The organism is Hymenobacter sp. J193, from assembly GCF_024700075.1.
Lineage (GTDB): Bacteria > Bacteroidota > Bacteroidia > Cytophagales > Hymenobacteraceae > Hymenobacter.
In genome coordinates this window covers 4,805,912-4,862,505 of record NZ_JAJONE010000001.1, presented here as the reverse complement: position 1 = coordinate 4,862,505, position 56,594 = coordinate 4,805,912, and the positions used below count along the sequence as shown (strand labels likewise).

Below are 56,594 nucleotides of genomic sequence, written 5' to 3'. Positions count from 1 at the left end.
CACTGGGCCAGGTTGAGGTGGCGGGCCGCTACGGTATCCTGCACCAGCGAGTCGGGCACGTGGTTGATGACGTTCTGCAGCACCTGGTAGAAGTAGGGGTTGCAGCTGTACTTGAGGCCGGCGGTGAGGCTGCTGGCTTTGGGGTGGTCGTGCACGCAGCTCACCAACGACTGGTCGCAGCGGAAGCCGGTGCCAGGGCGAATAGCGCCCAGCTGCAGGGCAATGGCGGCATTCACCAGCTTGAAAACCGAGCCGGGCGGGTTGGCCAGCATGGCGGGGCGGTTCAGCAAAGGCATGTCCTCGTGCTCCAGCAACTCGGCCCGTACCCCGGCCTGGTCGGGGGAGGTGATGGTGGCGGCCGGGTACACCGGGGCCGACACGTAAGCCAGGATTTCGCCCGTGCGTGGGTCGAGGGCCACGAGGTAGCCGCGGCGGCCCCCGAGCAGCTTTTCGGCGTAGGCCTGCAGCTTCACATCGAGGGTGAGGTGCAGGTCCTGGCCCTGCTGGAACAAGGTGTCTTTGGCCCAGCTGCCGTGCTGGCGGCCCTGCTTATCTACTAAGGGATGCAGGTAGCCGCGGTGGCCGTTGAGCAGGCCGTTGTAATACGTTTCCAGTCCCCCGTTGCGCAGGCGGTAGAAGCGGCCGCGACTGGTGCGCCGGGCCTGGCGCAGGAAGGGCTGGGCCTCGGCGTAGGTATAGCCCAGTACCGGGGCGCCCGCCGGGGTGGTATACACGCGCTGGCGGCGCTGACTTAGCGTGAGCATGGGCCAGGCGGCGCTGTCCTGGCGCACCCGGGCCACCTCGGCAGCAGTGAGGCGGAGCTGCACCCCATTGCTGGGGCGGGCCCCGGTATAGGGCAGGGCCTCCCGTATACGGCGGCGCACGGTGGTGGAGTCCCAGCCTAGCAGCAAACCCAGCTTCAGCGTATCGAGCGGGGGGCGGCGCGGCAGCTGCAGCAGAAACTGCAGGCGGGTGGCTACCAGCACGGAGTCGTTCCGGTCGAGGAGGCGGGCCCGCTGAGGCTCCTGGGGCAGCACCACGCGTCGGGCCGTATAGCGCACGCGCACGTCCTGGTCTTGAGTGGATACTTCGGCTGACTGGTCGGGGGAGGAGCACGCCGCTAGCCCTACTAGCAGAGCCAATAGCCGCATTCTACCCCAAGTGAAAGCCGTACGCATGGGGTAAAGCTAGGCAATTGCGGGAAGTAGGAGCTGGACTTTTCGATGAAGCCAGGTGGCAGCCACTCCAACAAAGCGGGTGCGGCTCTCAGTTTTGCGACGGAACGCCCCCCTGCGCGGGGTGTTGGCGGAGACGGCCGGGCTACGGCGCGGTGAGGTCGAGCAGGCGGCGGTGGTAGTTGATCTGGCCCAGATGATAGGCAAGGTGCGTGGTCAGATGAACCAGCAGGTATTCGGTGGAGGTCTTCTGCTCGAACACCAGCAGGGGATACTCCTGGGTTAGCACCTCAGGGCTTAGCGTGCGCAACGATGCATCCACGATGTCGCGCGTTTCGGCCACCTTCTCCAGCAGCTCCTGACGAGGTACGTTCTTAAGGGAGAATTCCAGCCCCGGTGCCGGGTGTACGCCACGCCGCCCAATTCGGCCCCGATATAGGTTCGTAGGTTGCCGACGAGGTGCAGGCTGAGGTTTCCGGCCGAGTTGGCAATACCCTTTTCGACGTGCCAGATGGTTTCTTCGTCCCGGTACTGGGTGAGTTCCTGTAGTACCCGGTTCAGGTCGCGACGGAAAAGCAGGCGGAGGGTATCGGGTAGCATGCAGTCAGGAAAGGCTGGAGTGAAGCAATGAAATAACAAGCCGGATAGAATTGGCAGATGCGAACCGGGCCACTTCCCGCGAGAGAGGTGGCCCGGTTCGCATGTTCAGCGGCAGCGTTGCTGGTAACCGGGGGCTGTTACAGCCCCGTCAGCCGCGCTACACCAGCACCATGCTCAACCCCAGCGCGCCCACCAGCCCGGCGCCAATAATAAGGGTGTAGAGGCCGAGCAGGAAAACGAATTTGACCGCCGTTTTCAGCCAGTTCTGCTGGTAGGTTCGGTGCAGGGCCAGGGCCAGGTACAGGGCTAGCAGGGGCAGCACCACCAGCACAATCTCGGAAGGCAAGTGCGCAAACAAGCTGAGCGCCATGGTCAGTGAAAAGAGCAGGAAGGCAAAGCAGTGCACGTGAATGGCAAACATCAGGTGAGCCAGGTAGTACTGCTTCCGCCGTACGTACAGCAGCTTCAGCAGGAGGGCAAACACGGGCATGAGCACGAACATCATCAGGGAAATGCCGCGTACAAACTGATGGGAAATATCCTGCTCCGACGACTGCATAATCTGCCGGCCCTGCCGCGCCGCAAAACGTGCCCAGGCCGAAGGTTCCTGGCCGTGGCGGCGGAGCAGGGCGTCCAGCTGGGCCGACGAATACTCCGGTAGCTCCCGCCACTCCTGCGGGGTGTAGAGCACGCCGTTCCACCGGCGGTAGTCCAGGGTGTCGCTGTTCACATCCGTATTCACAATACCGTTGAGCACCGACACGTGCTGACTGTTGCGCAGCACCCGCTTCACCTGGGCCGAATCGGCGGTGGACAGCTTGCCTGCCAGGCGGATAGAGTCGGCCCGGAACTGGATGCTGGCCTGCCGGATCCGTTGGCCCATGGTGCGCGCTTCGCCGTGCTCCGGGGCGTGCATGGCCACCGAGAGCAGCAGGAAAAACACGAAGCTAATGAACACATACAGCCGCACGGGCGGCACGTAGGCCACGCGCTTGCCTTCCCAGAAATGCCGCGTGAGGGCGCCCGGCTTAAACAGCAGCTGCCGCAGGGTGCGAAATACCTTGCCGTCGAAGTGGAAAAGACCTTCGAGCACTTCCTCGGCTACGTGCCCGAAGGAGAGGTCGAGCGGATGGTTTTGCTGGCCGCAGTCGGGGCAGTAGTTTTCGGCGGCCTTGAAATCGTGGCCGCAATTGGCGCAGGAGGGTAGCTTATGGGCGGAGTGCGCCATTGCAGAGAGAGAGGTAAGGAAGTCGGTGCGGTAGGGCGGCGCAAAGTAAGCATCCGTCCACCGGTTTCAAGCCGTGCGCAAAGACTGGGCTACTCCTCGGTATCAGCCGGTGCTTTGGGGCCGCCCCCGAACATGAGTGCCATGGCTTGCACGCCAATCTGCATAGCGTCTTTGGCATAATCGAGAACGGGCGCCGTGGTAGCTACTTTCAGCTCCTGGTCGGTGACGGGCCGGACCTGCACCGTGGCAAACTCATACCGCAGCTGCTGCTTGCGCTCCTTATCGAAGTACACCACCAGCCGGGTGATGCCGTGGGCCTGGTTGACGTACACCGGGTGGGCAAAATTCAGGCTCTGCGGAATCTGGGGGAAGTCCACACATCCAGGGCTACGGGCTTGCTCGCCAACTGACCGGGACCATCCGGCTTGGCTCCTTCGGCGCCGGGCTTGAGCGTGTACGTTGTTTTCTGGCTGGGGTAGCCCGCTACCAGCACCGTCTCGGGGGTGGTGCGTAGGGTGTAGTCCACATCCGTCACGACAATGCTCTGCCAGGTTTTTTCCACTGAGGCGGCATCGTAGGTGTAGTTTACGTTCTGGGGCGTCGACTGCGAAGCCATCCGCAGCAAGCCTTTGTTGGTGGCGAGGTTGAAATAGTTTTCGAGATGGTAGGTGAGAGCATCGGTGGTGGCGCGGGCTTCCTTGCCCCGGCAGTAGATGGTGCCCTTGCGCGGCAGCAGCATGGCTCCAATGGTCATAGCCGGGCTGAGGTTGGCCGCCGCGGCTAGCAGCTGCTGTTGCTCCGCCGCCGTGAGGCGCCCGGCCAGCTGCTGCAGCTGCGCCTGGATGTTGCCCTTGGCCGGATCTACTTGGCTGAGCAGCTTATCATACGGGTTGCCGGGCAACGATACCCGGGTGGTAATAACGCCCTGGGTGAAAGCAGGCACCGGGTCGGAGGGAGCAGTAGGTTCGAGCTGTAGCCCGCGGCCGCCAGCAGCACCGTGAACGGAAGAAGAGACCAGGCAAACGAGCGAGTAAGGCGCATAGGGGAGATGATAGGTTCTGATACCCCAAAACTATAGATAAAATCAAGGTATAATCCCCTAGCCTGTGTCTCCTTCCGGTTATGTGTCTCCTTCTGGTTAGCGGTGTCTGGCGCGACTCGGGCGGCAAGGCCCGCAATGACCTGCTCTTCGCTCTCATGGATGAGATGCGCCAGCCTGATGCCGACATAGGCGGACTATTCAGCTCAGCGTAATCACCACTTTGCCCTTGGCTCGGCCGGTTTCCAGGTAGTCCAGCGCCTCTTTAGTAGCTTCAAACGGGAATGTGCGGTCTACCACCGGGCGCATGATGCTGGCGTCCAGCAGCGCACCAAGCTCGCGCAGCTGCGCGCCGCTGGGGTGCATAAGAAAGAAGGAATAGCTGGCCTGGTGCTTTTTGGCGAGCCGACGGACGCGGAAGCTGAGCACCCCCATCACCTGCTGCAACAGCCAGTTCATGCCCTGGTCTTTGGCAAACTGTGGGTCGGGCGGCCCGGCCACGGACACGACTTTGCCGCCGGCTTTCAACACCTGGAAAGACTTATCCAGGGCTTCCCCGCCCAGCGTGTCGAGCACGAGGTCGTAGCCCTCCAGCACATTTTCAAATGCCTCCTTTTTGTAGTCGATAACCCGGTCGGCGCCCAGCTGCTGTACCCACTCCACGTTGGCGGTGCTCGTGGTGGTAGCCACGAAAGCCCCCCAGTGCTTCGCCAGCTGAATGGCTACCGTGCCTACGCCGCCCGAGCCGGCGTGAATGAGCACCCGTTGCCCGGGTTGCAGCTGGCCCACGTCGCGCAGTGTTTGCCAGGCCGTGAGGGCCACCAGCGGCAGGGACGCAGCCTCTTCCATAGTGTGGCTGGCAGGTTTGGGGGCCACGGCGGCCTCTTTTACGGCCACGTATTCGGCAAAAGCGCCCATGCGGTCTGTGTCGACGCGGGCGTATACCTCGTCGCCGGGCTTAAACTGCGTCACCTTCGCCCCAACCCGCGTCACTACGCCGGCCACGTCGTTGCCCAGAATGTGGGGGGAAGCGCAGCGGCAGCACTTGTTTGAGCTGCCCGTCCCGAATTTTGAAATCCACCGGATTGACGCTGGCTGCTTTGACCTGAATCAGCACATCCTCCGCGTTGACGAGCGGCTCCGGCATGTCGGCCGCCTGTATCTCCTGGTTGTTGCCGTAACGCGTTAGTACAAATGCCTTCATGGGGTAGGTAGCTAAGGTGATGCCCGGCTGGCGGACGCCGGATGACGCTCCCCAAGGTAGGAGAAAAGCCTTAGCTCCCAGCCTATAGGCCCGCGCTCCAGCGTCCCGCCGCCGTTGCCGAAACGTATAGGGGCGCGTAGCAGAACCCGGCCCTGGCCGTGAGCGAATCCGCCGCCGCCCAGGCCACTGAAGTTACCACCCGCTACGCCCAGGTGGCCGGGGCGCGGGGCGGCACCGCCAAGCGCACCCAAAACCTGACGGACGCCGCCAAAAAGGCAAAAAATGAGTTGCTGGAGCTGCTGCCGGCTCTGCTGGGCCCGCTCAGCCGCATTGCCACCCGCCTGCCCGACAACGACCTGCTGGCCTCGGCCACGCTCAGCAGCAAGCAGCTGCGCAAGCTCCGCCCCCTGGCCTTTGCGGGGGTAGTGAAGGCCATCCTCGACAGCGCCGCCCGCGCCGACGTAGCGCCCCTGCTTTCCAAGCAGGGCCTCACTGCCACGGCCCTCAAGCCCCTGCGCGACGCCCTCACGGCCTTCCAGCAAGCCCAGCCCGCCACCCGCCACACCATCAACGAGCGGGTAGTAGCCGGGGCCGCCCTCGAAGACCTGCTCGCCGCCCTCATGGACGAAGTGCGCCAGCTCGATGCCGACATGAAAGCCTTCAAGCTGCTCAACCGCCCGCTGTACGAAGGCTATGCGCAAGCCCGCAAGCTGGTGACGACGGGTGGGAAAGGCGGCAGTGAAGAGTTGAAGTAGATTGGAAAACTGGCGCGAGTATAGGCGCAGCCGTAACTCGTGACCAGCCATGAGGTAGAGGTTGTACCTCCACTGCCGCGCCAGCGGCAAACCGGAACCGCGCCGCCTGGAGTAATCCGGGCGGCGCGGTTGTCTTTCTTGCGAGTGAGTACATCCTCCCAGCATGAACTGGCACAAGTTACAGCGGCACCTAAACTCGCGCCAGTACATACTACTCTATCAATAGAATATCAATCATGCCGGGCTGGCCGGCATAGTCGCGGGCACTGCTATACAGAAAATCTTCGGGCACATCCACGAAGCCAGCTACCACCGGGTTGCGGTGCAGGTAGTCAAGGCGCTGGCGGCGTAGTTCGTTGGAGTGCAGTTCTATCGGGTGGCTGTCCTGTTGCCAGAACTGGTAGTGCTCGTTGTGGGCATTGCGCTGTCCGGCCCGCTCAAATAGCCACAGCATCCACTCCCGCCGGCTTTCCTGACCATTTTCCTCAATAGCCTTGAGGATAGATTTGGACGTGTGACGCTTCAAATCGCGCAGAGTAGCCGAGAGGTTGGCGGTTTCACTGCTGATAATGAGGTGGGCGTGGTTGGTCATCAGGCACCAGGCGTAAATCTCCAGCCCTTTGTGCTGTTGGCAATAGCGCAGGCTATCCACGAAAATATCGTTGTATACCCGCCGCGTGAAAACGTCTATCCAATTGACGGTAGCAAAGCTGACAAAATACAGCTGCTGCGAATCCCGGATCTTATATTTCTCGCTCATAGCTTCAAGATGCACGACTGGCGCGAGTTTAGCGCAGCGTAACTCGTGACCAGCCATGCCGGGAGGCTGTGCCTCCCCGGTAGAACGACAACGCCGCTTGGATGAGCCTAGGCGGCGCGGTTCGGATGTGCCGCGTTGCGGCAATGGAGGTACAACCTCCACATCAAGGCAGGTCACGAGTTACGGCTGCGCCTAAACTCGCGCCAGTTTGGGGCAGCTGCTTTGAGCTATACCAGCACGAAACGTACCCGCTCCCGCTTCACGAAGCGCCCGGCGGCAGCGGAAGCTACGAAGTCACCGATGGTTAGAATGTCACAGAGAGGCCTGGGCTTAGATGTCGGTGCAGACGTCGAGGCGAAAGGGTTACCGATGGGTTCTTTGATGAACCGGGTAGCCGCTTTAGGGTTGAAAGGCCAGTAGACAGTTCCAACCAGGAACTTAGTGGACCAGGCTACTGCATAAACAATTATAAAGAATAAGAAAAAGAGAGAGAAGAGAGGATTAGAATCACTATCCAGCTCCGGGCTAATCATACCAGTAAAATCAAATTTTGAAAGGTCGACTGAATACTGCTTGGAGAACTCAAGCAGTAGTTCTTCGGTGTCGAGCCCGGCACTGCCCATGTCTTCCTCTATGCCGGTGCGCAAGCCATATTCAGCTTCGCCGCCTAACCGATCCTCAACGAAGGCAGGCACCTGCTCTGCGGCCCGGCGTAAATCGGCGAAACGAACTTCAATGGTTTCCATAAGAAATATGAAAGGGTGCTACCTCAGCAAGGTAACACCCTTTCATATTCAACCAAATAGATTGTCTACATATTCCGGCGGTACTGCCCCCCAACCTCGAACAACGCATTCGTAATCTGCCCCAGGGAGCAGAACTTCACCGTTTCCATCAGCTCGGCGAAGAGGTTGCCGTTGGCAATGGCGACTTGCTGGAGCTGCTTGAGGCGGCTGGCGGTCTGGTCGGCGTTGCGGGTGTGCAGGATGTTGAGCATCTCAATCTGGTACTGCTTTTCCTCGTCGGTGGCGCGGATAACCTCGGCGGGCACCACCGTGGGTGAGCCTTTGGAGGAGAGGAAGGTATTCACGCCGATGATGGGATACTCGCCCGTGTGCTTGAGCATCTCGTAGTGCATGCTTTCCTCCTGAATCTTGCCGCGCTGGTACATGGTTTCCATGGCGCCCAGCACGCCGCCGCGCTCGGTGATACGGTCAAACTCCAGCAATACCGCCTCTTCCACCAGGTCGGTGAGCTCCTCGATGATAAAGGAGCCTTGCAGTGGGTTCTCATTTTTGGCCAGCCCCAGCTCCCGGTTGATGATGAGCTGAATGGCCATGGCCCGGCGCACCGATTCCTCGGTGGGGGTGGTAATGGCCTCATCGTAGGCGTTGGTGTGCAGGGAGTTGCAGTTGTCGTAGATGGCGTAGAGGGCCTGCAACGTGGTGCGGATATCGTTGAAGTCGATTTCCTGGGCGTGCAGGCTCCGGCCGCTGGTCTGGATGTGGTACTTGAGCATCTGGCTCCGGGAGTCGGCGCCGTACTTAAGCTTCATGGCCTTGGCCCAGATGCGGCGCGCCACCCGGCCGATAACGGCGTACTCGGGGTCGATGCCGTTGGAGAAGAAGAAGGAGAGGTTGGGCGCGAAGTCGTTCACGCTCATGCCCCGGCTCACGTAGTACTCCACGAAGGTGAAGCCGTTGGAGAGCGTGAGGGCCAGCTGGGTGAGGGGGTTAGCTCCTGCTTCGGCAATGTGGTAGCCGGAAATCGACACCGAGTAGAAGTTGCGGACCTTCTCCTTGATAAAGTACTCCTGCACATCGCCCATGAGGCGCAGGGCGAATTCGGTGGAGAAGATGCAGGTGTTCTGGGCCTGGTCTTCCTTAAGAATATCGGCCTGCACGGTGCCGCGCACCTGGCTGAGCGTGCGGGTTTTGATGGTTTCGTACACGTCGGCGGGCAGCACCTGGTCGCCGGTGACGCCGAGCAGCATCAAACCCAGGCCGTCGTTGCCCTGGGGCAGCTCGCCCTGGTAACGGGGGCGGTTGAGACCCTTATCGGCGTAGATCTGGTTGATCTTAGCTTCGACTTCAGCTTCCAGGCCGTTCTCCTTTATATACAGCTCACACTGCTGGTCGATGGCGGCGTTCATGAAGAAGGCGGCCAGAGTAGCAGCGGGGCCGTTGATGGTCATCGACACCGAGGTGCTGGGGTTGGCCAGGTTGAAGCCCGAGTAGAGCTTCTTGGCGTCGTCGAGGCAGCAGATGCTCACCCCAGCGTTGCCGATCTTGCCGTAGATGTCGGGGCGGTGGTCAGGGTCTTCGCCGTAGAGCGTCACCGAGTCGAAGGCCGTGCTCAGGCGTTTGGCGGGCAGGCCCATGCTCACGTAGTGGAAGCGGCGGTTGGTGCGCTCGGGGCCGCCTTCGCCGGCAAACATGCGGGTCGGGTCTTCGCCCTCGCGCTTGAACGGGAACACGCCGGCGGTGTAGGGAAACTCACCGGGCACGTTTTCCTGGAGCTGCCAGCGCAGCAAGTCACCCCAGGCGGTGTAGCGCGGCAGGCTGACTTTGGGAATCTGCTGGTTACTCAGGCTGGTGGTGTGGGTCTGGATGCGGATTTCCTTGTCGCGCACCTTGAACACGAACTCCGGAGCCTTGTAGGCAGCTACTTTTTGCGGCCAGGTTTCCAGGAGTTTCCAGTTCTGCCCGTCCAGCCGGAGTTTGACCTCCTCGAAGGTCCTCTCCAGGCCGGCCACGAGACTTCCGGATTCGGATTGGTGGCCGCTGTGCCCGCTGCCAGGTCCTGCAGCGGCGTTTCCGACACTTTGGACGGCTCCGATGGCTTGCTTGATTCCATAAAGCTGCTGAGCAACGTCAGCTTGTTTTTGAACCCACTGGTCATATTGGCGGTTGGTTTCGGCTATTTCGGAAAGGTAACGGGTGCGGTGGGGCGGAATGATGTAAATCTTCTCCGAGTTTTCCTGGCTGGTTTCGAGCTGGGATGCGAAGGGCACGCCGGTTTTGGCTTCCACCGTGGCCAGCACGGCGCGGTAGAGGCGGTTCATGCCGGGGTCGTTGAACTGCGAGGCAATGGTGCCGAACACGGGCATGGAGTCCAGGGGCTGGTCCCAGTGGCCGTGGTTGCGCTGGTACTGCTTGCGCACGTCGCGCAGGGCGTCGAGGGCGCCGCGCTTGTCGAACTTGTTGAGGGCAATGACGTCGGCGAAGTCGAGCATGTCGATTTTCTCCAGCTGGGTGGCCGCCCCGTACTCGGGCGTCATCACGTAGAGGCTGGCGTCGGAGTGCTCGATGATTTCGGTGTCGGACTGGCCGATGCCGGAGGTTTCGAGGATGATCAGGTCGAACTCGGCGGCGCGGACCACGTCGACGGCGTCCTGCACGTACTTGCTCAACGCCAGGTTGCTCTGACGGGTAGCCAGGCTGCGCATGTACACGCGGGGGCTGTTGATGGAGTTCATCCGGATCCGGTCGCCCAGGAGGGCCCCGCCCGTCTTCCGCTTGCTGGGGTCGACGGAGATGATGGCAATGGTCTTCTCGGGAAAGTCCATCAGGAAGCGGCGCACCAGCTCATCCACCAGGCTCGACTTGCCGGCGCCGCCGGTGCCGGTGATGCCTAGGATGGGGGTTTTAGTGGCCGAGGTAGCGGGAGAGTCGAGGCGCTGGTCGTTGCCGCCTTCGGCCTGCTGGAAGTCGGAAATCAGCTGGTCTTTTACGCGGGCGAATTCGTCGGGGAAGTTTTCGGCGGCGGAGATGAGGCGGCCGATGCTGCGGGCGTCTTTTTCTTTGACGTGGTTGACCTCGCCGTTCAGGTTCTGGCCCGTGGGGAAGTCGCAGCGCTGGAGCAAGTCGTTGATCATGCCCTGCAGGCCCATGGCGCGGCCGGCGTCGGGCGAGTAGATCTGCTCGATGCCGTAGGAGTGCAGGTCTTCGATTTCGGTGGGCAGAATCACGCCGCCGCCGCCGCCGAAGAGGCGGATGTGGCCCGCCCCGCGCTCCTTGAGCAGGTCGAACATGTACTTGAAGTACTCGTTGTGGCCGCCCTGGTAGGAGGTAATGGCAATGGCCTGGGCATCTTCCTGGATGGCGCAGTCCACAATTTCCTGCACCGAGCGGTTGTGGCCCAGGTGGATGACCTCGGCGCCGCTGCTCTGGATGATGCGGCGCATGATGTTGATGGCCGCGTCGTGACCGTCGAACAAAGCGGCGGCCGTTACGATGCGAATGTGGTTTTTCGGCTTATAGGGAGCTGCGGGAGCTACTGACATAGCGCGGGGGAATGGGGTGGAATTTGGGTAGGCGAAGGTACGAAAAAGCCCCGGCGCGGTAGGGCGTGGGGCGGATTGTTGTGAGGGTAGGCGTAGATACTCAAGTTACTGCGGAGAGTCGCTACTCCTTAGGAAAAGACGCAGGTGGTACAAAGGTGGCCAGCACTAGGCTGTCACCGATTCCTCCCTGCTTTATTTGAATCTGTACCTGCCCGTTCTGGTCTATGCTGCGGTTAAACCCAATTTCAGAGTCACTGACATTAGGGAAATTATACACACGTACTCTGTCATTCCAAAACCAGCCATCACGAACGTAGTACACTTCCAACCAGTTGTACCCGTCTAGAAACCCCTCGCCGTGATTTGTGGTCACGGCTTCCAGATAAGTTTGGTCGTGAATAGAAACGACGGTGGAATGCGAACCAAGATCGTTAGACGCTTTTATAAGCCCCACAATAAACAGTACTACAAGCAGTACTACTAACCCAAATGCCCCAACGGCAACTGCGCCAGCATACCATAGGCAGCCGCGTTTGGCAGGGGTGGGAACTAATGATGATTTCATAGCGGTGGAAGCGTTTTGAAGCAAAGCGACAAGTTACACGTTGAAAGTAGCAGTAAATGCTAACGTTATGTCATTGACTGCTGCCGGGGTGGCAAAGGCTGGTGGCCGGGTAGCAATGCGTTATGAACGAGTCACATAGCCCGCTGTCTTGGTGACATTGCGCCTTGACGGGGGTGACAATGTGTGCTGACCTGCTCACAATGGCATCTGACCGCTTCACAATAGGCGTTAACCTGTACAATGCCTTCCGACCCCTGCTCACAATGGCTGCTAACCGCTTCACAACAGCTGCTATCTGGTTGACAAGGGGCGTTCCAGTCCGGCGGCTGCAAGCCGTCGGGCCGGTTTCTGCGTGCCGTTGTTGTTTCGTCATCGGGCGGGTGTCAGCTACCTTCAACCGGCCCGACGGGCTACGCCCGCCGGACCGGAGCTGTTTCGGCGTCATTTACCACAGTTCCGTCAACCGCAGCCGAAACCCCGGCCAGCCGCCTTTAACAACTCAGCAGCCACATCTCACCGAAAAGCTAACGGCTGATGGCATGGATCATTTTTAACGGTGGCTGGCCGGGGTGGTAGTAGTCAGCGCGGATATTGAAAGCTTAGCCCGGAGTACTATTCGTTTGCCAGGGCCTGCACGCCTGCCTGAGCTACGGCGTGGTCGTCTTCCACAGTGCTGCCCGACACGCCAATGGCACCGAAAATCTGCCCTTCCTTGTTTTTGAGCGGGATGCCGCCGGGGAAGGTGATAAGGCCACCATTGGAATGCTCGATGTTATAGAGCGAGCCACCGGGCTGCGAGGCCTGCCCCAGGTCGCCGGTGGGCATATCGAAGAAGCGGGCAGTTTTGGCCTTTTTGATGGAAATATCGAGGGAACCGAGCCAGGCGTCGTCCATACGGATAAAGGCTACGAGGTTGGCACCGGAGTCCACCACGGCTATGTTCATTTTAACGCCCATTTCCAGCGCTTTTTCGTGCGCGGCCTGTACTGCCTGCTGTGCTTGTTTGAGGGTAATGCCCATGGTAGTTCGGTGTTGGTCAAGGAAAGTGTCTGAACAACAACGGTATTCCGCCCGTCATGTTCGAGCAATCAGCATTTCAGGCACTATAAAGCCGGCCTACCTGCTTAACGCTACTTCGCGGCCTGCTTTTCCAGGGTCTGGAGCAGCTCGTCGGCGGCTGTCTCAATTTCGTGGTAGCCCTGCTGAGCGGCGCGCTCTTTGGCCGCAATAAGCCCGTCGCGGTGCACGGTTTTGAAGTCGCCGAAGGGGAATTTATAGCGGCCTTTGGCGTCCTCGCCCATATCTGTGTCGATGCCCAGGTGCCAGTTGGCATACTCCGCCATTTCATGCTGATCGAGGAACTTGTTTTCGGCGCCGGCGTCCGGGTTGTGCTCGCCCCAGTGTCCGGAATCGTTCTTGAATTTGCCGTCGGCAATGAGCTGTTGGGCAAGCTTCACCGCCTGGGGGTTCAGGTGGAGGCTCATAGGAAGGGAGGTTGAGTGAGAGGATAAGCCAGCCGCCGGTGGTTGGCCTCGCTACGGTTTACGCAGGAGTCGGCTAGGGCGTTGATGCCCGGCTGGCTTGTTGGCAGCTGCCAACAAGCCACAGATTAGTGCCAGTTGATGCCGGTGCTGAATACCAGCCGCCAGAGCAGGGCCAGCAGCAGCGTAAGCACCACGAAGCCCGAGGCAATAGCCGTTTTCTGGGGGTCCGGCACGGTTTCCTCAAACAGCTCCTTGCTACTGGCAACGCTGAGCGGCAACACGAGCAGACCCATCGTGAGAAACAATAGGCCCTCGTGACGCGTCAGGTCGGGTAACTTCAGCAAAGCCAGAAAGGCGCTGCCCCCCAGCCAGGGCACCACCAGACCGGTAAAAATCAGCTGCCCCCGGTTCTGGTAGAGCATCATGGTGCGCGAGTCGTGGCTTTGCAGAAAGGCCACCGCCGAGAAGTAGCCCACCAGCACGGCTATCAGGCCACCTACTACGGCCAGCACGATGGGCAGCGTCTGGCCCCCCGAAATAAACAGCCAGCGCGGCACGTACCAGAAGCCTTTGTGGGTAAAGCAGCCGGCAATGAGCCCGCCCACCACCAGGTTGAAAGTGTGGAGAGCCAGCCAGAAGTACAGCAGCTTGAGGCGGCCCTTGCGGCCCCGACCCCGAAACCAGAACAGCACCCCAAACCCTACGGCCAGCAGCAGGCACAGCAGCGGACCTGCCCCGTACACCGCAATAACGGCAATGCGCCACCACTGCTGGTTGGAAATCAGAAACTGAATGTGGCTCACGTGCACCGTGAGTGGAATACCCAGCCGGTGAGCCATGGCCGCCGTAGCCAGCTGGTGTACCCCGTAAGCCAGCAGGTAGGCCAGCACGTAGAGAGCAGTGGAGTTGAGGGCCGTAATGGTGGCTTTGCTGGACTCCAGGCGGGAAACAGGACGGGTAAGCTCGACATTCATAGCAGGAAAAAAGCAGTTCGCAGCCCAAGATACTGAATGCCCCGCAGGCGGCCATATGCACCGGCCAACTCGGGTAAACTAGCTTTTCCGGGCCGTTTTGCGTACCTTCGCAGCTAGAAAAAACTGCCTCTAGTGAAGAACATCCGCAATTTCTGCATCATCGCCCACATCGACCACGGCAAAAGTACGCTGGCCGACCGCCTGCTGGAATTTACCAGTACTGTGGCCAAGCGCGATATGCAAGCCCAGCTGCTTGACAACATGGACCTGGAGCGGGAGCGGGGCATCACCATCAAGAGCCACGCCATCCAGATGCAGTATCAGTACAAGGGCGAGCAGTACACGCTCAACCTGATTGATACGCCCGGTCACGTCGATTTCAGCTACGAAGTATCCCGCTCCATTGCTGCCTGCGAAGGGGCCCTGCTGATTGTGGACTCCTCGCAGGGGATTGAGGCGCAGACAATTTCCAACCTGTACCTGGCCATCGGCTCTGACCTTACCATCATTCCGGTTCTCAACAAAATTGACCTGCCCCACTCCATGCCGGAGGAAGTGTCGGACGAAATTGTGGATCTGATTGGCTGCGACCGGGACGAAATCATTCCGGCCTCGGGCAAGGCCGGTATTGGCATTGAAGCTATTCTGAACGCCATCTGTGAGCGGATTCCGGCCCCGAAAGGCGACCCGGAAGCTCCGCTGCAGGCCCTGATCTTCGACTCGGTTTTCAACTCCTACCGGGGTATCGAAGTCCTGTTCCGCATCAAGAACGGCACCATGCGCAAGGGCGACAAGCTCCGCTTCATGGCTACCGGCAAGGAATACGGCGCCGACGAAATCGGTATTCTGGGCCTCAACCAGGAGCCCCGCCAGGAAGTAGCCGCCGGCAACGTAGGCTACCTGATTTCCGGCATCAAGGAAGCCCGCGAAGTAAAGGTCGGCGACACCATCACGCACGTAGCGCGCCCCACGGCCGAGGCCATTCAGGGCTTTGAGGACGTGAAACCCATGGTATTTGCCGGCATTTACCCCGTGGATACCACCGAATACGAAGAGCTGCGCTCCTGCATGGAAAAGCTGCAGCTCAACGACGCCTCCCTGGTGTGGGAGCCCGAAACCTCAGTGGCCCTGGGCTTCGGGTTCCGCTGCGGGTTCCTGGGCATGCTCCACATGGAGATTGTGCAGGAGCGCCTGGAGCGTGAGTTCAACATGACGGTGATTACCACCGTGCCCTCGGTACAGTTTCATGCTACCGGCACCAAGGACCAGCTGCTGACCATCAACGCGCCCTCCGAAATGCCGGAGCCGAACATGATCAAGCTCATCGAAGAGCCTTTCATCAAGGCCCAGATCATCACGGCGGCCGATTATGTGGGGGCCATTATCACCCTGTGCATGGAAAAGCGCGGCATCATCAAGGGTCAGAGCTACCTGACGAGCGAGCGGGTGGAGCTGACATTTGAGCTGCCGCTGTCGGAAATCGTGTTCGACTTCTTCGACAAGCTCAAAACCATTTCGCGCGGCTATGCTTCCCTCGACTACGAGCTGATCGGCTTCCGCGAGTCGGACATGGTGAAGCTGGACGTGATGCTGAACGGGGAGAAAGTGGACGCGCTGTCGGCCATTGTGCACCGCAGCAAAAGCTACGACTGGGGCCGCCGCCTCTGCGAAAAGCTGCGCGAGCTGCTGCCCCGCCAGCAGTTCGAAATTGCCATTCAGGCCAGCATCGGGCAGAAAATCATTGCCCGCGAAACGGTGAAGGCTCTGCGCAAAAACGTTATTGCCAAGTGCTACGGCGGTGACATCAGCCGCAAGCGCAAGCTGCTCGAAAAGCAGAAAGAAGGCAAGAAGCGGATGCGCCAGGTAGGGTCCGTTGAGATTCCGCAGGAGGCCTTCCTGGCCGTGCTGAAAATTGACTAAGTAAGTGAAACGCGTCCCGCCGGGGCGCGTTTTTTTGTGTTGTAACCTTCATTTTCACCTCATACACTTCCCCTGACACGGCGAGGTATGATTACTGCCTCACCCCATGTCGAACAACCTCACGAGTAACTGTACCAGCGAAGAACAGCTGGAAAAAATCCGCCGCGGCCAGGAGCGCAAGTTCCGCTGGCGCGACGATTGGCCCGTAATGGAAAAAAACATCCTCGATGCCGGCCGCGAAGCCATTGCCGCCCACGAAAGCAAAGCCAAGGCGGAGCAGGAGTAACCTAAAGGCATAGTATGGCTGTCCTTTTCCCAGAAAAGTCTGCGAAAACTATTTCTTCCGCTGAATTTCTTCCCATCACTAAGCAAATGGTGGGAATGCAAGTTTGGGCTACATGGATGAAGTCATACCAGTTGTATATAGGCCGAAAGCATCTTATCAAGCTAAACAGCTTAGCAGCGGAAATCAACAGTGAGGTAGTTAGAGAGCAAGAAGTGCCTGATATTGACTTGTGGCTAGGCAGCCATTGGAAAATAGTTAAGCAAGGAAAGCTGATAAGTAAATGTGATGAAAAGTCATTCGATGGATGGTTTGCATGGCTTTACACACCTAATATCTTCTCGCTGAGTAATACTCAGATTTTAGATGTTTCTCTTGATAAAGATGGGACTTTAACTCTTGACTTCACAGATGGACAGCAGCTTATTACCTGTGGCGACTGGCTAGTTATTTTTCCACTAGAGCAAACTACCTACTCTTCGATGCCGGACGGGCGAATAGACGTGAGCCGGTATACAGACCCCGACATTTCATCATACCTCACAACCATGACCACAGCCCCCGACGCCCCCACCTACCGCCTTATCGACGGCAAGCAGACCGCCGAGGCCATTAAAGAAGAAATTGCCGCCGAAGTAGCCCAGCGCCGCGCCGCTGGTCAGAAAGTGCCCCACCTGGCCGCCGTGCTGGTGGGCCACGATGGCGGCTCCGAAACCTACGTGCGCAACAAGGTGCTGGCCTGCGAGCGGGTCGGCTTCGAAAGCACCCTGCTCCGCTACGAAGACACCATGACGGAAGCCGAGCTGCTGGCCAAAGTAGCGGAGCTGAACGAAGACGACAACATCGACGGCTTCATCGTGCAGCTGCCCTTGCCACGCCACATTTCCTCCGAAAAGGTGATTGAGGCCATCCGCCCCGAAAAGGACGTGGACGGTTTTCACCCCATGAACATCGGCCGGATGGTGGCCGGGCTGCCCGCGCTGCTGCCCGCAACGCCCTCGGGCATTGTGGAACTGCTGCGCCGCTATAAGCTGCCTACCGATGGCAAGCACTGCGTGGTTATCGGCCGAAGCAACATCGTGGGTACGCCGGTTAGCATCCTGCTGGCTAAGAACTTGGAGCCCGGCAACTGCACGGTTACTTTATGCCACTCGCGCACCCAGAACCTGGCCGAAATTACCCGCACGGCCGATATCCTGGTGGCTGCCCTGGGCCGCCCGGAGTTCGTGACGGCCGATATGGTGAAGCCCGGCGCCGTGGTTATTGACGTGGGTACTACCCGGGTGGAAGATGCCAGCCGGAAAGCCGGTTGGGCGCTGAAGGGCGACGTGAAGTTCGATGAAGTAGCTCCGCTCACTTCCTACATCACGCCCGTGCCCGGCGGCGTGGGCCCTATGACCATTGCCATGCTACTGCTCAATACCTTGCGGGCAGCCAAAGGCGAGGTATACGCCCGGTAGAATCCTATTTTTCCGGTATCTTTAGCTTTCATTTGCCGCCGGATTCTGTTACTTTTCAGGTCGGACGTCCGGGACGGAACTATGCTGCGAGGTAGCTGGTTCCGCCCCGGAAACCGGCCTTTTTGATTTTGCTTGCGCTTTGACTGACTTGCTGACTTCTCTGCCCGTCCTTTCCTCCCTCACGCCGGATACCACGGCGGCCCTGCCGCTGATGGAACAGTTTTATACTATTCAGGGTGAGGGGTATAACGCCGGGCGCGCGGCCTATTTTCTGCGTCTGGGTGGATGCGACGTAGGCTGCGTGTGGTGCGACGTAAAGGAATCTTGGGATGCCGGCCAGCACCCGCGCGTGTTCCTGGCCGATATGGTGCAGGCCGCCACCGCGCATCCTGGCCGCAACGTGGTCATCACCGGGGGCGAGCCGCTGATGTACGATCTTACAGGCCTCACCAAGGCTCTGAAAGAAGCAGGCTGCCAAACCTGGCTGGAAACCTCGGGCGCCTATCCGCTCACGGGTGTCTGGGACTGGGTGTGCGTGTCGCCCAAGAAGTTCAAGGCGCCGCGGCCCGACGTGGTAGCACAGGCGCACGAACTGAAGGTAGTGGTGTTCAACAAGAGCGACTTTGCCTGGGCCGAACAGCACGCCGCTTTGGCCGGGCCGCACACGCGCCTTTATCTGCAGCCGGAGTGGAGCAAAGCCGCCGCAATTACCCCCCTGCTCATCGACTACGTGAAGGAGCACCCGCAGTGGCAGGTGTCCCTACAAACGCATAAGTACCTCGATATTCCTTAAGCTCCCACCACCGTGTATGTGTCGTTTCTTCGTTGTTGCCTTATTCGCGCTGGCCTTGCTGGCCGGGCCGCCGCTATACGCACAGCAAAAGCTGTCGACCAACAATACCAAGGCGCGTAACCTGTTTGAGAAAGCCCAGAGCCAGGCCAAAAACCGGGAGTTCGACAAGGCTATTGAAACGCTGCAGGTGCTGAACGCGAAGTTTCCTTCGCTGGGCGAGCCGTACCTGGTAAAAGGCTCCCTGCTGAAAGCTACCGGCAACACCCGCGCAGCCTACGAAGCGTACGAGCGGGGCCTGAAGCTGCTGCCTTTCGACCCGGCCCGGTTTCTGGACTATTTTACGCTGGGAGAACTGGCTATGAGCTTCGGCGAATACCCGGTGGCAGGGGAAAGCTACAGCCGCTTCCTGAAATCGGCCCCCAAAGGCCAACGTAGCATTCCCAAGGCGCATCAGCAATTACTAAACTGTGAGTTTGCGGTGCAGGCCGTAGCGGCGCCTACCGGCCCGGCCCCCCAGCGCGTGGCCGAGCCCCTCAATACGTTCCGCTACCAGTACTTCCCTTCCATCACCGCCGATAACCGCTTCCTGCTGTATACGGCCCGGCCTACGGCCCAGAGCGACGAAGACCTGTACCTAAGCCGGCAAAACAAGGATGGCACTCTGGGTACACCGCAACCCATTTCGGCCGCTATCAACACGCAGCTGAATGAAGGCGCCGGCTCGATTTCCGGCGACGGCAAAACCCTGGTGTTTGCGTCCTGCGACCGGCCCGGCTCGGTAGGCAACTGCGACCTGTACATTTCGCGGCGCACCGGCAACAACTGGAGTAAGCCCCGCAACCTGGGCAAGCTGGTCAACTCCGTTGCCTGGGATTCGCAGCCGTCGTTGTCGGCCGATGGCCGTACGCTGTACTTCACCTCCGACCGGCGCGGCGGGCAGGGCCTGGAAGATATTTACGTGACGACGCTGCAGGAAGACGGTACCTGGAGCCCTGCTCACAACCTGGGCACACCCGTCAATACCGCCGGCAAGGATATGGCGCCCTTCATCCATGCCAGCGGCACCACGCTGTACTACGTCACGGATGGGCTGGTAGGTATGGGCGGGCTCGACGTGTATAAGTGTAATCTGACCGGAACTGCTTGGTCGCTGCCCGAAAACCTGGGCTACCCACTCAACACCCACGAAAACGAAGCCTCGCTCTTTATCGCCTCCGATAACAGCCGGGGCTACTGCTCGCGCACCCGCCCCAACGAGCCCGGCGTTATGGAGCGGGACCGGCCGGTGGAGCTGTTTTCGTTCGACGTTCCCAAGGCCGTTCGGTCACGCGAAACCAGCACCTACACCCAAGGCCGCGTGTTCGACGCCACTACCAAAAAGCCGCTGAAAGCTGATGTGCAGCTCTATGATCTGCAAACCAACGAGCTGGTTCAGTACGTGACGTCTGACCCCCTGGATGGCGACTATACCGTGGTGCTCAACGAAGGCCGGCAGTATGCCATGTACGCTTCAGCCGATGGCTATCTGCTTAAAAGCATGAGCTTCGACTACACCGACAAACACGCCTTCGACCCGCTCACGCTGGACTTGTATCTGGATCCGCTGCGCGCCGGCCGCACGATGGTGCTTAACAACCTGTTTTTCGAAACCAACGAGTACAAGCTTAAGCCTACCTCGCGCACGGAGCTTAACCGGCTGATTGCTTTCATGCGCCAGTACAAGGATGTGCAGGTGGAAATAGCCGGCCATACCGATGATATCGGGGCTGATAACGACAACGAAAAACTTTCCCTGAACCGGGCCCGCTCCGTGTACGACTATCTGGCAGGGAACGGCATTTCCGCAAACCGGCTGCGGTTCAGAGGCTACGGCGAAACCAAGCCGCTGGTACCAAATGACACAGACAGCAACCGGCAGCAAAATCGTCGGATTGAGTTTCGGATTCTGTAAGCTACTTGCACTTTGAAAGGCTGAGCAGCCCTGTTCTTCACCGAGCAGGGCTTTTTTTATGTTTTGAAGGCCCTGAGTTTACTTATAGTTGAAGTTTTTCATAAGCCAATTAATGAGCTGATAATCTATATTATAGTTATTTGGTCTAAAAGCTTTAAATTAGAATAGTAATAATTTTTATTTTTTAAATCAAAACTTCCTGTATCTTTGCTAGCAAGGGGCCAGGTTCTATTTTCCTTAGAAGCCAGACGCTGTGTTTTCGCTTTTCTTTCTTCTTTTCCTCACTCTCTTACCTAACCCTCTTTTACGTATGAAAAAGCTCTGCTTACTCATTGGAATGCTGCTGGCGCTGGGCACGGCCAGCCAAGCGGGTTCCGGTGTCACCACCATCACCACCGACCACGGCGCGGCTATTGCAGCCCGCGCGACCAAACTTTCGCGCTCCATGGCCAGTGCCATGCAGTTGGACGAAGGGCAGTATCTCAAAATCAAAAAGCTCAACACCCGGATGCTCATTGCCGTGGATGACCTGAAGTCGCGCTATGCCGCCGACCCTGAGATACTCGACCAGCAGTTGGCAGATGCCCAACAGCAGTATGAGCAGGCGCTAGCCGATTTGTTGCGCCCCCGGCAGTTGGCCTTGTATCAGGAAGCCCAAACGAACATGACTGCCCTGAGCATTATGGCCAACTAACACAAGCCACTCCAGTCAACTGTCAAAAGCACCTGCGCGAGTAGGTGCTTTTGTATTTTTATAACATTAACAAAATAAGTTGTCACTATTCACTGGAATACGATTGGATATTATTATCTTTGGTCAAGATTAAGTAGGGGAATTCAAATAATGCGTTCCTTCATTTTTTCCTGCCTCTGTTTACTTGTCTGCACCTATAGCCCTTACAGCCAATGCGTACTTCTATTCACTCCGCTTGTGCCGTGCTGCTGCTATGCGGTGGCAGTCTTTTGTCAGGCTGCATGAACACGGCCGGTGACTCGCCCATCAGTCGGCAGGCTACTACTATCAGTCGCTCATTTGCGGATGAGGGCCAGTTGAATGAGGGACAGTATAAGCGTGTGCGCAGCCTGAGCATTCGGATGATGCGGGAAGTAGCGCGGGTACAGATGCACGCTGGCTCTCCTCTGGAAAATGAAAATCAACTGGCCCGGATTCAGGCTGGCTATGAAGCACAGCTGGCATCCATCCTGATGCCTGACCAAATGGCCCGCGTGCAGCCGCTGATGCCCCAACTAGCCGTACTGAATAGCCAAACCGTAGCTGCCCGCTAGCACTCAACAAGCATAAGTTATAAGCCATAAAAAAAGGCTACCCGTACCGGGTAGCCTTTTTATTGCCTAAGCAACGCTTAGCGCTGCTCAATGGGCGTATAGTCGCGGTCCAGCTCGCCGGTGTACACCTGGCGTGGGCGACCGATAGGCTCCTTGTTTTCGCGCATTTCTTTCCACTGGGCAATCCATCCGGGCAGGCGGCCCAGGGCAAACATCACCGTAAACATTTCGGTGGGAATGCCGATGGCTTTGTAGATGATGCCGGAGTAGAAGTCAACGTTCGGATACAGCTTGCGCTCAATGAAATACGGATCAGTAAGGGCAGCTTGCTCCAGCTCCTGTGCAATCTTCAGCAGCGGGTCACTGATGCCTAGGGCGGTCAGTACTTCGTCGGCGGCTTTTTTGATGATTTTGGCGCGCGGGTCGAAGTTCTTGTACACACGGTGACCGAAGCCCATCAAACGGAACGGGTCGTTCTTGTCCTTGGCTTTTGCAATGAACTTGCTCGTGTCGCCACCGTCGCGCTGGATGGCTTCCAGCATTTCAACCACTTCCTGGTTGGCACCGCCGTGCAGCGGGCCCCACAGGGCGTTGATGCCGGCCGAAACCGAACCATAAAGCGAGGCATTGGCCGAGCCTACCAAGCGCACCGTGGAGGTAGAGCAGTTCTGCTCGTGGTCGGCGTGCAGGATAAGCAGCTTGTTGATGGCGCGCACGACTACCGGGTTGATTTCGTACTTCTCCGTGGGGAAGCTGAACATCATGTACAGGAAGTTGGCGGCATAGTCGAGGTCGTTCCGCGGGTAGTTCAGCGGGTGCCCCATGTTGTTTTTGTAGGTCCAGGCGGCAATGGTGGGCAGCTTGGCCATCAGCCGAATCACATTCAGGTCAATGTTCTCCTTGCTCAGATCCGGCGACACGCTTTCGGGGTAGAAAGCGGTAAGCGCGCAGATCAGGCTGCTCAGGATGGCCATGGGATGGGCTGCCGAGGGAAAACCGTCGAAAATCTTGCGCACGTCTTCGTGCACCAGCGTGTGCTTGGTTATCTGGTTGCTGAACTCGTCGAGCTCCGCCTGGGTAGGCAGCTTGCCGTAGATCAGCAGATAGGCCACTTCCAGGAAGCTGGACTGCTCGGCCAATTGCTCGATGGGGTAGCCCCGGTAGCGCAGAATGCCCTCTTCACCGTCAAGAAAGGTGATGGCGCTTTTGGTGGCGCCGGTGTTTTTGTAGCCCGAGTCGATGGTTATATAACCAGTCTGGTCGCGCAGCTTGGCAATATCAATTGCCTTTTCGTGCTCGGTGCCTTCGATGACGGGGAAGGAGTACGATTTCCCATCAAGGATAATCTCAGCAGACTCTGCCATAAGCGTGTATTAGGGTGGATGCGGGGCGAAAGTAAAGAATTACCGGCAGGCCGGAAAGCCCGACCCGAAAGCCGGACATTATACTACCGCCAACCGGGGGTAGAAGTTCGGCTCGAAGCGCAAAATTATTCGCTATGCCGATAATTAAGCGAAACGCCCGAAAGTTGTTGCTAAAAACCTATAGCTCACGCTGGCGGACCCGGCTATTTCCCGATACAGAACTGGGTGAAGATGCTGGTCAGCAAGTCGTCGGTGGATATTTCGCCGGTGATTTCGCCCAGGTAAGCCAATGCGCGACGCAGGTCGGCGGCCAGCAACTCCGTGCCGTGGTGCGTGCTCAGGCCCAGTAGTACGGCGTCCAGGGCTTCAAGGGACGCTTCCAGGCTGCGGGCGTGGCGCACGTTCGTTACGATGGTAGCCGAGCCGGTGCGGTCGAGGCCTGAGCCGCGTACGTGCCGTAGCAGCGCCTGCTGCAGTTCGGGCAGCCCCTGGCCGGTGGCAGCCGAAATCAGCAGGGTGTCGGGTTGGGAAAAAGCGGCTGCTTCCGCCGTACTTATCTGGTCGAACTTGTTACCCACGGCCAGCGTGGGAATGCGGCCCTCGGGGTTTAGCTCGGCCAGCTCGGCGGCTACTTCGGCGGGCGTTGTGGCCGTCAGGTCGAACAGATACAAAAGCAGCGCCGCCTGCCGCACCCGCTGCCGGGTACGCTCCACGCCAATGGACTCCACCACGTCGGTGGTTTCGCGCAGGCCAGCCGTGTCCACAAACCGAAACCGGATGCCTTCGATGCTTACTTCATCCTCGATAAAGTCGCGGGTTGTGCCGGGCACCGCCGAAACGATGGCGCGTTCCTCGTTCAGCAAAGCGTTCAGCAGGGTTGATTTACCCGCGTTGGGCTTGCCGGCAATAACAGTCGTTACGCCGTTTTTGATGACGTTGCCCAGCTCAAAGGAGCGCAGCAGCTGCCGGATGACGGTTTGCAGCTCCTGCAGCAGGCGGGTGAGGCCGGTGCGGTCGGCAAATTCTACGTCTTCTTCCCCAAAATCCAGCTCCAGCTCCAGCAACGACGCAAACTGCACCAGCCGGGCACGCAGGTCCTTCAGCTCCCGGGAAAAGCCGCCGCGCATCTGCTGCATGGCCACCTGGTGCGAGAGGGCCGAGTCGGCGGCAATAAGGTCAGCTACGGCCTCGGCCTGGGCCAGGTCGAAGGCACCGTGCAGGAAGGCACGCTTGGTAAACTCCCCGGCCTCGGCTAGGCGGGCCCCACGGCGCACCAGCGCGGCCAGCACCTGCTGCACAATGTAGTCGGAGCCGTGGCAGCTGATTTCCACCACATCCTCCCGAGTGTAGGAGTGCGGCCCCCGAAACAGGGAAACCACCACCTCATCCAGAATGCGGCCCTCGTCGCGCAGGGTGCCGTAGTGCAGGGTATGGCCCGGTTGCTCGTGCAGGCGCTTGCCCGCGAAAAGGCCGTCGGTGAGCTGGATGGCCTGCGGACCCGAGAGGCGCAGCACCGCAATGGCGCCCGCGCCGGGCGGCGTGGACAAGGCCACAATGGTATCGGAAAGAGCGGGAGGCAGCAACGGTGAAATGGTGAAATGGTGTAATGGTAAAATGCTGCGTTTGATGTTCTTTCTGCGCCGCTTGCGCTAATTGCGCGAGTAGAACGTCAAACGCACTATTCCACCAGCTCACCGTTTAAAGCGAGACGAACAGGTTGCGGGAAACCTCGGCAGAAATATGCTGGCGGCGGGAGTTGTCGATGTTGACTTCCAGAGAGTTATCAAACTCGGTCTTATCCAGTACTTCAAGTCGGGAGCCCAGCCGTAATCCTACCTTGTCGAGGTACTGCAGGAAGGGTACGGCGGTGTTGCGCACGGCCACCACGGTGCCGGCTTCGCCCAGGGCAAGGTCGGCCACGAGGCGGTGGCGGGTGCGGTGAACGGAGCCGTCGGCGGCCGGGATAGGGTCTCCGTGGGGGTCGGTCTGCGGAAAGCCCAGAAACTCATCGAGGCGCTGCACCAGGAGCGGCGACTGGATGTGCTCCAGCTCCTCGGCCACCTCATGCACCTCGTCCCAGGTGAAGCCCAGCTGCTGCACCAGAAACACTTCCCAGAGCCTATGCTTGCGGATAGTGAGCAAGGCCACCCGCCGGCCCTCCGGCGTGAGCGACACGCCCCGGTAGCGCTGGTAGTTGAGCAGGCCTTTCTCACTTAGCCGCCGCAACATATCCGTCACCGAGGCAGGCCGTGTCTGCAGCACCTCCGAGATGCTGTTGGTCGTCACGTCGGCGCCCGGCGTGGTTTCCGCCAGCTTGTAAATGGCTTTCAGGTAGTTCTCCTCGGTGTAGCTGGGCATGTATGGGAATTAATAATTAAGAATTAATAATTGCAGGTGGCGGTGTGCTTTTACCTGCAGAATGAGCCTCGAAGGCACATTCTTACTTACTAATTCTTAATTCTTAATTAAAAATCTACCACTTCACCAGCGCCGAAGCCCATGTGAAGCCGGAGCCGAAGGCGGCCAGGCACACCAGGTCGCCGCGCTTGATGCGGCCTTCCTGCACGGCTTCGCTCAAGGCAATGGGAACGGAGGCGGCCGTGGTGTTGCCGTAGCGCTGAATGTTGCTGAACACCTTGTCTTCGCTCAAGCCCAGCTTCTGGCCCACGTACTGGGTGATGCGCAGGTTGGCTTGGTGCGGAATCAGCATGTCGATGTCCTGGGCCTGGTAGCCGTTCTGGTCGAGGGCTTCCTTGATAACCTCGGGAAAGCGCGTAACGGCGTGCTTGAACACCTGCTGGCCGTTCATGTACGGGTACATGTCCTCGGGCTTGTCGAGCACAACCTGCACGCGGTTGTCGCGGTTGGAGCCCGGCTCCCGGGTAATCAGCTCCTCGGCAAACTCGCCCTGGGAGTGCAGGTGCGTGCTCAGGATACCGCGGTTTTCGTCGGTGCTGCGGCGCAAAAGCACGGCCCCGGCGCCATCCCCGAAAATAACCGATACGGCCCGGCCACGGGTGCTTTTATCGAGCCCCGAGGAGTGAATTTCGGAGCCCACCACCAGCGCCGTTTCGTACATGCCGGTTTTGATGAACTGATCGGCCATGCTCAGCGCGTAGATAAAGCCCGAGCACTGGTTACGCACGTCGAAGGCCGGAATATGCGCCTTGATGCCCAACTCGCGCTGCAGCAGAACCCCGGAGCCGGGGAACAGGTAATCGGGGGAGAGCGTGGCGAAAACGATAAGCTGAACATCGTCGGGCTGCAGGCCGGCCATTTCCAGAGCCTTGCGGGCCGCGTTGGCGCCCATATTGGCCGTGGTGTCCTTGCCTTCCTCAAACCAGCGCCGCTCCCGGATGCCGGTGCGTTCCTGAATCCACGCGTCGGTGGTTTCCATGAGCTGTTCGAGGTCGGCGTTGGGCACTACGCGGTCGGGCACATAATGGCCGACGCCGGCAATTTCGCTGCGGTGAAGAGTAGACATAAAAGGAGAGGGGGGATTTAGCGGGAAAAAGAGCGCGAAAGGGCGGAAGTTAGAAAACTTTCTGCCTTGGCGCATAAACGGGCCGCAAAGGTCGGCAGTTACCGGATAGAATCCAGTAGCGCCAAAAGCTTTTGCTCTTCGCTGTGCCAAAAAACTTCCGCCGGAACACCCTGGGAATAGAAAGCGTGCCGCAGCAGGTCATTTTTCACCTGCTCAATAGTAGCCGATGAAGTGTCAGCGAAATCTACTGCCAGTCCGGCTTGATGCTGCGCAATGAACTGCTGCCAGAGCGGATTACGAGGGATGAGTACTGGCAGGGCGTGGGCCAGGTATTCAAACAGCTTGGTGGGTACGCAGCGCCAGAAACTGGGATGCTCCCGGTAGGGCAACAGGCCCAAATGGCTGCGCCGGATGGCCTGGATAATGCGCCCGTGCGGCACCGGCTCGGCTCCGCCCACCAGCTCCACCGCCCCGCCCGATTCGGCGGCCAGCGCCTGCAGCTGGGTCAGCAAGGCCGGGTGCTGGCAAAACCCGATGATGGTGAGCCGGGTGCCCGGCCAAACCAGCCGCAGGGCCCGCGCAAATTCCACGGCTGCCAGCACCCCGTTCAGCTCCGAGATAGTGCCGGAGTACAGCAGCTCCAGCGGCTGGTTCGGCGCCAGATGTACAGGCGTAGAGCGCAGCAACTCGGGGCCGGGGGGCTGGTACTTGTTTTCCAGAATGAGGGTACGGGCCGGGGTAGCGAAAGGCAGCTCTTCGGCGTAGCTTTCCTCCGCCAGAATCACCTTTTCGGCAGCAGTGGCGGCCAGGGTTTCCAGCCCCCGCACGGCGGTGGCCAGTAGCCCGCGTACCGCGGCTGGGTACACGTGCTGGGTGCGGATGTTGAGGGCAAAATTCTCCTGCACATCATACACAAAGCGCCGCTCCTTGCCCAGCCAGTGCCACAGCAGCGTGAGCGGCAGCAGCTCCGGCGCGTGCACTACCACCAGCCCCGGCCGCAGGCGCCGCAGCAGCTGCCAGTAGCGCCCCTGCGCCCGCAGCCGCGCCCAACTCAGACGGGAGCCGGCCAGCAGACTGTGCGTATGTAGATTGGCTGGCTTGGGTTGCGGTGCCGGAGCCTGACGGCCGGCTACGTGCACCTGCACCTGGGGAAGCCGGGCCAGGGTGCGACCAAACTTCTCGTACATGCGCGTATCGTCCAGCGGCTTGAGCACGGAGGCCAGCAAAATCGTGCGGGGTGGCTGCATAGTGACCACGAAGATGGTAAGTTTGGGGCGAAATGACGGAATAGTTACCTGTCAGAAGAGTTGACTTGCTGGATGCTTACAGCACTGTAAGCATCCAGACAGATAACCACGCAATCTGCCAACCAAGCGCCATTCAACCATCCAGCCAGATAACCATTCAAACCAACCATGACCAACCTGCAAGCCACCATAGAAGCTGCCTGGAACGACCGGAGCCTGCTCCAGCAATCCGCTACCGTTGAGGCCATCAACACCACCATCGAGGAGCTGGACAAGGGCCGCCTGCGCGTAGCCGAGCCCCGCGGCGATGACTGGCAGGTAAACGACTGGGTAAAGAAAGCCGTCATCCTTTACTTTCCCATCCGCCAGATGGAAACCCTGGAAGTAGGCCCCTTCGAGTTCCGCGACAAAATGCTGCTCAAGACCGACTACGCCGGTCAGGGAGTGCGCGTGGTGCCGCCCGCTGTGGCCCGCTACGGGGCCTACCTGGCCTCCGGCGTCATTCTGATGCCCAGCTACGTGAACATTGGCGCCTGGGTAGGCGAGGGCACGATGGTGGACACCTGGGCCACCGTGGGCTCCTGCGCTCAAATTGGGGCCGGTGTGCACCTAAGCGGGGGCGTAGGCATCGGGGGCGTGCTGGAGCCGGTGCAGGCCGCGCCGGTTATCATTGAGGATGGAGCTTTTATCGGTTCGCGCAGCATTCTGGTAGAGGGCTGCCGCGTGGGCCGTGAGGCCGTTATCGGGGCGGGCGTAACCATCACGGGCAGTACCAAAATTATCGACGTGACGGGTGCAGAGCCTAAGGAGTACAAAGGCTACGTGCCGGCCCGCTCCGTGGTCATTCCGGGCTCCTACGCCAAGCAGTTTGCGGCCGGCGAGTACCACGTGCCCTGCGCCCTCATCATCGGCCAGCGCAAGCCCAGCACGGATTTGAAAACCAGCCTGAATGACGCGCTCAGAGACTTCGGGGTAAGTGTTTAGCTTTAGCTAGCCAGAATGGTGGAATTTCGCCTGCGCTATCAACCTATACTTCGTAACTGGCTGCTGCTAAACTTGGTTGTGGCCTGTATTCTGGCGGCGGTGCCTTTCGTAATTCGTTACGCAGAGAATTTGCCGCTCAGCAACTGGCTGAGCCTGTTGATAATAATAAACACAGGCTATATAGCGCGGTTTATGCTACAGGCCCCACCAATTGTTATCCAGATTAATAGAGCGGCGGGTACTGTGCAGTATTATAGTTTTTTTCGCAGTAAGCCAGTAACTCTGGAATATCAACGGGTACGTGGCGCATATACCATGAAGCGTGGGAATCATGGCAGTTTGGTTAAAGGAGGGTGGCTGTTGCAGAACCCGGGTTCGTACAGGGAAGATGCAAGGCAAGAAGCCGTTTCTCGACAAAGAGGTGACCCACTTTCGGCTCAGTGAGCGGGTGCCGCGCCATAATCTGTACCGCCGGCTGGCCGAGCTCGTCGACTGGTCGTTTCTCTACGACGAGACCCGGACGCTGTACAGCCACACAGGCCAGCCCTCTTTGGACCCGGTCGTGTTCTTCAAGCTCGTGCTGGTGGGCCGGCTGGAAAACCTGGTCAGCGACCGCCGCCTGGTCGAACACTGCGCCCTGCGGCTCGACATCTTGTTGTTTCTGGGCTACGAGGTGGACGAGGAATTGCCCTGGCATTCCACGGTGAGCCGCACGCGGCAGCTCTTTCCGGCCGCGGTCTTCGAGCGCCTGTTCGACCACGTCTTTGCCCAGTGCGTGGCCCGGGGCCTGGTCGCCGGCGACACGCAGGCCGTCGACTCGGCGCCCGTCAAGGCCAATGCTTCCTTGGAAACGGTGCTGGAAAAGAGGACAACGGGTGTCAAAAGTCCCTTTCTGGCCACGGACGAGGCGGCTACCGCGCCGGCTGCGTCCGTGGTGACGGCTCCGGCCCACCAGCTGCGCAACCTGGCCGCTCACCAGGCCCGGCTCGCCACCCACTCCAGCGTACCCGGCGCGCAGCACGAAAAAGCCCGCTTGCTCAGCAACAAGACCCACTACAGCCCCACCGACCCCGACGCGCGCATCTCCATCAAGCCCGGCAAAGCCCGGGCCCTGAACTACCTCTGCAGCCTGGCCGTGGACACGGCTAAGGGCGTGATCAGCCACGTGCAGGCCGATTTCGCCGATAGTCGCGACAGCCTGCACCTACCCCGCTTACTCACCGGCCTGCAGCAACGGTTACGGTCCCAGCAGCTGCGCATGCAGGAGCTGCTGGCCGATGCGGGCTACGCCAACGGCACCAACTACGCCCTGCTCGAAGCCCAGCAGGTGACGGCCTGGATCCCGGTTTTTGGCCGCTATAAGGCCGCTATCGAGGGCTTTACCTACCGGGCCTCAACCGATGACTACACCTGTGCCGCCGGCAAGGTCCTCTCGTTTCGTAAGTACGACACCTCGGCTGACGGCACCGGGCTGAAGATCTACTGGGCCACCTGCTCGGACTGCCAGCAGTGCCCGCTCAAGCCCACCTGCGTGCCCGGGGCCAAGCGCAAGCAGCTCACCCGCACGCTCTACGACGAGCCGTACCGCCGGGCCTGGCAGCGCCAGCAAAGCCGCCGGGGCCAACACATGCGCCGGGTGCGCCAGGGCACGGTGGAGCCCGTCTTCGGGAATCTGCTCCATCACTACGGCCTACGCCGGATGAACGTGCGCGGCCAGGCCGGAGCCCACAAGACGATGCTGCTCACGGCCGTAGCCTACAACCTGAAAAAGCTGCTTAAGTACCGGCCCAACCGGCAAGTGAGCCTGACCATGGCCCTGCCACAGCCATTACTGGCCGCTGCCAGGCGCTAGTATAGCTCAACTGCCCGACCTTGACGCACAGATGGAAACTCGCACAGTAACGGGCTGGAAAAAGAGCCGAACGAAACGAGTTCTGCAACAGCCACGAGGGTCATTACTATACGATGGGGATGAGCATTTCTTTATTGAATACGATTGGACAGGATGGTCAGAAGCTCAATTGGCCGCTATGCATCAGTTGCTAAGACCAGTGCTACCAGAATAAAAAAAGCCCGCTGATTAAGCGGGCTTTTTTTTGTTGTAAAAAAGAGGGCCGGCTTATACCGCCTCGCGTAATTTATCCCCGAACACGGTCTTTACTTTATCTACTTTGCTTTTCACCACAAACTGGCAGTAGGGCTGGGAGCCGTTCAGGTTGTAGTAGTTCTGGTGGTAGTTCTCGGCGGGGTAGAACACCTTCAGGGGCAGGATTTCGGTGGTGATGGGGCCGTTGAAGGCGTTGGCGGCGGTGAGCTTCTGCTTGTAGGCTTCGGCCAGGTGCTGCTGCTCCTCGTTTTGGGTGTAGATGCCCGAGCGGTACTGGGTGCCCACGTCGTTGCCTTGCTGGTTGAGGGTGGTAGGGTCGTGGGTTTTCCAGAAGATTTCCAGCAGCTCCTCGTAGCTGATAACGGCCGGGTCGAAGGTGATTTGAATAACCTCGTTGTGGCCCGTGAGGCCGCTGCACACTTCCTTATAGGTAGGGTTAGCAATGCGTCCGCCGGTGTAGCCCGACACAACTTTCTGCACACCCTTGAGATTCTGAAATACGGCTTCGGTGCACCAAAAGCAGCCGCCGCCAAACGTGGCTTGTTCCATGTAGCTAGGAAAGAGAATTACACTGAAAAAGGATACACTATAAGCGTATTCAGCCTCCGAAGGTTTCACCGGAAAGCTACCCACTGGCCAGCCGGCCGACGCTTACATACCGGCGGCAGATCGTGCCGGCTAATCAGCCAGCGGCTTCCAGGAACGCAAAAGTGCCTGCCGACAACTCGACAGGCACTTCATGATTTGCTGCAAGTCCCGCCTAATAGCCGTGAGGGCCAGTGGGCGGATAGCTGCTTACCGGCGAAACCGTTCGGCTACTACCAGGTCTTTGGAGCCCGGCGTCCAGGCGTAGAAGCCTTCACCCGATTTCACACCTAGCCGGCCGGCCATTACCATGTTTACCAACAGGGGGCAGGGGGCGTACTTGGGGTTGCCGAGGCCCTCGTGCAGCACCCGCAGAATAGCCAGGCACACGTCCAGCCCAATGAAATCGGCCAACTGCAGGGGGCCCATGGGGTGGGCCATGCCCAGCTTCATGACCGTGTCGATTTCCTCTACGCCGGCCACGCCCTCAAACAAGGTAATGATGGCCTCGTTGATCATGGGCATCAGAATGCGGTTGGCCACGAAGCCGGGGTAATCGTTTACCTCCGTGGGCGTTTTGCCCAGCTGCCGCGAGAGGTCCATCACCCGGGTCGTTACTTCATCTGACGTAGCGTAGCCGCGAATGACCTCCACCAGCTTCATCACCGGTACGGGGTTCATAAAGTGCATGCCAATCACCTGGGCGGGGCGCTTGGTGACGGCCGCAATTTTGGTGATGGAAATAGAAGACGTATTAGAGGCCAGAATGGCGCCGGCCGGAGCGTGCTGGTCCAGCTCCCGGAAGATGTTGAGCTTCAATTCCACGTTTTCGGTGGCGGCTTCTACCACCACATCGGCCTGGGCTACGCCCTCAGCCAAGCTGGTATAGGTCGTGATGCGGCCCAACGTGGCGCCCTTGTCGGCTTCCGATAAGGTGCCTTTAGCTACCTGCCGCTCGAGGTTTTTGCCAATGGTGGCCAGGGCCCGGTCGAGCGCCGATTGATTGATGTCGATAAGCGCCACGGGAAACCCGTGTTGGGCAAAAACGTGGGCAATGCCATTGCCCATGGTGCCCGAGCCAATAACGGCTACATGTTGCATACGAAAAACAGGTTGGGTGGGAAGCGCGGGCCACTAACGGTCCACGCCCGCAAAGCTAGCCGGAAATCCGGCGGGGTCAACTACCATCCTGCGCCCGGGTCACGCCTGGTGGGCAAGCCAAGGGAAAGAAAAAACTGCTGTCAACTCTGGCAACGCCAATCAGTTTCCCTAGGTGCGGCAGCCGGCCGGCTAAGAATTTTCCTATCGATTTATATCCTTTTCCAAATACCCCCGTACAAAACCGCAAATCACCTTACCAGCGTTTTTGTTTAAACAAAATCTGGCAGTAGGGTGGTGGTTTCTCTCCTCTCCAATTTCCAACCACATTTCACCTTCACCACCATGGGTAATCTGCTGTATATCATTGCCGTCATCCTGATCATCATCTGGGCCCTCGGCTTCTTCGGCATTCTGGGCACGGGCATTCAGGGCAACAACCTGATTCACATCCTGCTGGTTATTGCCATCATCGCCGTAGTGCTGCGCCTAATCCGCGGTGGCCGGGTGTAGATACTCAGGCTTCTCATAACAAAAAGGGCTGCTCCATACCGGAGCAGCCCTTTTTGTTATAGGCTAAAGAGTGCTATTTCAGGTCGAACAGAAAGCAGAAACGAATGACAGGCTGGCCGTAAACTTTGTATAGCCCATCGTTGAAGTTATAGAGCAGTAGAATATCACCGGCGGCCCTATCACCAAACTGCTGGCGGTAGCCAGCGCCCAGCAACGGGGTGGAAACTGTGTGTTTCTCTGTGTAGGGACCACCCAGATAGATAGTCTCAGGAGTAGTTTCGGCAAATGTGACCTCATACTCGCCGTGCGCAAAAAACTGGTCAATGACCCGATATTGCGCGAAGACTTTCACGCCGTAGCTGTTGGTGCTGATGTTTTTCGGGAAGCCTTGCTGTACATAGCCACGCTCCAAGCCGTAGTTATTGTAAGCATAGCTAACCCCGGGGCCAATGGAAAATCTATCGGAAACCCGGTAGCCAATGGCCGGCGACAGGCTGAAGTTAAACTGGCTGCCGAAGCCGCCAGAGTTACTATAGCCCAGCCCGAAGTTGGAGTACAGAAAAAACTTACGGGGTACCTGCGGAGCCTGTACCTCGGGCCGGGTGCCAGGCTGCGGAGCCGGTATGTCCTCGGAGGCACGCGGCGTGGGCTCAGCGGGCGTATACACCGGGGCGGGTGTAGCAGGCTGCCGGGTCGGGGCCGGTGGGGCCGTGTTCAGCTCGGGCTTGGCCGTCTGGGTGCTGTCGGTGGTTTGGGCGCGCACGGCCGGGGCCAGCCACAGGCTGGCCCCCCGAGGGAAAGCAAAAGCAGGAGTTGTTTCATAGCGGGGCTACAACGCGCCTACGATACAAGTTGGTACATGCGCTGGCGCTGAGTTTTGATGTTCTCGTCGGCCAGGTACTCCTCGTAATGCATGCGCCGGTCGATGATGCCGGTGGGCGTGAGTTCAATGATGCGGTTGGCCACGGTTTCCACTACCTGCAAGTCGTGGGAGGCGAAGATGAGCGTGCCGTTGAACTCCTGCAGGGAGTTGTTGAGGGCCGTAATGCTTTCCAGGTCGAGGTGGTTCGTGGGGTCGTCGAGCACCAGCACGTTGCCGCTTTCCATCATAATCTTGGAAAGCATGCAGCGCACCTTTTCGCCCCCGCTCAGCACGTTGCTTTTCTTCTGCGACTCCTCGCCTGAGAACAGCATGCGGCCCAGGAAGCCCCGGATAAACGACTCGTCCTTCTCGGTGCTATACTGCCGCAGCCAGTCCACCAGGTTCAGATCAGTATCGAAGAACGCCTCGTTTTCCTTGGGAAAGTAGCTGGGCGTGATGGTGGTGCCCCACTTAAACGAGCCGGACTCGGGCTTGGCCTGCTCAAACAGGATGTCGAACAGGAGGGAAGCGGCCCGGTCGTCGCGGCTGATGATGGCCACCTTGTCCTTCTTATCAAGCGCAAACGACACGTTCTTGAAAATCACCTGCCCATCCACCGAGGCGCTCAGGTTGTCTACCGCCAGCAGCTGGTTGCCGGCTTCGCGCTCGGGCTTGAAGGCAATGTAGGGGTACTTGCGCGAGCTGGGCTTGATTTCCTCCAGGGTGAGCTTCTGCAGCAGCTTCTGGCGCGAGGTAGCCTGCTTGGATTTGGAGGCGTTGGCCGAGAAGCGGCGCACAAACTCTTCCAGCTCCTTGCGCTTGTCTTCAGTTTTCTTGTTTACTTCCTGACGCTGGCGCAAAACCAGCTGGCTGCTCTCGTACCAAAACGAGTAGTTGCCGGGGTACATCGTGATTTTGGAGAAGTCCAGGTCGGCCATGTAGTTACACACGGCATCCAGGAAGTGACGGTCGTGGCTAACCACAATCACCGTGTTCTGGAACGAGTCGAGGAAGTTCTCCAGCCACAGCACGGTTTCGGCGTCGAGGCCGTTGGTGGGTTCGTCCAGCAGCAGCACGTCGGGGTTGCCAAACAGGGCCTGGGCCAGCAGCACCCGCACTTTGTCGGAGGTGCCCAGGTCGCTCATCAGGGTGTGATGCTTGTCTTCGCCAATGCCCAGGCCGGACAGCAGCTCGGCGGCTTCGTACTCGGCGTTCCAGCCTTCGAGGTCGGCAAACTCGCCTTCCAGCTCGGCGGCCCGCTCCCCGTCGGCGTCCGTAAAATCAGCCTTGGCGTAGATGGCGTCTTTTTCCTCCATCACCTTCCAAAGGCGCGTGTGACCCATAATCACGGTCTGGAGCACGGGGTAGGCGTCGTAGGCAAACTGGTTCTGCTTGAGCACCGAGAGGCGGGCACCCTTGGGCATATCCACCGCGCCGGTATTGGGCTCAATCTCGCCCGAGAGAATCTTCAGGAACGTGGACTTCCCGGCGCCGTTGGCCCCGATGAGGCCGTACACGTTGCCGGGCATAAACTTGATGGTGACGTCTTCGAACAGGATGCGCTTGCCGTAGCGCAAGCTAACGTTGGTGGTGCTGATCATAAAAAGGCAAGAAGGTCGAATGCGCAGGAAAGCCTACCGGCCCAGCGGCGCGCAAAAGTAAGGAAAAATGCCTGGGCCTCCGTGCGCTAGGGGGCATTTAGCCGGCCGGAAAGCGCCTCGGCGGGGTAGCCCACAGAAAACTACCGGCCGGCACAACTACCCAGGCGGCGGGCTGCGTATAGACGTTGAACAGGCCGGCAACCAGCTGGTACTGAACAAGACAGCGGTCTGCGGGAGTTCCGATGGGCCCATTTTCACTTTTCACTGCTCTTTTTGTTATGGCTGATTTACGCATCACCCCCGAAAACAACGGCGTCCGCTATGGCTTGCTGACGGCCGCTGGCATGGTTCTCTATTTTCTGGTAGCTGGCCTGCTGGGCCTCACTGGCCGCGTGGAGCTGAGCTACCTCAACGTGGTAATACTGGCCGTAGGCATCTGCCTGGCCATTGCCCGCTACCGGCGCTACCGCCACGACCGGATGCCCTACCTGCACGGATTCGGCACAGGCATCATCACGGCCATTGTGGCTTCGGTGGCATTTGGGTTCTTTTTCCTGGCCTATGCTGTTCTCAACCCCGGCCTGGTAGAGCAGCTACGCACCACCGACCTATTCGGGGCAGATCTGTCGATAACCATCTGCTTTCTGGCCATTCTGCTGCAGGGCGCTATGTCGGGCGTTATCATCTCTCTGGTAGCAATGCAATACTTCAAAAGCCCCGACCACATGCCCATGCAGGGAGTGGAGTAGATGGCAAAAAAACAGCAGGAAAGCCTGTTTCAAAAGCCAGTGGCGTATGGAGCGGGCTTTTGTACGACTACCGTTTTATAGGATAAGGCACAGGCGAACGTAACGGCTATATATTTTAATAGTATTTTATCTTCTATTTATTGAAAATAAGTTATAACTTGAAGGAACGAAACCCGTGTAACGGCCGGTTTCTACGGTATTCATAAACCAGTCTGCGCATCCTGCAGCTTCTTTGTATACACTACCCGGCTATGACACGCACTTTACTAACGCTTCTGTTGAGCTTTGTTTCACTGGCTCCCGCAGCGGCCCAGGCCGGCGACCAGGTGGTGGAACTACCTTGCCCGCTGGCATCCGTGCGCACGGCCGTACGCAGCCGCGTCATCACCCGCGACCTAAGCCAGAGCCTCCATCTCACGCAAGCCCAGCAGGTGCGCATGCATGTGCTTTACCTCACCATGGTAGCCCGCCAGGATGAGCTGCAATGGCACTACGGGGGCGACCCGGAGCAGCTGCGTCTCCAAAGCCAGGCCTTGGACACGTACTATGAGCAGGAATGCCGCAAGATTCTGCGGCCCGCCCAGGTAGAGCAGCTGCTGCAGGCCAGTTATCCGGCTTCCGGAGAGCCAGCTACTATCAGCGAAGACACCCGAGGCTAGTCTCCGCGAACTTACTGGTGCGCTACCGGCAGTAGCACTTCCGAAACTAACCCCAGCGGGTCGAAACGCAAGCTTAGTTTGGCTGCCTGTGACCGGGGGTGTCCAGCCTCACACTGCGCGCCCGGCCGCAGATAATAGATGTACACCTTCTCAGTCTGGGCCGAAAGCTCTACTTCATCGGGCCGACCCAGGAGCTTGTCAATGGCATCGGTGTGGACGCCGTACAGCGCTTCGCGGTTTTTCTGGAGCACCGTCAACTGGCTGGCGCGCGTGTCGTTGCAGGCGTACGGGTCTGAGCGCCAGGTAGCTGCCTCGAAGCCCGGCAGGGAGGCCGCTTGGTGGCTGCAGCCAGCTAGCAGCAAAGCCGAAGCAAAAAAACGGCGCGACAAACTTGCATACGGAACCAGGGCGAAGGGCAGGGCGTTGGGAGCACGCCGTAAAACTACTAATTTGGCAGTAGTACCAGCCTTGCAGGGCCGGTGGCAGTAGTTTAGGAGCAACCAGAATGAAGCGTATGAAAGGACTGTTGCGCAGGGTTAGTGGGCTGATGCTGGGAGTGATAAGTGTGCTGGGAGCAGAAGCCGCTGTGGCCGCCCCGCCTCGGGCGGGCGGCAATCCACGCAGCGTACAGCTTAGTGAAGTGCAGCGCGCATTCTACCAGACGGCGTTTGAGCAGGAAGTATTGCGCACCTACACGGCCGCCCGCCTTTCCCTTACCGGTCTGCGGCCTGATGTATACCGCAAGGCGCTGCTGGGCTACTACAATCTGCAGCAGCACGGCTCCGCTGCTGCCGGCGCGCCCCTCACCATCATCGATTTCAACCTGCCCAGCCGCCAGAAGCGTCTGTGGGTAATTGACGTGCGCCAGAACCGGCTGTTGCACCACACGCTGGTAGCGCACGGCAAAAACACCGGTGAAGATCTTGCCCGGACATTTTCTAACCGCAACGGCTCCGAGATGAGCAGCCTGGGCTTTTACGTAACGGGCCAGCCATACACTGGCAAGCACGGCCTGTCGCTAAAGCTGCACGGGATGGACGACGACTACAACTCCCACGCCGCCGACCGGGCCGTAGTGGTCCACGGCGCCGATTACGTGAGTGAGGCCTTTGTGCGTCAGCACGGTCGGCTGGGACGCAGCCAGGGCTGCCCGGCCCTGCCCGTAACTGAGGCGCCGCGGATTATTCGTGCCATTCAGGCGGGCTCAGTGGTGTTTGCGCACGCTCCGCAAAACGTTTCTTATGCTTCGGCCTGGCTGACCCTGGACTCGGCTCTGTACGGCTTTGCGCGGGCCAAAGGCCTGCAGGTAGTGGGCTGATGTATGTGCCAAAACCAAGTGCAGAAGCATAACAAAGGCCCTTCGGATTCAGTATCCGAAGGGCCTTTGTGGTATGAGTAAGTACGCAGCCGGTTACTTCATCAGGACCGGTCGCCGGTCGCTTTTACCAGGTTGATGCCGGCAAAGAAGAAAATCAGTCCGACTACGAAGGGTACGATGGAGTTCATTTTGCCCAGCGTCACCCCGGCAACCTGCATGAAGCCCAGCGCCCCGTAGATGATGCCTACAATGCCAAGAATAGTGAGGATGGCGCCAAAAGTGCGTTTCTGATTCATGTGTTCGGAAGAAGACAGGGAAGAAAAGAGGAGAGGAGTATAATGTGGTTTGCCCCCAGGGGCGTCCCGCGCCCTCTACGCAAAACGCGGCCGTAAGGTGACAAGCGGCCGGCCCACAGCCACTGCAACCCTGCTTACGCCTACGCGTTACACTGCAAACCCTGGCCTGCGGGCCAGCGGCGCTTCTCTCTCCCACGCCCCTATTCTCCCTCCATAATGCGCGGCAACCTACGCTACCTCATCGCCCTGATTGTCGGGGGCTTTTCACTGATTACCTACTACTGCAACCGCCAGACGAACCCCGTCACCGGTGAAACGCAGCACGTGAATATGACCACCGACCAGGAAATTGCCCTGGGTTTGCAGGCGGCCCCCGAAATGGCCCAGCAGTACGGCGGTTTGTACCCCGACCAGGAAGCCCAAAACACCATCGACCGGATTGGCAATGCCATTATCCAGGGTTCCCCGGCCGTTCGTTCCCCCTACAAGTTCGACTTTCATTTGCTGGCTGATGACCAGACCATCAATGCGTTTGCGCTGCCCGGCGGGCAGGTGTTCGTGACAGCGGGGCTGGTGAAGCAGCTTAAATCCGAAGGCCAGGTGGCCGGCGTACTGGCCCACGAAATCGGACACGTGATTCAGCGGCACTCAGCCGAGCAGCTGGCCAAGTCGCAGCTCACGCAGGGCCTGGCTGGTGCCGCTGGTATTGCCGCTTACGACTCCGAACGTCCCGGCGGCTCCATTGCCAATGCCGCTATAGCTGCTGCCGTGGCCAAAGTGGTGTCGTTGCGCTTCAGCCGCGAAGACGAGCTGGAAGCCGACCGCGTGGGCGTCGACTATGTATCCGATGCCGGGTACGACCCCCGGGCCCTGCTACAGGTGATGCAGGTGCTGGAGCAAAGCGGCGGCAAAGGCAGCGGCCCGGAGTTTCTGCAGACGCACCCGAACCCCGGCAACCGTACCCAGGAAATTCAGCAGGAAATCCAGACGCGCTTTCCCAATGGCATTCCGGCCGGCCTGAAGCCCTAACTATTCGCCCAAGCGCTGGTATCACTGCTGGCTGGCTCGCTGCCGGCCAGCAGTTTTTGTATCCTCAACTTTCGTCACTTTAATCTCCCGCATGCCTTTTTCCAAGTCGCTTTTGCTGCGTAATCTGCTCTTCGTGCTAAACCCTATTTCGGGCGACATCGACAAGGAAGGGCTGGAAGAACGTATTCAGGACTATTGCCGGGAGCACGGCCGCACCGCCACGTTTTTCCATACTTCCGGCAGCGACGACCTGGCCCGGCTGCGCCAGCACCTGCGGCAAGAGCCCGCCGAGGCGGTATTTGCGGCGGGCGGCGACGGCACCGTGAACCTTGTAGGGGAAGCATTGACAGGCACCGAAACGCCGCTGGGCATTCTGCCGCTGGGCTCGGGCAATGGCTTGTCGAAAGATCTGGGCATCGGGCAGAACCTGGAGGAGGCGCTGCCGCTTATCTGGCAGCACACTGTGCGCACCATCGACACGTTGCGGGTGGGCGGACACTTTTCGGCGCACCTGGCCGATCTGGGCTTCAACGCCCTGATTGTGGAACGCTTTGCTGCGGGGGACACGCGGGGGCCGGGGGCCTATGTACGCATTGCCATGCAGGAATACCTGGACTACGAGCCCGCCGTGTACCGCATCGAAACCGACCGGGAAACCTTCGAAGGGGCAGCCTTTATGCTCACCGTGGCCAACGCCAACACCTTTGGCAGCAACGTAGTCATCAACCCTGCCGGCCAGCTGGATGACGGGGAGTTTGAGCTGTGTCTGATCGAACCATTTCCGGGCACGGCTGCCCCCGGCATATTGTACCGCCTCTACACCGAAGGGTTCGACGAATCCCTCTATACCCGCCGCCTGTGCTGCCGGCACGCCCGCATTCATATTGTGGGCCAAGAGCAAGCGTTGGTGCAGGTGGACGGGGAGCCGCTGGAGCTGCCTATGCCCCTCGATATTCAGATGCTGCCTGCGAGCCTGCGGGTGCTGGTGCCGCTACCCGCACCGGCTGGCTAAGTTGCCAGCGGAATACGTCGGTGCCAAGCGGGTTGCCGGGTTCCAACGTGCGCAGCCATACCTCGTCGTTCGGGTAAAAATCGAGCACGAAAAAGCCCTTGTGCTCGTGTACGAAAGCGGCGCGCCCGCCGTGCTGCACAAAAGCCGTTTTGCTGCCCGCCCCGCTAACCAGATAATGGCTGCCCTGCTGCTGAAAATACTGCAGGTTGTGGTCGTGGCCGGCGGCGTAGATAAGGTTGGGGAACTGGTGCAGTACGCGCAGCAGGCGGCGCCGCAGGTGGCGGTAGCGGGGGTGGGCCATGTCCTCGGCGGCTCCCACCAGCTTGCGGTACACGGGCAGCAGGGAGCCAATAACGGGTAGCGGCAGGTACGCTTTCTTATGCACCGTGGTGAGCGGAAACATGTGCTGCCGGGCCGTGAACTTGCCACCGTGGATGGCATTGGAATACAGAGGATGATGCCCGGCCACAATGATCTGCTGGTGCTGGTTGGCCCGCAAAACCTGCAGCAAGTCCTGAAAAGGCGTGCTGCCGGCCGTAGCCGAGGGGCGCTGTCCCTGCTGCACCCACCACTGGGTATTCAGGACCACCAGCAGAATGCCGGGCGCCAGCTGCAGCGTCACGGGGCCGGGAAGGCCGTCGGCGGGCAGGAAGTGGGCGGCGGGCAGATGCTCTTGTACCAATTGCTGTTGCCGCAACACGTATTCCAGCCCGTTGGGGCGCCCCTTATTCCAGTCGTGGTTGCCACTGAGGTAGATAACCTGGCCGGCATAGCTCTCAAAAGACTGCAGCTGCGTGAGCAGGCGCCGCTCGGCAGCCGGGCGGCCGGCAGCGCCCTGCGGCGGAATACCGGTAGGGTACACATTATCACCAAGCAACACGGTGGCACTGGCTTCTCCGGCAGCCTGCTGCCAATCCTGCAGCAGCGTCAGCACCGGGTCGGGGCCGGTGGTAGCCACGGCACCGGTGTCGCCGATGAGGGCCAGCTGGTAGCGGCGGGTAGCAGCTGGCGGGGGCGTAGCGTCGGGCCAGCGGCCATAGGCGGGAGCCACCCACACGCGCCTCCGCCAGCGCCGTTCCTGCGTGTGCCGCACCAGAAGCCACACGCTAAGCAGCGCCACCATAGCCGCTGCCACATACCCGATAATCAAAAGCCCCGAAGTCACGTGCAGAACCAGCTATGTATACCGGCGTTTATACGGGCTTCTATGGCTGATAGCTATTGGCTCATCATTAGTTAGTACAACCCTCGGCCGGCACATTGTTTTTAGCCGACGCAGCTTGAGCTGAATCTTTAGTTACTCACCGCCTAACTCGGGCTGTGTTGTCAGGTGGGTTCCCAAAGCCCAATCTTGTTGCTTTGAGGGGCAGGATATAGACGAATTTTCCGTAGGCGAAACTGGCAATGTCGTCGAGGATGGCTGCGCCGCTCAAAAATTCGGAGGCGTGAGGTTTTTGAAATGGCCGTTGAGGCGGGAGCGGTCCTTGAGCCGCTCGGTTTCCAGCAGCATCGGGAGCACCTGTTCCAGGTGTTCGGCAATGAGCTCCTGGCGCTCCAGCTCACTGGTGGCACTTAGCAGCTGATATTCCTGCTCGGTGCTCAGACCCAGGTGGTGGCCCAGGTCGTAGGTGCGGTAGTCGATGGGGAGCTTTTGCAGCAACTGGCGCAAACCCAGCACGTCGTAGAGCTGCCGGAGGTAGCCCTGGATGCGGCGGTGCAGGTCGGCATCGGGGGCGGGGTCGTCGATAATGGGTTCGATGGTGCCGGCGGCATAGAGCTTGCCCGGGGCCTGCCGGAAAAACTCCCGGATGCGGAACACGCCCAGTGCCTCGGTGCGGATGTCCATTTCGCCGGTGGGGTAGGTTTTCTCGATGCTCAGCAGGCGCATTTCTGTGCCCAGCTCCCGCACTTGGTCGGTATACAGCGGAATGCCGAAGGTCAGGCTTTCTCCCAGGCAGTCGTGTACCAGCTGGCGGTAGCGGGGCTCGAAGATGTGCAGGTTGAGCTTTTCGCCCGGAAATACGACCAGATTAAGCGGAAACAGCGGAAGCAAACGCGGCATAAAGCAACAGGAGAAGGCGCAGACGGCGGAAAAGTAAGCAAATCCCCGGCGCAGGCCCACAAAACCCGTAATTTCGCCCGCTTGCCGAATTTGCTTGCACCTACAGTATCCTACGGCTGTCATGTTTCATCTGGCGTCCACGCAGTCGAAGCATCTTTACCGCTTTGTTGTACTACTGATTGATTATTCAGCGGTAGTGATGCTTCGGCTTCGCTCAGTATGACGTTCTTCTATAGGTCAGGACTGCACACTTCACTCATTCACCCATTCACCCATTCACTTTCCCCGTGACTGATTTTAAACTGTACTGGCGGCGCGGCTGGCAGCTGCTGCTGCAGGTAGGCGCTTCCCTGCTACTCACCACCATTGTGTGGGTGCTGCTGTACCGCTGGGTGTCACCGCCGGCTACCTGGCTGATGCTGGAGCGCCGCTCGCACCGCCCCGCCGGCTACGAGCACCTCGAAAGTGAGCGGCAGATTCACTACAGCTTTGTAGGACTGGAGGAGGTGTCGGCGCAGCTGCCGCTGGCGCTGGTGGCAGCCGAGGACCAGCGCTTTCTCATGCACCACGGCTTCGACGTGGATGCCCTCAAGAAAGCCGCGCAGCGCAACCGTGCCGGGCACGGCAAGCAGCTGGTGGGCGGCAGCACCATCAGCCAGCAGGTAGCCAAAAACGTGTTTCTCTGGAACGGCCGCAGCTACCTGCGCAAGGCCGCCGAAGCGTACTTTACGGTGCTCATCGAACTGCTCTGGGACAAACAGCGCATCCTGGAAATGTACCTGAACGTGGCCGAAATGGGCGACTGTACCTTCGGGGCCGAGGCCGCTGCCCAGCGCTACTTCCACAAACCGGCCGCCAAGCTCACCGCCTCCGACGCGGCGTTGCTGGCGGCCATTCTACCCAACCCGCTCAAATTTCGGGCGGCCAGCCCTGGCCCCCAAACCCGCGCCAAGCAGCGCCGGGTACTGCGCAACATGCGCCGCCTGGGCGGTACCCGCTTCGTGCAGCAGGTACTGACGGCGGAATAAGGCCTTCCGAAGCGAAGTCACACCAGTGCTCCGACAATCGTCGGAGCACTGGTGTGACTTCCCCGCCCCTCCAACAATTGTCGGAGCACTGGTATGCCGCCCCCCGGCCTTTCAACAATGGTGGGAGAGCTGGGGGACTTATACTGGCCGCGAAGTGCAGTGCGAAAAGCCGGTAGGTGCGGGGCTTGTCCCCGCCCGCTGTACGCGCCGCTGGGGAGTAATCGTTCAACGGTGGGCGGGGACAAGCCCCGCACCTTACTTTGTGACGGGTATATGCCCGCCGGTACCGGCAGCCCGGCAGTTATATTGCTGGCCTACTCTTTCCTTTCGTATGCGCACTTTTTACCGGGCCCTGGTGCCCTTGCTTTTCCTCACCTCCGGCTGCGCTACCACGCGCCCTACGGCAGCCCGGCGGGATATTCTGCAGGTGCTCACTACCCAAACCGCTGCCTGGAACCGGGGTGATGTGGCTGGGTTCATGCAGGGCTACTGGCCTTCCGACTCGCTGGTGTTCATCGGCCAGAAAGGCCTGACTTACGGCTGGCAGTCCACGCTCGACAACTACCGCCGCAGCTACCCCAATGCTGAGGCCATGGGCCTGCTCACGTTTACTAACCTGCGGGTGGAGCCACTCAGTGCGACGGCCGCGCACGTGGTGGGGCGCTGGCACCTGGCCCGCCCCGCCGTGGGCGATGTAGGCGGATATTTCCTATTAGTATTTTGCAAGCTTAACGGCCGCTGGGTGATTGTGGCAGACCACTCGAGCTAGCAGTAGGCGGCAGCGCGTGGGTACCGCCCTGGTCGCGGGCGGTGGTGGGGTCATCGGACGTAGCCTGGTCTTTGGCTTTTTCCTGCTCTACGGCCGGCACGGCTTCCGTGAACACAAGACCGCGCTCGGCGGCGTGCTTGGCGGCCTGCACGGTGTCCTTCACCAGCAGCATTTCCACCTTGTCCCCCCGCAATTCTTCGGAAACCTTCTCCACCATAGCCGAGCGGGCGGGCAGGTTCACGTCGCGGATGTAAATGGCCAGGATGCGGCCGGGGTGGCGGCGCACCACCTCGCGGTAGATGTTGGCGTCTTCCTGCCCGCTGTCCCCGATGAGCACGAACGGCAGCGTGGGGTAGGTGAGCAGGACGTTGTCGATTTCCTTGAGCTTGTGGCCGTGGTGGGCCGAGGCCTCGCCCGAGGATTTGCCTTTGAGGGCCATGTCGCGCAGCAGGATGGGGCCGGCCGGAATGTCATTCAAATGCAGGAAGTCCTCCAGCAAGTCAAAAAGATTCCAGGGCGAGCTGCTCACGTAGAAGAAGGGGTTGTTGCGCTTGCCGTTGCGGCCCAGCTGCAGCTGCCGGTAGAACTCGGCCACACCCTCGAAGGGTAGGCGGGAGCGGGCATTGCGCAGCAGCACGATGCGCGCCATGCGCAGAATATCCGTAGCCGAGGTCTGAATAACGGTATCGTCCAGGTCGCTGATGATGCCGTACTCCGCATCGGCAGGCGGGATGAGCACACGGGCCGTAGCCAGGAGCGGAGCCTCTGGAGCGGGCACACGCTGGGGCGGTGCTACCAGGCGAACATCCACCGGGTACCACATAAAGTTTTCCGGTGTCGGCAGCTGCTGCGGAGCCAGGTTCAGGGTGAAGTAGCCTTCCTCGTCGGTGGTGATGGGGTGCTGGCTGCCGTCGCCGGGCTCGATGCTAAGCCGGGCCCCCGGAATTTCGGTGCTCTCGAAGCGGCGGTACATGTTCAGCATGTTGCGTAATACCGAGTCTTCGTCGGCAGGCTCGCCAATGCCCCGGTCGGTGAGCAGGCGGCCCTTCACGTAAAGCCGCTCGGGCGTGCCGTAGCTGCGGTAGGGGACCAGCTGCAGCGGGTGCAGCAGCCCCAGTCGAAGGCGGGCGCGCAAAGCCAGATCATCCAGGTTTTCGCCCCAGTCGCTGAGTCGTTGTGAGAAAGAAGCCATAAGTGGAAATGCGGAGAAAGGAACAGTAGGAGTACGGGCTACTGCGGCCCCAATGTTACGCCCGGCCCGAAAACACCGCGGCCCGGCCGGCAAGGAAATTGCCAACCGGGCCGCAAACCGCAGGGTATAGCCCGCTTACAAAATGCGCTTCAGCTCCTCGAAGCTGGTGTTGGTGACGGTGCGACCCGCGCATTTCAGCTCCGCCGCCTTCGTTTGAATGGCCTCCACGCGGCTGCCGGGGTCGGGATGGGTGCTCAGGAACTCGGGGTCGGCGCCGCCTTCGGCCTGCGCCTGGGCTTTGATGAAGAAGCCAGCGGCGCCGTCGCAGGAATACTGCGTGGGGTTGAGGTACACCACCGAAAAATCGTCGGCCTCTTTTTCGTACTCGCGGCTGAACTTGAGCTGGCCCAGGTTGGCGGCCACCACCGCCAGCTGGTTGGGGTTTTCGCCCAGCACCAGACTCAGCAGCACCGAAATGCCATACTGCTGCTGCAAAGCTTTGGACGTGTGGCGGCGGTCGGCGTGGGCAATTTCGTGGCCCAGCACGCCGGCCAGCTGGCTTTCATCGTCGAGGAACTTGATGAGGCCGGTAAACACATAGATGTGGCCGCCGGGCGTGGCAAAGGCGTTTTGCACGTTGTCGTCCTTGATAATTTTTACGTCCCAGGGAAACTCGTTGCGGTACGTGAGCTGGCCCGAGTTCAGGACTTTGTTTACTACCCCATCAAGCAACTGGTAGGCGCGGGTGTTTTTGCTATCAGTGCGCTCCAGCAGCTGGCCTTTTTGGCGGTAGAGGGAGTCGGTTTCGTGGGCTACTTTTTCGCCCAGGGCTTTGTCATCGTCCACGGAAAACAGCAGCCGGTCGCCGTTTTCATCTTTGGCGCAGGAAGAGGCTCCGAGCGTAACGGCCAGGGCCAGCAGGAGGGAGGGTTTGAACAACAGGCGGAGCATGGGCAGAAGCGGATAAGTGAACAACGGAGCCGGCAAGAGAAAAAGTGTGCCAGAATGCTCCGGAGGCCGATACGACTGGTTTGCGGCCGGTGTTGCCTGCTCCCGCAGATTTAAGGTAGAGGGCAGGAAATTAGCGGCAAAAAAATCATTCGATACCAGCCTGGCGAAAGGCTGCCGCCGGATAAAGCCTCGCACGAACCCAAACTGCTACTTTCCGCTGGTTTCTGCGTACAGCAGGGCCGTGCTTTCACTGCCGAAGGCCGCGTACTGTTCTCCCCGCTTATGGCTACTGCTGCCCCGGCCACCCCCCGGCCCAAAGTCAAGAAAAAACACCTGGCGCCCCAGGAAGAAGCCCACGAGTTGTATAAGGACCCCGCCCGCCAGGCCGAGCTGGCGGGCCTGCGCTACTACTCCGATACCCGCCCCGGCCTCACGCGCCAGCCCGGCCCCGACGGCACGTTCCGCTACCTCGATGCTAAAGGTCAGCCCGTGACCGACGAAAAGACCCTGGCCCGCATCAACAGCTTCGTGATTCCGCCGGCCTGGACGGACGTGTGGATTGCGCCCACGACCACGGCCCACCTGCAGGTAACGGGCCGCGACGCCAAGGGGCGCAAGCAGTACCTCTACCACGCGGCCTGGGGTGAGGTGCGCAGCCTCACCAAGTTCAGCCGCCTGCGGGCCTTCGGCGAAAAGCTGGCCGAGCTGCGCCTGCAGCTGCAAAAAGACCTAAAGCGCCCCCAACTGGATAAGCCAAAAGTGGTAGCCCTGGTGCTCACGCTCATGGACCAGTCGTTTATCCGCGTCGGCAACAAGGAATACGCCAAAAAGAACAAGAGCTACGGCCTCACCACCCTGCGCGACAAGCATGTGCAGGTGGCCGGAGCCGATGTGCGCCTGAGCTTCGTGGGCAAGAAAGGTGTAGCCCACGATGTGACTTTGCACGACCGGAAGCTGGCCCGCCTGGTGCAGAAGTGCAAGGAAATTCCCGGTCAGCACCTGTTTCAGTACTACGATGCCGACGGCCACCGCCAGGAACTCGAATCGGGCGACGTAAACGACTACCTGCACCGCGTCACGGGCATCAGCCTTTCGGCCAAGGACTTCCGCACCTGGGGCGGCACCGTGAAAATGGTAGAGTGCCTGGAAAGCGTGCTGGCCGAAAACCCGGAACTGCCCAAGGAAAAAGTGCTGAAGCTGGCCGTGAAGGATGTAGCCAAAGGCCTCGGCAACACGCCCACCGTGTGCAGCAAATACTACATTCACCCCCAGGTGGCCCAATTATTCGAATCAGATAAGCTCATCGACTACCTGCGCCGCCACGACGCCGACCCCGCTGAAAACGACCAGCTAACACCCACCGAACACATGGTGCTGGATATGCTGGCGGCTTGTTGATGTGCTAATGTGGTTGAATGTGGGAAATGTGCTGATGCTTTGGCTGTCCTTTCGCCGCCGAAGCAAACCGTGCCAAACAGCACCAGATGCATTCTTCTGCCAAAAAGCGCCTGGCCTCGGCACGTCAGGCGCTTTTTCACATTTCAGGTCTTTGGGCGTTGTTCAGGACGGATTGCTTCGCGCTGTTCGCTATCAGATTAAAACATTAGCACATTTTCCACATTCAACCACATTAGCACATTAACCACTACCGCCCCGAGCCGTCCCGGTCGAAGGCGTGAGTGGCAACGCCGCGGGTAGTTTGGTTCTTGGTTTCGCCCGTGCTGGTGAGGGTGTTGTTGCGGCGCGTGTCGAAAAAGCGGGTTTTGCGGCGCAGGCCGGCCACGCGGGAGCTATCCTGCACGGTATCCTCGCCGGGGCCGCCATAGATGTCCACGAAAGGTGAGGCGCGCACCTTGCCGCTTATTTCGAACCGGTCTTTGCCTTCCAGGCCGTGCAGGACGATGGTGTGCGTCTCGCGCGGGTGAAACGTGCGCTGGTAGAGGGGCTGGGCTGTTTTCTTGCCTCCCATTGAGTAAACTGATACCACTGTGGTGCTATCGGTGCGGCGCTCCACCACAAACCGCTCGTCTTCGTCGGTGCCGGCTACCACCACGCGGTGAGCCTTAAGGCGGTAAAACTCGGCGGCAGCCTGGGGCAGAGCGGCCCGGCGGGCGCGCAGTCCGGCGGCCAGGCGGGCACCCTCGTGCCGGTAGATAGCGGGTGGTAGGCGGCGCACGGCCGAGTCGATAACGGCGTCGGTGAGGCGACGCTGCAGCTCGGCGGCCGCGGCCAGGTAGCGGGGGCGTGGCTGCTCGCTCAGGGCGCGCTCATCGATGTACTGGGCGTTGCGGGTGTAGCCCTCCACGCTTTCGAACTTCGGCCCGAACGTGCGGAACTTAGCCACGGCTTTGCTCACCAGCCAGGACATCAGGCCGTCATCAAACCGGAAAAACACCTGGTCGCGGTCCTGGGGCACCGGCCGCCAGAGGGTGCGACCATCCGGCTGCTTGAAGGCGGCCCAGCTCCACTGCCCCTCGTGCCGGTCCCAGTCGCCCAGCCACAAATCCAGCAGGCGGGCGCGCAGGAAAGCCGCTTCATCCAGGGCCGCTTTCGGCGAGGCGTAGCGCTCCGCCAGCACATCTTCCGATTCTTCCAGATCGAGTGCGCCGGCTAGGGGACCGTAGATGTTTTCCTTGCCTTCCCACTTTTCTTCCAGCAGCACCACCCGGCCGCGCAGCCGCTCCGAGGTGGGGCCCAGCCCGTTTTCGGTGGCCGACACGTAATACAGGCGCGGATTGGTATGATACACGCCGGCAGCCTGGGCCAGCGGGGGCACCACTAGGGAGCCGTAGGGCATGCCGGCTGAGGTGGCGTCGCGCACAATAGTGAGAATGAGCGTGGGGCGCAGAAATTTGGGTAGGGCTTTGGTGGGGTCTTTATCCACGCTGCGCAGGGCGTAGGCGCGGCCGTCGGCCCCCAGCACCGTCATGCTGGTTGTCTGAAAGCCGCCGCCTACTTTGCCGGGCTTCAGCCCGCCGGGTACGGCCGTAGCCAGGTTAAGCACGGGCAGCGTGACGGGCTCGGCCCAGGCGTGGCGGTAGTGCTGGCCCAGCAGAAACCGCCCAATGGGCCCGCGCTGGTAGTGCCGCCCGGCCGTCACTACGGCGCTGTCGGGAGCCGCGGTACGGCCGCTGACCCGGGCATCGGGCTGAAAAAAATGGGAGCTGGCGCAGCTGGTAGCCGTCAGCAAAAGCGGGAAAAAACAGGGGAGAGGTAGACGCATGCACAAAGCCGGCTTTCGGCCGGTGCGTCCTTCAACGCAGCCGCGCCCAAAAAGTAAACGCGGGCCGCAACAACCGCCTGTGCCCGGATTGCGCTATAAGGGGCCGTAGCTATTGCTCAGCTTCTTCTGCGGGCTTGCTTTATCTTTTCTACTCCGTGCATTTTCCTTCCTTTTCACGGCTTCGGCCTTCGGTGGTGTTGCTGGTGGGCGGGCTGCTGTGTTCCTGCACCGAGCCAGCCCCGGCCTTTCCACCCCGCCCCATAATCCCGCCCGATTCGGTGGTGACGGTGGCTGCCGGGCCGCAGTACATGCGCGGGGCTGTGCACCGGTTTTTCTGGGGCAAGCACTACCGCACCGTCTGGCACCAGCCCGTGCGTGTGCCGGTAGTGAGCCTGCGTAAGCTCGTGCCCGGCGGCCTGCGCCCCACCGAGGCCGGCGGCAGCTTCCAAACCAAAAACCTGCGCCTGGTAGATAAGGACGGCCGGGAGTTTGTGCTGCGCAGCGTGGACAAAGACCCCACTAAAGCATTGCCCGAAAACCTGCGGGAAGGCATGATTGGCCGCCTGATGCAGGACCAGACCAGCGTAATTCAACCCTACGGCGCCTACATTGTGCCCCCGCTGGCCCAGGCCGCGGGCGTGTATCATACCAATCCGCGCCTGGTGTACATCGGCGACGACGCGGCGCTGGGCGAGTTTCGGAAAGACTATGCCAATGCCCTGTACCTGCTGGAAGAGCGGCCCGAGGGCGACCAGCGCACGGTGGCCAGCTTCGGCCGCTCGACCCGGGTTGAAAGCTCGCGCAAAGTGTTTACCAATTTGTTGTTCAAATCTGATTTCCAGGTAAATGCTCCGCAGTACCTGCGGGCTCGGCTGTTTGACATGTTTCTGGGCGACTGGAGCCGGCGCGAAGACCAGTGGCGCTGGGCTTCCTTTGCCACACCCGCCGGCGGGGTGCGCTACGAGGCTATTCCGCGCGACCGGGACCACGCCTTTTTCAAGTTCGACGACGGGCTGCTGACCCACATCATTGGCTGGGTGAAAAGCAACTACCAGAGTTTCCACGAGGAAATCCGGCTGGCCGACGTGGAAGGCCTCAACCGCGCCGCCCGGCCCATGGATAAGTCGTTGCTGGTGTACCTTTCCCGTGCCGAGGTACAACAGGTGGCCGATTCGCTGAAAAAACGCTTATCGGACAAGGTCATTGACGAAGCCCTGGCTGCCTGGCCCCCCGAAATCCGGGAGCTGTCGGGGGCGGAGTTCCGGCGCAAGCTGCGCAGCCGCCGCAACCAGCTGCCTGCCGTGGCCGACAAGTTCTACGCGCTGCTGGCCCGCGACGTGGAAGTGCCCGGGACCGACCAGGCCGAGCGGTTTGTGCTGGAAAACGCTGGCCCCGCGCAGGTGCGCCTGAGTGTGTACCGGCGCGGCACTGCCCTAGCCGACAGCCTTATCGGGCAGCGCACGTTTCTCACGACCGAAACCAGAACCCTCAAGCTCTTCGGCCTGGGTGGCAACGACCAGTTCGACCTGCGCGACCTGCCCGAAACCAACCTCGCTATCAGCATCTACGACGGCGCCGGGCAGGATGGTGTACGGGTAGTGGGTAAGCTGCCGGCCCGCCCCGGTGTTACGGTCTACAACAGCGGCGACGGCAACGTTATCAACCTACCCAAAAGCATCAAAGTAGAAGCATACCAGCCCAAAGCCGAAGAGTTCGACGCCGCCGGCTGGCTTCTGCGCCACCGGTTGTATTAAGTTGGGGCAGGTGATGAGGTAACATGTGACAGGTAACAAGTAACATACTGTCATTGCGAGCATGTGGCGCATCAAGCCAGTGTCGAAGCAAGCCGTCCTGAGCAACGCACTAACCCCTGAAATGTAAAAAGCCCTTGGCGTAAGCATACGTCAGTGGCTTTCTGGTAAAAAGATGTATCTGGTTTTGAAAAGGACGGATTGCTTCGACACTGGCTTGATGCGCCACATGCTCGCAATGACAGTACCTGTCACCTTCACTTAAAAATCTTCACCTTGTCCTTGTGCTTGGTGCGCAGGTACTGGCGGATGATCTGCTGCACGTCCTTGTTGTCGTTGTAGCGCTTGATGGCGTCCTTGAAATCGACGAAGCGGCGGGCGGAAAACGACTCATCCACGTAGCCGAAGCCCAGGTAACGGCCGTTTTCTACCACCACCAGCGTCTTCTCATCTTCGCGCCGGCCTCGCCCCAGCACCACGAAGGAGCCGTGCTCGTAGGTGAAGCTTTCCACGGCTTCCTCCACGCGCTTGTTGTATTCCTCGGCGGGCTCCAGGCCCAGGCAGGCACCCTTGCAGCGGTGCACCTGGTAGTCGAAGCAGGAGCCCGGGGTTTTGTACAGGTCACAGAGCTTCTGGCAAAGGTTGAACTTCGAGACTTTGTGGAACAGGAAGGCCTTGGCTTTGTACTGGTTGGCCAGCGCAATGAGCGGGTGCGACTGGGCATGGTCGTCGGCCTTGCCGTAGTAGAGATGCTTGTACCCTTGGTCGTCGGTACGCAGGAAAATACCCGCCGGAAACACTGAGCGGCGCTGGGCGCGGTTGTAGAGCGGTTTCAGTCGCTTGATTTCGTGCGACTCATAAAGCAGCGCCACCAACTCCGAGCCCGTCAGCTCCCAGGTAATGTCGGAAATGGAGTTCTTGAACTCGATGCTCTTGCGCGACTTGTAATCGACGGCGAAGTGCTGCTGAATGCGCTTGTAGATATTAATGCTCTTGCCCACGTAGATAACCTCGCCGGCCTCGTTGTGGAAGTAGTACACGCCGGCTTCCTGGGGCAGGCTGCTCACTTTCTCGGGCGTGATGTTGGGGGGCAGCAGCGCCGTGCGGATGGCCTCGCGCACGGCCTCCACCTTGCGGGCGGAAGGCTGCTTGGCTGGCTTCTTCCCGCCCGGCGCCAGCGCATCTACGGCCGCCAGGGTATCGGCCGGGCTCACGGTGGGGTTGCGCAGGGCCTCGTCCTGCTGGCTGATTTTCAGGAGCCGGTCGAACAGGATGGCGGTGGCGCCAGCGTCGCCAGCGGCGCGGTGGCGGCCATTCAGCGGAATCCCGATGTTCTGGCACAGCTTGCCCAGGCTGTAGCTCGGCTGCCCCGGCATCAGGGAGCGGCTCAGGCGCACGGTGCACAGTGTTTTGCGCGAGTAGTTATAGCCCAGGTCCGCAAATTCCTTTTTCAGAAAGGAGTAGTCGAAGCGCACGTTGTGGGCCACAAACACGCAGCCTTCCGTCATTTCCACCACTTTGCGCGCTACCTCGTGGAACTTGGGCGCGTCGCGTACCATGTCATCGGTGATGCCGGTGAGTTGGGTGATGAAGAAGGGGATGGGCCGGCCGGGGTTCAGCAGGGTGTCGTACTGGTCCACCACCTTTTCGCCATCGTGAATGAAAATGGCAATTTCGGTGATGCGGTCCTGGGCGGGCTGCCCCCGGTGGTTTCAAGGTCGATAATGGCGTACAAATGCGGCGGATTCTGAAGCGGAAACTTGCTAACGTGCTTGGTAACAAAGATAGCCACTGATAAGGTTGCAACCGCCCTGCCCGCCCGCCTCAGGCCCCAAATAAAAAGCGCCCGCCAGCGGAAGCTGACGGGCGCTTTCTCAAAGCAGGCGAAGCGATTAGCTTACGCGGCCTTTCTGCTGGGTAACCCAGTTTTTAGCCGACAGAATGTCGCCGTGCTGCTGCTGAATCACGTTGCGGGCTTCTACGGGCAGCTCACTGGAGCGCAGGGCCGTTTCATAGGCCTGCAGAGCCACGGCGTCGCCGGTTTCGCACTCGCCCAGGATGGCCGAGTCGTCTTGGCCCGTAATGGCCGATTTGATGTTGATCCAGCCGCGGTGCAGGGCGGCAGCGGCGTCGGTAAGGGCACCTTCTACGGTGCTTTCCTGGCTAGGGGCTTCCACGCCACTGCGGCGGGCAGCCTGCTCCAGGTCGGCGGCAAACTGGGCGCGCTGCTGGCTGAACTTGCTTAGCTCTGCGCGCAAATCGGGGCTGGTTACACCCTCAGCGGCCTGCTGGTAGCCTTTGGTGGCGGTTTTATTGATTTCGACGAGGTCGTTGAATGCGCGGGCGGTATTATCGGTGATGGCAGCCATCGGTAAAGTATGTTAAGGTGGTTGGAAAGGAATTCAGGCGAATCGAAGCCGGATATACAGCCGATTCTGCCCGTGTATACTGTGCATGTATGGTCGGGGTTACGAGCCCTGGCCCATGATGCGCCCCCAGAGCCGCTTGAAAAAGCCCGGCTCGCCGCCCGCCACGCTTTGGATAGTGTCTTCTCCCTCGGCCGTATCGCCCAGCAGAAAGCCCCAGGGCTCGGTGGCTTTGCTGGCATCCAGCACCACCTTAATCACCGCAATCAGCGGAATGCTCAGAATCATGCCGGGGGTGCCCCAGAGCTCGGCGCCCAGCACCAGCGCCACAATGGCCGCCATGGGGTTGATGCTCACCTGCGAGCCGGTAATCATGGGCGTAATGAAGTTGCCTTCCAGAAACTGCACGAAAGCAAACACCCCGATAACGCCCGCTGCATGCAGGGGGGAGCCGGTTTCCACCAAGGTAATAATGGCCGGGATGCTGGCTCCCAGCATAATGCCGATGTAGGGGATGACGGCCAGCACGGAGGCAAAAATGGCAAAGAAGATGGCAAACTTCACCTGCAGGGCCAGCAGCCCGATGGCGTTGAGCACGGCCACAATCACAATGACCTTGAACAAGCCCGAAATATAGGCTTGCACCACGGTCTGGATGTTGTCGAGGGTGTTGAGGGCGGCCGTGCGCTTGTCGGGGCTCACGAAGCGGAACAGAAACTGGCGCAGATGGTCGCGGTAGTACAGAAAGCAGAAGATGTAGATGGGCACCTGCAGCAGGTTGCCGACTACAGCCGAGGTCATGTTGAGTGTGGAGTTGAGGTAGCCGCCGCTGCTCTTCTTCAGGGAGTCCAGCGTGGATTTCTTGAGCTCTTCATCCGAAATAGGCTCGATACCGAAGCGGTTGGCCGCCCAGGCCTGAATGTCGTGGAAAAACTGCAGCAGCTTGTCCTGCAGCTTGGGCAGCTCATTCTTGAACTGGCCCAGCTGGGAGCCAAACCCGAAAACGATACCCGCAAACACCACCACCATCAGCAGCAGACACAGGATGATGGCCAGCACCCGGGGCACGCCTTTCAGCTCCAGCCAGCGGCTGATGGGCAGCAGCAGCAAGGCAAAAAGCGCCGAGAACAGCAGCGGCAGCAGCACGTCGTCGAGAACTTTGAGCGAGTATACCAGCAGTACGCCCGACAACAGCAGGAACGCAAACTGGATGACGGGCGTCTGGCGCACCTCAGCGTTGGGCTTGTGGCCCGAGGGGGGCAAATGATGTTGGGTAGAGGGAGGAAACATTTGGCTAATACGATTAGGAAATAGGGGAGAGGGAAAGAGCTGTTGGTGAAGCGGCAAAAGAAAAACGTGAAACTATTTTCACTGTCGTGCCGGTTGGGAGAGGAGTTTTTGCTAATTTTACTAGCGCAAGCCCGACGCGGAAAAGGTCAATTTTCTGCGTTATTTTACCTCGCATACGTTTACCGGATTCCCGATGGCTGAACCACAAGTACTCCCCGCCCAACACGCATACACCGAAGACAGCATCCGCTCCCTCGACTGGCGCGAGCATATCCGGCTGCGCCCCGGCATGTACATCGGCAAGCTCGGCGACGGCTCCAGCTACGACGACGGCATCTACGTGCTGGTGAAGGAGGTTATCGACAACTCCATTGATGAGCACGTGATGGGCCACGGCCGCACCATCGACATCAAAATCTCCGACCAGCGCGTGCAGGTGCGCGACTACGGCCGCGGCATTCCGCTGGGCAAGGTGGTGGAGGTCGTCAGCAAAATCAATACGGGCGGCAAGTACGACAGCAAGGTCTTTCAGAAATCTGTGGGCTTGAACGGCGTGGGCACCAAGGCGGTTAATGCCCTCAGCAATTATTTTCTGGTGCAGAGCGTGCGCGACGGGCAAATGAAGGCCGCCGAGTTTGAGCAGGGCGTGCTCAAAACCGACGCCAAGCCCCAGCCTACTTCCCAGCGCAACGGCACGCTGATGGTGTTCCAGCCCGACGACACCATCTTTAAAAACTACCGCTTCATTCCGGAGTACCTCGAAAACCAGGTCTGGAACTACGTGTACCTGAACGCGGGCCTGACCATCAACTTCAACGGACAGAAGTACTTTTCCGAAAACGGGCTGAAGGATCTGCTGGCCCGCAAAGCCGACCCCGAGAGCCTGCGCTACGACATCATTCACCTCAAGGCCCCGGATATTGAGCTGGCCCTCACCCACGGCAACGAGTACGGCGAGGAATACTACTCCTTCGTGAACGGGCAGTACACCACCCAGGGCGGTACCCACCTGGCCGCTTTCCGCGAGGCCGTAGTGAAAACCGTACGCGAGTTCTATAAAAAAGAGTACGATGCGGCCGATATCCGCGGCTCTATCATTGCCGCCATTTCGGTGCGGGTGCAGGAGCCGGTGTTTGAGTCGCAAACCAAAACCAAGCTCGGCTCTATCAACATGGGGGAGGACGGCCCTACCGTGCGCGGGTTCATCCTGGATTTCCTTAAGGAGCACCTCGATAACTACCTGCACAAGAACCCCGCCGTAGCCGAGGCCCTCAAAAAGCGCATCGAGCAG

Annotated in this window: 55 protein-coding genes (2 of these 55 running past the window's edge); 22 read left to right on the top strand and 33 right to left on the bottom strand. The window is 59.8% G+C overall.

Going from position 1 to position 56,594, the window contains the following annotated elements:
• The 5 genes from LRS06_RS21365 to LRS06_RS21345 all read right to left on the bottom strand — a co-directional run.
• Positions 1-1,151: the 5' portion of a penicillin-binding protein 2 gene (locus tag LRS06_RS21365; RefSeq protein ID WP_257869628.1), read on the bottom strand. 646 nt of this gene lie to the left of the window's left edge; only the first 1,151 of its 1,797 coding nucleotides appear in the window; its start codon is at positions 1,149-1,151; its stop codon lies off the left edge, out of view.
• Between the two features lie 169 nt (positions 1,152-1,320).
• Positions 1,321-1,566 carry a DinB family protein gene (locus tag LRS06_RS25475; RefSeq protein ID WP_374679454.1) on the bottom strand — a complete coding sequence of 82 codons (246 nt, stop codon included), beginning with the start codon at positions 1,564-1,566 and terminating at the stop codon, positions 1,321-1,323.
• Between the two features lie 366 nt (positions 1,567-1,932).
• On the bottom strand, positions 1,933-3,003 hold the full coding sequence (locus tag LRS06_RS21355; protein WP_257869626.1) for a DUF3667 domain-containing protein: 1,071 nt from the start codon (positions 3,001-3,003) through the stop codon (positions 1,933-1,935).
• A gap of 89 nt (positions 3,004-3,092) precedes the next feature.
• Positions 3,093-3,380, bottom strand: coding sequence for a hypothetical protein (locus LRS06_RS21350; RefSeq protein WP_257873342.1), 288 nt, complete (start codon positions 3,378-3,380; stop codon positions 3,093-3,095).
• A complete protein-coding gene (locus tag LRS06_RS21345) occupies positions 3,350-3,946 on the bottom strand; it encodes a hypothetical protein (RefSeq protein ID WP_257873341.1) in 597 nt (198 codons plus the stop codon). The genes LRS06_RS21350 and LRS06_RS21345 overlap by 31 nt, the downstream gene beginning before the upstream one ends.
• 179 nt (positions 3,947-4,125) lie before the next feature.
• On the opposite strand from LRS06_RS21345, the gene LRS06_RS21340 reads away from it, so the two are divergent.
• A complete protein-coding gene (locus LRS06_RS21340) occupies positions 4,126-4,257 on the top strand; it encodes a hypothetical protein (protein ID WP_257869624.1) in 132 nt (43 codons plus the stop codon).
• On the opposite strand, the gene LRS06_RS21335 is transcribed toward LRS06_RS21340, so the two are convergent.
• Entirely contained in the window at positions 4,244-5,047 is an 804-nt protein-coding gene (locus tag LRS06_RS21335) for an NADP-dependent oxidoreductase (RefSeq protein WP_257873340.1), read from the bottom strand. The two genes, LRS06_RS21340 and LRS06_RS21335, sit on opposite strands and share 14 nt — an antisense overlap.
• A complete protein-coding gene (locus LRS06_RS21330; RefSeq protein ID WP_257873339.1) occupies positions 5,001-5,246 on the bottom strand; it encodes a hypothetical protein in 246 nt (81 codons plus the stop codon). Before LRS06_RS21330 ends, LRS06_RS21335 begins: the two co-directional genes overlap by 47 nt.
• A gap of 158 nt (positions 5,247-5,404) precedes the next feature.
• On the opposite strand from LRS06_RS21330, the gene LRS06_RS21325 reads away from it, so the two are divergent.
• Positions 5,405-6,001, top strand: coding sequence for a hypothetical protein (locus LRS06_RS21325; protein ID WP_257869622.1), 597 nt, complete (start codon positions 5,405-5,407; stop codon positions 5,999-6,001).
• 211 nt (positions 6,002-6,212) lie between these two features.
• Here LRS06_RS21325 and LRS06_RS21320 read toward each other — a convergent pair whose 3' ends face one another.
• The 7 genes from LRS06_RS21320 to LRS06_RS21290 all read right to left on the bottom strand — a co-directional run bounded on the left by LRS06_RS21320 (position 6,213) and on the right by LRS06_RS21290 (position 14,069).
• Complete coding sequence (locus tag LRS06_RS21320) at positions 6,213-6,761, bottom strand: transposase (RefSeq protein WP_257869621.1); 549 nt, start codon at positions 6,759-6,761, stop codon at positions 6,213-6,215.
• Between the two features lie 227 nt (positions 6,762-6,988).
• Positions 6,989-7,507 carry a DUF1493 family protein gene (locus tag LRS06_RS21315; RefSeq protein ID WP_257869620.1) on the bottom strand — a complete coding sequence of 173 codons (519 nt, stop codon included), beginning with the start codon at positions 7,505-7,507 and terminating at the stop codon, positions 6,989-6,991.
• Positions 7,508-7,572: 65 nt separating this feature from the next.
• On the bottom strand, positions 7,573-11,046 hold the full coding sequence (locus LRS06_RS21310; RefSeq protein ID WP_257869619.1) for a methylmalonyl-CoA mutase family protein: 3,474 nt from the start codon (positions 11,044-11,046) through the stop codon (positions 7,573-7,575).
• Between the two features lie 121 nt (positions 11,047-11,167).
• Positions 11,168-11,611, bottom strand: a complete 444-nt coding sequence (locus LRS06_RS21305) for a hypothetical protein (protein ID WP_257869618.1) — start codon at positions 11,609-11,611, stop codon at positions 11,168-11,170.
• Positions 11,612-12,223: 612 nt separating this feature from the next.
• On the bottom strand, positions 12,224-12,631 hold the full coding sequence (locus tag LRS06_RS21300; RefSeq protein WP_257869617.1) for a heme-binding protein: 408 nt from the start codon (positions 12,629-12,631) through the stop codon (positions 12,224-12,226).
• A 110-nt stretch (positions 12,632-12,741) separates the two neighbouring features.
• A complete protein-coding gene (locus LRS06_RS21295) occupies positions 12,742-13,095 on the bottom strand; it encodes a hypothetical protein (protein ID WP_257869616.1) in 354 nt (117 codons plus the stop codon).
• A gap of 125 nt (positions 13,096-13,220) precedes the next feature.
• Entirely contained in the window at positions 13,221-14,069 is an 849-nt protein-coding gene (locus tag LRS06_RS21290; protein ID WP_257869615.1) for a hypothetical protein, read from the bottom strand.
• A gap of 132 nt (positions 14,070-14,201) precedes the next feature.
• Between LRS06_RS21290 and lepA the strand changes: the two genes are divergently transcribed.
• The 7 genes from lepA (at position 14,202) to LRS06_RS21255 (ending at position 21,763) form a co-directional block, all read left to right on the top strand.
• Entirely contained in the window at positions 14,202-15,989 is a 1,788-nt protein-coding gene (gene lepA / locus LRS06_RS21285; RefSeq protein WP_257869614.1) for a translation elongation factor 4, read from the top strand.
• Positions 15,990-16,095: 106 nt separating this feature from the next.
• Positions 16,096-16,275, top strand: coding sequence for a hypothetical protein (locus LRS06_RS21280; protein WP_257869613.1), 180 nt, complete (start codon positions 16,096-16,098; stop codon positions 16,273-16,275).
• A 545-nt stretch (positions 16,276-16,820) separates the two neighbouring features.
• Complete coding sequence (locus tag LRS06_RS21275; protein ID WP_257869612.1) at positions 16,821-17,732, top strand: bifunctional 5,10-methylenetetrahydrofolate dehydrogenase/5,10-methenyltetrahydrofolate cyclohydrolase; 912 nt, start codon at positions 16,821-16,823, stop codon at positions 17,730-17,732.
• A 211-nt stretch (positions 17,733-17,943) separates the two neighbouring features.
• Positions 17,944-18,525, top strand: a complete 582-nt coding sequence (locus LRS06_RS21270) for a 7-carboxy-7-deazaguanine synthase QueE (RefSeq protein ID WP_257873349.1) — start codon at positions 17,944-17,946, stop codon at positions 18,523-18,525.
• A gap of 16 nt (positions 18,526-18,541) precedes the next feature.
• Positions 18,542-20,476 carry an OmpA family protein gene (locus LRS06_RS21265; protein WP_257869611.1) on the top strand — a complete coding sequence of 645 codons (1,935 nt, stop codon included), beginning with the start codon at positions 18,542-18,544 and terminating at the stop codon, positions 20,474-20,476.
• A gap of 310 nt (positions 20,477-20,786) precedes the next feature.
• Positions 20,787-21,170, top strand: a complete 384-nt coding sequence (locus LRS06_RS21260; protein ID WP_257869610.1) for a hypothetical protein — start codon at positions 20,787-20,789, stop codon at positions 21,168-21,170.
• 212 nt (positions 21,171-21,382) lie between these two features.
• Complete coding sequence (locus LRS06_RS21255; RefSeq protein WP_257869609.1) at positions 21,383-21,763, top strand: hypothetical protein; 381 nt, start codon at positions 21,383-21,385, stop codon at positions 21,761-21,763.
• A 77-nt stretch (positions 21,764-21,840) separates the two neighbouring features.
• On the opposite strand, the gene LRS06_RS21250 is transcribed toward LRS06_RS21255, so the two are convergent.
• The 5 genes from LRS06_RS21250 to LRS06_RS21230 form a co-directional block, all read right to left on the bottom strand.
• Positions 21,841-23,127 (bottom strand): citrate synthase, encoded by a 1,287-nt coding sequence (locus LRS06_RS21250; RefSeq protein WP_257869608.1) that lies wholly within the window; start codon positions 23,125-23,127, stop codon positions 21,841-21,843.
• A 203-nt stretch (positions 23,128-23,330) separates the two neighbouring features.
• Positions 23,331-24,710, bottom strand: a complete 1,380-nt coding sequence (mnmE, locus tag LRS06_RS21245; RefSeq protein WP_374679411.1) for a tRNA uridine-5-carboxymethylaminomethyl(34) synthesis GTPase MnmE — start codon at positions 24,708-24,710, stop codon at positions 23,331-23,333.
• Between the two features lie 115 nt (positions 24,711-24,825).
• A complete protein-coding gene (locus LRS06_RS21240) occupies positions 24,826-25,485 on the bottom strand; it encodes a metal-dependent transcriptional regulator (protein ID WP_257869607.1) in 660 nt (219 codons plus the stop codon).
• Between the two features lie 115 nt (positions 25,486-25,600).
• Complete coding sequence (locus LRS06_RS21235; RefSeq protein ID WP_257873338.1) at positions 25,601-26,611, bottom strand: 3-oxoacyl-ACP synthase III family protein; 1,011 nt, start codon at positions 26,609-26,611, stop codon at positions 25,601-25,603.
• Positions 26,612-26,709: 98 nt separating this feature from the next.
• Positions 26,710-27,858, bottom strand: coding sequence for a glycosyltransferase (locus tag LRS06_RS21230; protein ID WP_257869605.1), 1,149 nt, complete (start codon positions 27,856-27,858; stop codon positions 26,710-26,712).
• A 168-nt stretch (positions 27,859-28,026) separates the two neighbouring features.
• On the opposite strand from LRS06_RS21230, the gene LRS06_RS21225 reads away from it, so the two are divergent.
• Both LRS06_RS21225 and LRS06_RS21220 read left to right on the top strand, forming a co-directional pair.
• Positions 28,027-28,842: a 2,3,4,5-tetrahydropyridine-2,6-dicarboxylate N-succinyltransferase gene (locus LRS06_RS21225; protein ID WP_257869604.1), complete on the top strand. Its 816-nt coding sequence runs from the start codon at positions 28,027-28,029 to the stop codon at positions 28,840-28,842.
• A 388-nt stretch (positions 28,843-29,230) separates the two neighbouring features.
• Entirely contained in the window at positions 29,231-30,694 is a 1,464-nt protein-coding gene (locus tag LRS06_RS21220; RefSeq protein ID WP_257869603.1) for an IS1182 family transposase, read from the top strand.
• 267 nt (positions 30,695-30,961) lie between these two features.
• Here LRS06_RS21220 and msrA read toward each other — a convergent pair whose 3' ends face one another.
• Together msrA and LRS06_RS21210 are read right to left on the bottom strand one after the other, a co-directional pair.
• Positions 30,962-31,498, bottom strand: coding sequence for a peptide-methionine (S)-S-oxide reductase MsrA (gene msrA, locus LRS06_RS21215; protein WP_257873337.1), 537 nt, complete (start codon positions 31,496-31,498; stop codon positions 30,962-30,964).
• A 246-nt stretch (positions 31,499-31,744) separates the two neighbouring features.
• Complete coding sequence (locus LRS06_RS21210; RefSeq protein ID WP_257869602.1) at positions 31,745-32,635, bottom strand: 3-hydroxyacyl-CoA dehydrogenase family protein; 891 nt, start codon at positions 32,633-32,635, stop codon at positions 31,745-31,747.
• Positions 32,636-32,977: 342 nt separating this feature from the next.
• Between LRS06_RS21210 and LRS06_RS21205 the strand changes: the two genes are divergently transcribed.
• Positions 32,978-33,145 carry a lmo0937 family membrane protein gene (locus tag LRS06_RS21205; RefSeq protein WP_196955657.1) on the top strand — a complete coding sequence of 56 codons (168 nt, stop codon included), beginning with the start codon at positions 32,978-32,980 and terminating at the stop codon, positions 33,143-33,145.
• Between the two features lie 73 nt (positions 33,146-33,218).
• On the opposite strand, the gene LRS06_RS21200 is transcribed toward LRS06_RS21205, so the two are convergent.
• Together LRS06_RS21200 and LRS06_RS21195 are read right to left on the bottom strand one after the other, a co-directional pair.
• Positions 33,219-33,908 carry a hypothetical protein gene (locus LRS06_RS21200; RefSeq protein WP_257869601.1) on the bottom strand — a complete coding sequence of 230 codons (690 nt, stop codon included), beginning with the start codon at positions 33,906-33,908 and terminating at the stop codon, positions 33,219-33,221.
• A 77-nt stretch (positions 33,909-33,985) separates the two neighbouring features.
• Positions 33,986-35,608: an ABC-F family ATP-binding cassette domain-containing protein gene (locus tag LRS06_RS21195; RefSeq protein ID WP_257873336.1), complete on the bottom strand. Its 1,623-nt coding sequence runs from the start codon at positions 35,606-35,608 to the stop codon at positions 33,986-33,988.
• Positions 35,609-35,886: 278 nt separating this feature from the next.
• Between LRS06_RS21195 and LRS06_RS21190 the strand changes: the two genes are divergently transcribed.
• A complete protein-coding gene (locus tag LRS06_RS21190; protein ID WP_257869600.1) occupies positions 35,887-36,357 on the top strand; it encodes a DUF4199 domain-containing protein in 471 nt (156 codons plus the stop codon).
• A 251-nt stretch (positions 36,358-36,608) separates the two neighbouring features.
• Complete coding sequence (locus LRS06_RS21185) at positions 36,609-37,016, top strand: hypothetical protein (protein WP_257869599.1); 408 nt, start codon at positions 36,609-36,611, stop codon at positions 37,014-37,016.
• An 11-nt stretch (positions 37,017-37,027) separates the two neighbouring features.
• Here the strand turns inward: LRS06_RS21185 and LRS06_RS21180 are convergent, their stop codons facing one another.
• Positions 37,028-37,405, bottom strand: coding sequence for a hypothetical protein (locus LRS06_RS21180; protein ID WP_257873335.1), 378 nt, complete (start codon positions 37,403-37,405; stop codon positions 37,028-37,030).
• 125 nt (positions 37,406-37,530) lie between these two features.
• On the opposite strand from LRS06_RS21180, the gene LRS06_RS21175 reads away from it, so the two are divergent.
• Positions 37,531-38,334 (top strand): murein L,D-transpeptidase catalytic domain family protein, encoded by an 804-nt coding sequence (locus tag LRS06_RS21175; RefSeq protein WP_257869597.1) that lies wholly within the window; start codon positions 37,531-37,533, stop codon positions 38,332-38,334.
• Positions 38,335-38,435: 101 nt separating this feature from the next.
• On the opposite strand, the gene LRS06_RS21170 is transcribed toward LRS06_RS21175, so the two are convergent.
• A complete protein-coding gene (locus LRS06_RS21170) occupies positions 38,436-38,630 on the bottom strand; it encodes a hypothetical protein (protein ID WP_257869596.1) in 195 nt (64 codons plus the stop codon).
• Between the two features lie 216 nt (positions 38,631-38,846).
• Between LRS06_RS21170 and LRS06_RS21165 the strand changes: the two genes are divergently transcribed.
• Complete coding sequence (locus tag LRS06_RS21165; protein WP_257869595.1) at positions 38,847-39,659, top strand: M48 family metallopeptidase; 813 nt, start codon at positions 38,847-38,849, stop codon at positions 39,657-39,659.
• Positions 39,660-39,750: 91 nt separating this feature from the next.
• A complete protein-coding gene (locus LRS06_RS21160) occupies positions 39,751-40,671 on the top strand; it encodes a diacylglycerol kinase family protein (RefSeq protein WP_257869594.1) in 921 nt (306 codons plus the stop codon).
• Here the strand turns inward: LRS06_RS21160 and LRS06_RS21155 are convergent.
• Complete coding sequence (locus LRS06_RS21155) at positions 40,598-41,836, bottom strand: metallophosphoesterase (RefSeq protein WP_257869593.1); 1,239 nt, start codon at positions 41,834-41,836, stop codon at positions 40,598-40,600. The two genes, LRS06_RS21160 and LRS06_RS21155, sit on opposite strands and share 74 nt — an antisense overlap.
• 264 nt (positions 41,837-42,100) lie before the next feature.
• Entirely contained in the window at positions 42,101-42,733 is a 633-nt protein-coding gene (locus LRS06_RS21150) for an LON peptidase substrate-binding domain-containing protein (protein ID WP_257869592.1), read from the bottom strand.
• A 287-nt stretch (positions 42,734-43,020) separates the two neighbouring features.
• Here LRS06_RS21150 and mtgA point away from each other — a divergent pair, with 287 nt between their 5' ends.
• Together mtgA and LRS06_RS21140 are read left to right on the top strand one after the other, a co-directional pair.
• The gene (gene mtgA / locus LRS06_RS21145) at positions 43,021-43,761 is read left to right on the top strand and encodes a monofunctional biosynthetic peptidoglycan transglycosylase (protein ID WP_257869591.1); all 741 of its coding nucleotides are present in this window, start codon (positions 43,021-43,023) and stop codon (positions 43,759-43,761) included.
• A 331-nt stretch (positions 43,762-44,092) separates the two neighbouring features.
• Positions 44,093-44,530, top strand: a complete 438-nt coding sequence (locus LRS06_RS21140; RefSeq protein WP_257873334.1) for a nuclear transport factor 2 family protein — start codon at positions 44,093-44,095, stop codon at positions 44,528-44,530.
• Here the strand turns inward: LRS06_RS21140 and LRS06_RS21135 are convergent.
• Together LRS06_RS21135 and LRS06_RS21130 are read right to left on the bottom strand one after the other, a co-directional pair.
• Complete coding sequence (locus LRS06_RS21135; protein ID WP_257869589.1) at positions 44,490-45,722, bottom strand: App1 family protein; 1,233 nt, start codon at positions 45,720-45,722, stop codon at positions 44,490-44,492. The two genes, LRS06_RS21140 and LRS06_RS21135, sit on opposite strands and share 41 nt — an antisense overlap.
• A gap of 135 nt (positions 45,723-45,857) precedes the next feature.
• Entirely contained in the window at positions 45,858-46,673 is an 816-nt protein-coding gene (locus LRS06_RS21130) for a M48 family metalloprotease (protein WP_257869588.1), read from the bottom strand.
• Between the two features lie 282 nt (positions 46,674-46,955).
• Between LRS06_RS21130 and LRS06_RS21125 the strand changes: the two genes are divergently transcribed.
• A complete protein-coding gene (locus LRS06_RS21125) occupies positions 46,956-48,071 on the top strand; it encodes a DNA topoisomerase IB (RefSeq protein ID WP_257869587.1) in 1,116 nt (371 codons plus the stop codon).
• Between the two features lie 247 nt (positions 48,072-48,318).
• On the opposite strand, the gene LRS06_RS21120 is transcribed toward LRS06_RS21125, so the two are convergent.
• The gene (locus LRS06_RS21120) at positions 48,319-49,896 is read right to left on the bottom strand and encodes a hypothetical protein (protein WP_257873333.1); all 1,578 of its coding nucleotides are present in this window, start codon (positions 49,894-49,896) and stop codon (positions 48,319-48,321) included.
• A 155-nt stretch (positions 49,897-50,051) separates the two neighbouring features.
• Here LRS06_RS21120 and LRS06_RS21115 point away from each other — a divergent pair, with 155 nt between their 5' ends.
• Positions 50,052-51,650, top strand: coding sequence for a hypothetical protein (locus LRS06_RS21115; RefSeq protein WP_257869584.1), 1,599 nt, complete (start codon positions 50,052-50,054; stop codon positions 51,648-51,650).
• Positions 51,651-51,904: 254 nt separating this feature from the next.
• Here LRS06_RS21115 and LRS06_RS21110 read toward each other — a convergent pair whose 3' ends face one another.
• The 3 genes from LRS06_RS21110 to LRS06_RS21100 all read right to left on the bottom strand — a co-directional run bounded on the left by LRS06_RS21110 (position 51,905) and on the right by LRS06_RS21100 (position 55,303).
• Entirely contained in the window at positions 51,905-53,287 is a 1,383-nt protein-coding gene (locus tag LRS06_RS21110; protein ID WP_257873332.1) for an exonuclease domain-containing protein, read from the bottom strand.
• Between the two features lie 252 nt (positions 53,288-53,539).
• Positions 53,540-54,016 carry a PA2169 family four-helix-bundle protein gene (locus LRS06_RS21105; RefSeq protein ID WP_257869582.1) on the bottom strand — a complete coding sequence of 159 codons (477 nt, stop codon included), beginning with the start codon at positions 54,014-54,016 and terminating at the stop codon, positions 53,540-53,542.
• A gap of 99 nt (positions 54,017-54,115) precedes the next feature.
• Complete coding sequence (locus LRS06_RS21100) at positions 54,116-55,303, bottom strand: AI-2E family transporter (RefSeq protein WP_257869581.1); 1,188 nt, start codon at positions 55,301-55,303, stop codon at positions 54,116-54,118.
• A 193-nt stretch (positions 55,304-55,496) separates the two neighbouring features.
• On the opposite strand from LRS06_RS21100, the gene LRS06_RS21095 reads away from it, so the two are divergent.
• A protein-coding gene (locus tag LRS06_RS21095) for a DNA topoisomerase IV subunit B (protein WP_257873331.1) crosses the window boundary here: on the top strand, positions 55,497-56,594 show its 5' portion. Its footprint extends 822 nt past the window's final position; only the first 1,098 of its 1,920 coding nucleotides appear in the window; it begins with the start codon at positions 55,497-55,499; its stop codon lies off the right edge, out of view.

Bases quoted from the DNA above. Each gene is read 5' to 3' on its own strand.
- LRS06_RS21225 (WP_257869604.1), top strand. From the start codon at position 28,027: ATGACCAACCTGCAAGCCACCATAGAAGCTGCCTGGAACGACCGGAGC.
- LRS06_RS21220 (WP_257869603.1), top strand. From the start codon at position 29,231: ATGCAAGGCAAGAAGCCGTTTCTCGACAAAGAGGTGACCCACTTTCGG.
- LRS06_RS21185 (WP_257869599.1), top strand. From the start codon at position 36,609: ATGACACGCACTTTACTAACGCTTCTGTTGAGCTTTGTTTCACTGGCT.
- LRS06_RS21160 (WP_257869594.1), top strand. From the start codon at position 39,751: ATGCCTTTTTCCAAGTCGCTTTTGCTGCGTAATCTGCTCTTCGTGCTA.
- LRS06_RS21270 (WP_257873349.1), top strand. From the start codon at position 17,944: ATGGAACAGTTTTATACTATTCAGGGTGAGGGGTATAACGCCGGGCGC.
- LRS06_RS21295 (WP_257869616.1), bottom strand. From the start codon at position 13,095: ATGAGCCTCCACCTGAACCCCCAGGCGGTGAAGCTTGCCCAACAGCTC.
- LRS06_RS21320 (WP_257869621.1), bottom strand. From the start codon at position 6,761: ATGAGCGAGAAATATAAGATCCGGGATTCGCAGCAGCTGTATTTTGTC.
- LRS06_RS21175 (WP_257869597.1), top strand. From the start codon at position 37,531: ATGAAAGGACTGTTGCGCAGGGTTAGTGGGCTGATGCTGGGAGTGATA.
- LRS06_RS21125 (WP_257869587.1), top strand. From the start codon at position 46,956: ATGGCTACTGCTGCCCCGGCCACCCCCCGGCCCAAAGTCAAGAAAAAA.
- LRS06_RS21305 (WP_257869618.1), bottom strand. From the start codon at position 11,611: ATGAAATCATCATTAGTTCCCACCCCTGCCAAACGCGGCTGCCTATGG.
- LRS06_RS21275 (WP_257869612.1), top strand. From the start codon at position 16,821: ATGACCACAGCCCCCGACGCCCCCACCTACCGCCTTATCGACGGCAAG.
- LRS06_RS21280 (WP_257869613.1), top strand. From the start codon at position 16,096: ATGTCGAACAACCTCACGAGTAACTGTACCAGCGAAGAACAGCTGGAA.
- LRS06_RS21165 (WP_257869595.1), top strand. From the start codon at position 38,847: ATGCGCGGCAACCTACGCTACCTCATCGCCCTGATTGTCGGGGGCTTT.
- LRS06_RS21170 (WP_257869596.1), bottom strand. From the start codon at position 38,630: ATGAATCAGAAACGCACTTTTGGCGCCATCCTCACTATTCTTGGCATT.
- LRS06_RS21315 (WP_257869620.1), bottom strand. From the start codon at position 7,507: ATGGAAACCATTGAAGTTCGTTTCGCCGATTTACGCCGGGCCGCAGAG.
- LRS06_RS21100 (WP_257869581.1), bottom strand. From the start codon at position 55,303: ATGTTTCCTCCCTCTACCCAACATCATTTGCCCCCCTCGGGCCACAAG.
- LRS06_RS21355 (WP_257869626.1), bottom strand. From the start codon at position 3,003: ATGGCGCACTCCGCCCATAAGCTACCCTCCTGCGCCAATTGCGGCCAC.
- LRS06_RS21150 (WP_257869592.1), bottom strand. From the start codon at position 42,733: ATGCCGCGTTTGCTTCCGCTGTTTCCGCTTAATCTGGTCGTATTTCCG.
- LRS06_RS21255 (WP_257869609.1), top strand. From the start codon at position 21,383: ATGCGTACTTCTATTCACTCCGCTTGTGCCGTGCTGCTGCTATGCGGT.
- LRS06_RS21210 (WP_257869602.1), bottom strand. From the start codon at position 32,635: ATGCAACATGTAGCCGTTATTGGCTCGGGCACCATGGGCAATGGCATT.
- LRS06_RS21190 (WP_257869600.1), top strand. From the start codon at position 35,887: ATGGCTGATTTACGCATCACCCCCGAAAACAACGGCGTCCGCTATGGC.
- LRS06_RS21130 (WP_257869588.1), bottom strand. From the start codon at position 46,673: ATGCTCCGCCTGTTGTTCAAACCCTCCCTCCTGCTGGCCCTGGCCGTT.
- LRS06_RS21235 (WP_257873338.1), bottom strand. From the start codon at position 26,611: ATGTCTACTCTTCACCGCAGCGAAATTGCCGGCGTCGGCCATTATGTG.
- LRS06_RS21120 (WP_257873333.1), bottom strand. From the start codon at position 49,896: ATGCGTCTACCTCTCCCCTGTTTTTTCCCGCTTTTGCTGACGGCTACC.
- LRS06_RS21240 (WP_257869607.1), bottom strand. From the start codon at position 25,485: ATGCCCAGCTACACCGAGGAGAACTACCTGAAAGCCATTTACAAGCTG.
- LRS06_RS21290 (WP_257869615.1), bottom strand. From the start codon at position 14,069: ATGAATGTCGAGCTTACCCGTCCTGTTTCCCGCCTGGAGTCCAGCAAA.
- LRS06_RS21330 (WP_257873339.1), bottom strand. From the start codon at position 5,246: ATGAAGGCATTTGTACTAACGCGTTACGGCAACAACCAGGAGATACAG.
- LRS06_RS21140 (WP_257873334.1), top strand. From the start codon at position 44,093: ATGCGCACTTTTTACCGGGCCCTGGTGCCCTTGCTTTTCCTCACCTCC.
- msrA (WP_257873337.1), bottom strand. From the start codon at position 31,498: ATGGAACAAGCCACGTTTGGCGGCGGCTGCTTTTGGTGCACCGAAGCC.
- LRS06_RS21205 (WP_196955657.1), top strand. From the start codon at position 32,978: ATGGGTAATCTGCTGTATATCATTGCCGTCATCCTGATCATCATCTGG.
- LRS06_RS21105 (WP_257869582.1), bottom strand. From the start codon at position 54,016: ATGGCTGCCATCACCGATAATACCGCCCGCGCATTCAACGACCTCGTC.
- LRS06_RS21265 (WP_257869611.1), top strand. From the start codon at position 18,542: ATGTGTCGTTTCTTCGTTGTTGCCTTATTCGCGCTGGCCTTGCTGGCC.
- LRS06_RS21135 (WP_257869589.1), bottom strand. From the start codon at position 45,722: ATGGCTTCTTTCTCACAACGACTCAGCGACTGGGGCGAAAACCTGGAT.
- LRS06_RS21310 (WP_257869619.1), bottom strand. From the start codon at position 11,046: ATGTCAGTAGCTCCCGCAGCTCCCTATAAGCCGAAAAACCACATTCGC.
- LRS06_RS21230 (WP_257869605.1), bottom strand. From the start codon at position 27,858: ATGCAGCCACCCCGCACGATTTTGCTGGCCTCCGTGCTCAAGCCGCTG.
- LRS06_RS21300 (WP_257869617.1), bottom strand. From the start codon at position 12,631: ATGGGCATTACCCTCAAACAAGCACAGCAGGCAGTACAGGCCGCGCAC.
- LRS06_RS21195 (WP_257873336.1), bottom strand. From the start codon at position 35,608: ATGATCAGCACCACCAACGTTAGCTTGCGCTACGGCAAGCGCATCCTG.
- LRS06_RS21340 (WP_257869624.1), top strand. From the start codon at position 4,126: ATGTGTCTCCTTCTGGTTAGCGGTGTCTGGCGCGACTCGGGCGGCAAG.
- LRS06_RS21250 (WP_257869608.1), bottom strand. From the start codon at position 23,127: ATGGCAGAGTCTGCTGAGATTATCCTTGATGGGAAATCGTACTCCTTC.
- LRS06_RS21260 (WP_257869610.1), top strand. From the start codon at position 20,787: ATGAAAAAGCTCTGCTTACTCATTGGAATGCTGCTGGCGCTGGGCACG.